This window comes from Roseateles saccharophilus (assembly GCF_004342485.1).
GTDB lineage: Bacteria > Pseudomonadota > Gammaproteobacteria > Burkholderiales > Burkholderiaceae_C > Pelomonas > Pelomonas saccharophila.
In genome coordinates this window covers 1-57,671 of the sequence record NZ_SMBU01000021.1, presented here as the reverse complement: position 1 = coordinate 57,671, position 57,671 = coordinate 1, and the positions used below count along the sequence as shown (strand labels likewise).

The window sequence follows — 57,671 nt, the reverse complement described above, 5'->3', positions numbered from 1 at the left end:
TTCTTGTCGGCGGCCCATGCGCCGGTGCTGAGGGCAAGGGTGGCGGCTGCAAGCAGCGCGCATCCGAACAGCTTCTTCATGCTTTGTCTCCTGGGTGGACGTTGAGGGGGTGTGCGCGGCGGATTCTGGGAACCCACCCTGTACGCTGCCTGTCTCGATTCTGAAAAACCGTTCAGCCTGCGTGAGCGCAGTTTCACTACCATCCGCGGCCATGAAGTCCATCGGCAGCCGCATCACGCTCTGGTACGCCATCACGCTGACCGCGACGCTGGCCTGCCTGTTCATCGCGGGCCACTACCTGCTCGAGCGCTATCTCGTGAAGCAGCTCGACGAGCTGACCGAGACCCAGTTCAAGCACCTAGCGGCCACGCTGGGGCGGGACTACGCGAGCCTGACGCCCCAGGTCATCGATGAGCGCATCCGCGAGGCGACCGAATCGGCGTCGTCGATGTTCTACGTGGACATGCACGGGCCGATGACGAACCGCTTCTTCAAGTCGCACAACCTGCACGGCATGGCCATTCCCGACCTCATCGGCGAGAAGACCTACTCGATCACGGTCGAGGGCCTCGGCGAGGTGCGCGTCGGCGAGTACAGCCTGCAGCCCTTCGACGTCCTGATCGCAACGCCGATGGCGCCCGTGCTCGACCTCATGGGAGGCTACCGGCGCGTCTTCTTCGGCCTGCTGGGGACGGCGCTCGTGTTGAGCGTCGTCATCGGCTACGGGCTCAGCGAGCTCATCCTGAAGCCGGTGCGCGTGATCCAGGCGACCGCGCTGCGCATCCGCTCCGACAACCTCGCCGAGCGCATTCCCGTGGCCGATGTGCAGGACGAACTCTCGCAGCTGGCGCGTTTCCTGAACCAGATGTTCGACCGGTTGGAGCGATCGTTTTCCGAAATCCGGCACTTCGCTGCCGAGGCCTCGCACGAGCTGAAGACGCCGCTGTCGCTCGTCAGGCTGCACATGGAGAGGCTGCTCGTGGACGACGGCCTCTCGGCGGTCCAGAAGGAGTCCATCGTCGTGCAGCTCGAGGAGATCGGGCGCGTCAATCGCATCATCGACGAGCTGCTGTTCCTGTCGCGCGCGGATGCAGGAGCCGTGCTGGTCGACCTGAAGCCCCAGCGGCCCGAACAACTGCTGGGCGCCTTTGCGCAGGACGCCGCCGCGCTCGCCGAGCACGACGGCAAGCGCTTCGAGTGGTCGCACCACGGCGACGGCAGCGTGGACATCGACGCCAAGCGCATCCGCCAGGTGCTGCTGAACGTGCTGACCAACGCGCTCAAGGTGTCGCCGCGGGGCAGCCTCGTCAGCCTCGCCTCGACACTGGCCGACGGCCTGTGGCGCATCAGCCTGGTGGACGAAGGCCCGGGCCTGAGCGCCGAAGACTGCGAGCGCATCTTCGATCGCTTCGTGCGCCTGGGCGCGGAGAGTTCCGACCCGCGCGGCAGCGGCCTGGGGCTGCCGATCTCGCGCAGCATCGTGACGATGCACAAGGGCCGCATCTGGGCGACCAGCCGCGACGTCGGGCGAGGCCTGCGCGTCGTCATCGAGATCCCGACCTCGGCGGGTTGAGGCCGGCGCCGCGGCATCCGCCTGAACGCACTTTCAGGAAGAGTTCACCCAGCAGTCAGGTCGCGCTCCTAAGGTTCGAGTCATCGTGTCCGGCATTGGACGCCGCACGAGCAACACCTCGAACCGGAGACAGACTGCGATGAACGCCAAACACAAACTCCTGCTGTGCGCCAGCCTGGTCGGCGCGCTGATGGCCGCTGCGCCCGCGGCCCACGCCGAGAAGATCACGCTGATGGTCGGCGGCTACGAAAAGATCATCTACCTCCCCGCCAAGCTCGCCGAGCGCCTGGGCTACTTCAAGGAAGAGGGCCTGGACGTCGAGCTGCTGAACGAGGGCTCCGGCGTCGATGCCGAGAACGAGCTGCTCACCGGCGCGGTCCAGGGCGTGGTCGGCTTCTACGACCACTGCATCGACATGCAGTCCAAGGGCAAGTTCATCCAGTCGGTCGTGCAGTTCAGCCATGCGCCGGGCGAGGTCGAGCTGGTGTCCAGCAAGTACCCGCAGGCCAAGGGCATGGCCGACATGAAGGGCAAGACGCTGGGCGTCACGGGCCTGGGCTCGTCGACGAACTTCCTGACCCAGTTCCTGATGGTCAAGGCGGGCGTGAAGCTCGGCGAGTTCACGTCGCTGCCCGTTGGCGCCGGCACCACCTTCATCGCAGCGATGCAGCAGGACAAGATCCAGGGCGGCATGACCACCGAGCCGACGATCTCGCGCCTGCTCAAGACCGGCGAGGCCCGCGTGCTGGTCGACCTGCGCACGGCCGAGAAGACCAAGGAAGCCCTGGGCGGCACCTATCCGGCCGCGTCGCTCTACATGAGCAACGATTGGATCGAGAAGAACAAGCCGACGGTGCAGAAGCTGACCAACGCCTTCGTCAAGACGCTGCGCTACATCAACAGCCACAGCGCCGCCGAGATCGCCGCCAACATGCCAAAGGACTTCTACGTGGGCGACCAGGCCGGCTACGTCAAGGCGCTCGACCAGGGCAAGGGCATGTTCACCGCCAACGGTGTGATGCCCCAGGGCGGCCCCGAGACCGTGCTGTCGGTGCTGTCGGCCTTCTCTCCCAACCTCAAGGGCAAGAAGGTCGACCTCGCCAAGACCTACACGACCGAGTTCGTGTCGAAGGTGAAGTGATCATGGCCGGCACCGCAGACAGCAGCCCGGCCATCGAGCTGATCAACGTGACGCGGCGCTTCGTGGCGCCGGACGGAAAGTCGATGACGGCGCTGCGCGATTTCACGATGACCGTCGAGCGCGGCGAGTTCGTCGCGGTCGTCGGGCCGACCGGCTGCGGCAAGTCGACCACGCTGAACCTGATCACCGGGCTGGCCGCGCCGTCGGCCGGCGAGGTGCGCCTGTTCGGCGGACCGGTCGACGGCATCGACCCGCGCATCGGCTTCGCGTTCCAGACCGATGCGCTGTTCCCCTGGCGCAGCGTCATCGACAACGTCGTGGCCGGCCCGCTGTTCCGCGGTGTTCCCAAGGCCGAGGCCTACGAGAGCGCGCGTCACTGGCTGGCGCGGGTCAACCTGTCCGGCCACGAGGCCAAGTACCCGCACCAGCTCTCCGGCGGCATGCGCAAGCGCGTCGCGCTGGCGCAGACCTTCATCAACGGACCGCAGATCCTGCTGATGGACGAACCCTTCTCGGCGCTGGACGTGCAGACCCGCGTGCTGATGCACGACGAGCTGTTGAGCCTGTGGTCGCAGTCCAAGGCCTCGGTGGTGTTCGTCACGCACGACCTCGAGGAGGCCATCACGCTGGCGGACAAGGTCTACGTGCTGACCTCCGGCCCGGCCACCGTGAAGTCGGTCTACCCCATCGACATCCCGCGCCCGCGCGTCGCCGCCGAGATCCGCTACGAGCAGAAGTTCATCGACATCTCGCACACCATCTGGAACGACCTGCGCGCCGAAGTCCTGCGCGGTGCCTCGCGCGACGAGGCCAGGGTCGCGGCATGAACGACAACGCCATGAGCAGCACCATGTCAACCACCATTACCGCCGCGCACGCACGCGGCACCTCCGAGGCCGAGATCGAAGCCGCCGCCGCGCGCGCCGCTACCAAGCGACGCTATACGGTGAACTTCTGGCGCTGGTTCATCCTCGTCGTCTTCCTCGGCGGCTGGGAGCTCCTGTCGTCCACCAAGGTCATCGACGAGTTCTTCTTCTCCAAGCCCTCCGACATCTGGGCGCGGCTGTGGACCTGGATCACCGAAGGCACCGCCGAAGGCTCGCTCTGGTATCACCTCTGGGTGACGATGGAGGAGTCCCTGCTCGGCTTCGGCGTCGGGTCCATCGCGGGCATCCTCGCCGGCATCGCGCTGGGCCGCAACCGCATGCTGGCCGACGTGTTCTCGGTCTACATCAAGCTGATCAACTCGGTGCCGCGCGTCGTGCTGGCCCCGATCTTCATCATGGTGTTCGGCCTCGGCCTCACCTCCAAGGTGGCGCTGTCGTTCGTGATGGTGTTCTTCGTCGTGTTCTCGAACGCCTTCCAGGGCGTGCGCGAAGCCGACCGCAACCTGCTGGCCAACGCGCAGATCCTGGGCGCCAAGGGCTGGCAGCTGACGCGCTCCGTCGTCATCCCGTCGGCGATGAGCTGGATCTTCGCGTCGCTGCACGTCAGCTTCGGCTTCGCCATCGTCGGCGCCATCGTCGGCGAGTTCGTCGGTGCACGCTATGGCATCGGCCTGCTGATCAACATCGCCAAGGGCTCGTTCGACGCGGCCGGCATGTACGCCGCCATCGTCATCATCATGGTCGTCGCCCTCGCGGCCGAGTACCTGATGACGCTGGTGGAGAACCGCCTTGCCAAGTGGCGCCCCGCGCCGCTGCACGACTAGAGCCGGACTCGAACCCAAGCGAGGAGACCCATGAACAAGACATCCCTCTTGGCCGCGGCCCTGATGGCCGCCGCATTCACGGCGCAGGCGCAGCAGCCGACGCCGGTGAAGACCTATGCCCAGGAACTGGTGGATCGCACCGTGGCCCAGTACCCCGACCTGCGTGCGGTGGTGGTGCATGCCGCGTCGCCCAAGGCGGCCGGCAACATCATCATCGCGTCCAGCATCGGGCGCATCGGCGCCCCGGCGGACGAGCATGACCTCGACGTCGTTGCCACCGGCATGACGCGTGTCGCGATGGATCAGGGCAAGAAGCGCATCGAGGTGGAGCTGCCGCTGCGCGACGTTGGCGGCGCCACCGTCGGCGCGCTGGGCCTGGTGTGGCGGCTGCCGGTGGGCGGCTCGCGCGCCGAGTTCGAGCGCAATGCGACGGCGATCCGCGACGGGCTCTCGCGCCGCATCCTGAACGTCGCCAACCTGATGGAACCCTATCCCTACGAGCCGCTGGTGACGACCAAGTCCCGCGCGCAGACGCTGGTCGACGAGGCGCTGCTGCGCCACCCCGACGTGACCGTGCTGGCGCTGCGCGCGCGCAGCCATGGCGAGCTGGTGCTGCTGGGTTCAACCTTCGGGCGCCACGGCAAGAAGGCCGACGCCGACGACGCCAAGGTGATGGACAGCAGGGAGCCCAACACCGGCGTCTATTCGGGCGGCAAGCGCTTCGGCGTCGACCTGGCGCTGCACGACCGCAGCGGCGCTGCGATCGGCACGATGAACGTCGGCTATGCCTATTCGGGCAAGGAAGACACCAAGGCGCTGACGGCCCGCGCCATGGCGCTGCGCGACGACCTGCAGGCGCGCATCGACCCCGCCAAGCCGCTCGACGAGATCGACCCATGAAGCTCGCGCTGATTCCCCTCTGTGCGGCGCTGGTGGTCGGCGGCGCGTCGGCGGCAACGCCTGCTGCCGAGAAGAAGCTCTCCGTCTCCAGCATCGGCGCCGGTGCGATGGCGCCGCTGATGGACGCCTGGATGCGGGGCCTCGCGCAAGGGCAGGGCGGCTTCGTTCGCGGCCCGCGCTGGCAGCACGTGGACGACGCGGCCGCCATCGGCGCGCTGATGTTCGAGCGCGCCGACGTGGCACCGATGACGCGCATGCCGCTCACCATCGAGCTGGCGCCCTACGCCCACCAGTTCCACGGCGACATGATGAAGTCCCCGGAGCTGGCCCGCGTCGCGCTGTTGAACGGCCAACCGGTCTTCCTGGCATTCAACAGGCGCCCGGACACGCCGGTGCCGCTGGCGGTCGACGGCTTCGTGCGCTTCGCGCTCAGCCCGGCCGGCCAGGCGCTGGTCGCCAGCCAGCCGGGCTTTGCGCCGCTGCCGGCCGGCGAAGCCGATGCGGAGCTGGCCAAGCTGGCCGGCTACCGCGCGGCGCTCGACCCCGGCCTGCCCGTCTACAGGGCGCACGCCGGCGTGCACGGCGCGCTGAGCAGCGTCGGCAGCGATGGCATGAAGTCGCTGATGGACGGCTGGCTGCGCGACTTCCGCGCGCTGCAGCCCGGCGTGCGCCCCGGCGATCGCTGGGAGCATCTCGGCACCCTGAACGGCTTCCATGCGCTGATGGCCGGCGAGACGGACATCGCGCCCATGGGCCGGGAGCTCTGGCCCGACGAGGCCGCGGCGTTCGCGACGCTGCGCGGCGGGCGCGCGCCGCTGGAGATCCGCGTCGCGCGCGGCGGCTTCGACACCCAGCAGCGCACCACCGCGCAGGCGGTGTTCGTCAACGCGGCCAACCCGATCCAGCAACTGACGCTGGCGCAGCTCGCCGCCATCTTCGGCAAGTCGCCGACGATCACGCGCTGGGGCCAGCTCGGCCTCGGCGGCGAATGGGCCGACAGGCCCATCACGCTGGATGTGCCGCCGCATGTGACGCCCAACGCGATGTCGATGCAGATCATGGTGCTGCGCGGCGGGCCCTGGGCCGGGAGCGTGCACGAGGCTTCCGTCGCGGACACCGCCAAGGCCATTGCAGCCGACGCGGGAGCAATGGGCTTCGGTGGCTTCGAGGATGGCGGGCCTGGCCTGAAGGCCGTGCCGCTGGCGCGCGATGCGGTCAGCCCCGCCGTGGCCGGCACGCCCGAGAGCGCCGCAACCGGCCAGTACCCGCTGACGCGCTACATGTACATCCGCTTCGACCGCCAGCCGGGCCGGCCCATCCCGGCCGTGGTCAAGGAATTTCTGCGCTATGTGCTGAGCCGCCAGGGCCAGGAACCCGTTCCCTGCTCCGGCTACTACCCGCTGACCGCGCGGGAAGTGCGGGAAGAGCTGGCCAAGCTGAATTGACCCCTCCACAACGATAACGGAGACAAACGATGAATAGGAAGCTGACCCTGGTTGGCGCGGCAGCGCTTGCCGCCACCGCGTTCACGGCGTTCACCCCGGCGCAGGCCCAGACCGGCAGCGGCGCCACGACGCCGATGATGACCTGGGTGACGCCCGTGCTGGCCACCAACCCCAAGCAGACCGAGGAGCAGGCCGAGCAGGGCCGCCAGCACGGCCGCGACCTGCCCGAGCCCGAGATCCTGCAGCCCCGGATCGACCAGCGCCTGCCGAGCTATCAGCCGCGGAAGGACATCAGGATCAGCGGCACTTTCAAGGGCGCCGCGTCCGACGTGATGGTGGTGCTCGCGCAGAAGTGGATGGAGAAGTTCCACGGCTACTACCCCAACGCCCACCTGTCGATCGCGCCGCCCTATGCCGGCAGCCTCGGCGCCATCGAACTGATCAAGGGCGACCTGGACTTCGTCTTCGTGTCGCGCGAGCTCAAGCCCGACGACATCTCCAAGTTCAAGGCCAAGTTCGGCTACGACCCGCTCAGCGTGCCGATCTCCGGCGGCTCCTACCGCCACTTCGGCGCGCTCGACACCGTGGCGTTCTTTGTCAACAAGGACAACCCGATCGAGGCCATCACCTTCAAGCAGCTCGACCAGCTGTACTCGTCCACCCACGCGCGCGGCGGAAGCGCGATCACGACCTGGGGCGAGCTCGGGCTGACCGGCGAGTGGGCCGACAAGCCCATCAACCTGTATGGCATCAAGCCCTGGAACGGCTTCGAGGAATTCATCCGCCAGCGGGTGCTGAGCGCCGACGGCAAGCGGGGCGAATGGCGCGACGGCATCAAGTTCGAGAAGCTGGTCTTCCCGATGGCCAAGGACGTCGCCAGCGATCGCTACAGCATCGGCTACTCCGGCATGGCCTACACCGACGCGCCGGTCAAGCTCGTGCCGCTGGTCGAGAAGGAGGGCGACGTTCCCCAGGCCCCGACCTACGAGAACGTCGCGCTGGCCACCTACCCGCTGAGCCGGCTGACCTACTTCAACCTCAACAAGGCGCCCGGCAAGCCCTTGCCGTCCGTGCTCGAAGAGTTCATCAAGTTCGTGCTGAGCCGGGAAGGCCAGCAGGTTGTGCTCGACCACGCGCGCTATGTGCCGCTGCGCGCCAACCAGGCCGACGCGGCGCGCGCCCTCGTTCGCTGAGGCACGGCCGACGCGCCGATGCTGGCCTGCTCCCCGACGAACAGGCCCGCTTCAAAAACTACAACGGAGACGACGATGAAAGCAACCCAGGCCAGCTTGGCACTGGCAATCCTTGCGGCATTCCCGCTTGCCCATGCGGACGATCAACAGGGGCAGCCGGCCTCACCCAGTCCTTCGCAGGACGAGCGGCTGAGGGAGGAGCTGAAGGAGCTGGAAAAGGCGCCCAGCATGCCCATGACCAAGGAGGTCGCCTCGGGCGCGACCCTGAGCCAGGCCCAGGAGGGCTACACCGACGCGATCAAGAACGTGGCCGGAGTCGTTGCCACCAACTCGGCGGGTACGACCAACGATGCGTTCGCAATCCGCGGCATCAAGCTCAACCTGTTCGCCAATTACCGCCTCGATGGCGGCCTGCCGGTGACCGGCGTCATCACCAACCCGGTCGAGAACAAGGTGCGCGTCGAGACGCTCAAGGGCGCCAATGCACTGATGTTCGGCATCGCGAGCCCGGCGGGCATCATCAACTTCATACCCAAGCGCGCCGGCAACCGCGACGTGACCTCGGTGGGCTTTGCGGGCAACGCCTTCGGCCAGTACAGCACCAACGTGGATCTGGGCCGCCGGTTCGGAGAGAACCGCGAGTTCGGCCTGCGCTTCAATGCCTCGGCCATGCACATCGAGAACGGCATCCGCAACATGGGTGGTCGTGGCGAGTTCGCCAGCCTCGGATTGGACTTTCGCGTGACGTCGCGGCTGACCGTCCAGGGCGACTTCGAGTACTACAGCCGCCACATTCCCGAGCAGGCCGGCATCTCGCTGAAGCCGGCCGTCAACGGCGTCGTGCCGCTGCCGCGCGTGCTCGACCCGCGCCGGCTGTTGTCCGGCCGCTGGGATTGGTACAACCCCGAGACCTACAACTACCAGGGGCGGCTGGACTATCTGCTGTCGGACAACTGGAAGCTGCTGGTCCAGTCGGGCTACTCCAGTTCCTCCCGGCACCGCACGACGGTGCGGATCGGTGGCTACGACCTCGTGACCGGCGCGAACGGCGTCGTCACGGTGCAGCCCGTCACCAACGAATACGGGAATCACTTCACCCGCGCCGAGCTGCGCGGGCATTTCGACACCTGGTCCGTCGAGCACGACCTGACGGTCGGCATGTCTCGCACCTCGCGGTACTCGCTGGCCAAGGACGTCCAGAACCTCACGCTGCCGCAGCGGCAGAACATCTTCGACCCCATCGAGCTGGCCGCTCCGGTCTACACCAAGCCGGGCACCGCCAACCCGGCGCAGATCAGCACGGACGAAGGGCTCTACTTCTACGACACGCTCAGCGTCGCCAGGCCCCTGAAGCTGCTGATGGGCCTTCGTGCGGTGCATGACACCGAGAAGGTCGGCCTCACCGAGAGCAGCAGCCGGGTGCATTCGCCGGCCTACGGCGCGCTCTATGACGTGCTGCCTCATGTGACCTTGTTCGCGAGCGTCATGCAGGGCCTCGAGGCGGGTGGCACGGCGCCGGCCAACGCGGCCAATGCCAATGTCACGCTGGCGCCGGCGACGTCCAAGCAGAAGGAGCTCGGGGTTAGGGTCAGCGACATCTGGGGGCTGACCCTCAGCGCCTCCTACTTCGACATCGTGCGCGGCAACGCCGTGACGGATCCCGTCACCAACATCTTTGCCTACAGCGGCGACCTCACTTACAAGGGATTCGAGTCGACGGCCTCCTTCGACGCCACACGCGACCTGCGCTTCACGGGCGCCGTGCAGCGCCTGCATGCGCGGCAGGACTCGCCCAAGCAGCCGCTGATCGATGGCAAGGTGCCGGAGAACACGCCGGACTGGAGCGGCAATGTCGGCGTCTCGTACGCGATGCCGCAGTTGAAGGGCCTGACGCTGCGCGCGGTCGCCAAGCTGATCTCCAAGCGGCCGCTCAACGCGCAGGATCAAGGCTATCTGCCGGGATATGCGCTCTACGACCTCGGGGCGAGCTATGCGACGCGAATCGGTGGCAAGCCGGCGTCCTTCAACGTCTCGGTGGACAACGTCGCGAACCGTCGGTACTGGAACTCGATCGGCACCGGCACGCTGGGAATCGGCATGGACCGCAGCATCAAGTTCAGCGGCAAGTTCGATTTCTGAACCCACTTTCAGACGCCGTTCAGAACGTTTTCAGTCGCGATCCCTAACCTCCAGGCATCGCCACCCCATCAACCTTGGAGACAAACCGATGAAAAAAACCCTTGCCCTGCAAGCTGGCCTGGCCGCCGCGATCCTCACGCTCTGGGGCGTTCCCGCCCAGGCCCTGAAATACGCGGCCCCGGAACATTCGCTGAAGGCCGACCCGTCGATCCCGAATTGGAACCCGGGCCCGGTCGCCAGCGAGCCCGAGGAAGAGCTACCCATCGTCGGCGCGGACATCATGGATGAAGTCGTGCTGGGCTGGGCCAAGATCTACCGCAAGCAGTACCCACGCCTGTCGCTGACGCTGGACCTGCGCGCCTCCGGCGCAGGTGGCCCCGGCCTCGTGTCGGGCAAGGGCCAGCTTGCGCCGGTCGGCCGTGAGATGTTTCCCGCCGAGCGCAAGGCCTTCGTCGACAAGTTCGGCTACGAGCCGCTGGAGATCAAGGTCGCGACCGGCAGCGTCGGCTCGCTGGGCAAGACGGCCGCGAGCGTGATCCTCGTCGACAAGGACAACCCGATCGACTGCCTGAGCCTGCCTCAGCTCGATGCCATCTACTCCAAGACGCGCAAGCTCGGCTACAGGGAAGTCAACACCTGGGGCGATGTCGGCGCGACCGGCGCGTGGGCCGCCAAGCCCATTCACCTGTACGGGCTGAAACCGGTCAACGGCATCGAACAGTACTTCAAGGCCGTCGCCATGGACGGCGGCGAGTACAAGGACAACATCCAGTTCATGAAGGGCAAGGGCTTCAAGCACGTCTTTACCGTCGTTGCCGAGGAGATGGCCACGCACCCGGCCGGCCTGACCTACGCGCTGCTGGCCAACGTGACGCCCAACGTCAAGGTGCTCAACCTCTCGACGAAGCAGGGTGGTAGCTGCTATGCGCCGACGACCGAGAACGTCTACCAGCACAAGTACCCGTTCAGCCGCTACGTCTACATCTACGTCAACAAGGTGCCCGGCAAGCCGCTGGAGCCCAAGGTCAAGGAATTCCTGAAGCTCGTGCTGAGCCAGGAGGGCCAGCAGGTGGTGGCGGAAGAGCGGGTCTTCATTCCGCTGCTGCCCGAGGTCGTCAAGGAAGAGCTGAAGAAGCTGGACTGACAAGCGGCCCGTTTTGCCCCGCGCAAGGGCGCGGGGCCGGCCTCCCTGTCCTGCAGGGGCGCCCCCCAGGGGCGAGGAGCATTCCCATGCAAATTACCGGCATGCAGCACGGTGCCCGGCTGCTCGAATTCGTCGGCTTTCCGGTGCCCGAGGTGCTCGGCCCGGGCGCCAGCGAAGAAGAGATCAAGGCCATGCTCGACAGGCACGGCCTGCTGTTCGTCAAGCCGGTCTTCAAGGGCGGCATCGGCAAGAAGGGCAAGGCCGGCCTGCTCGGCAGGGCGCGTGACCTGCAGACCGCACTGGCCGAGAAGGAGCGCCTGTACTTCGCCGAGCACCAGGTGGGCCACAACCGGGCCAAGGCCAACGGCGTGACCTTCGAGGCCGGCGTGCCGGCCGAGCACGAGGTGTATTTCTCGATCAGCGATTCCACCCACTTCCGCGCGCCGACGATGACGCTCACGCACATGGGCGGCATGGACATCGAGGAGCTGGACAAGCGGCAAGTGGCCCAGCTGCCGTTCGACCCGCTGACGGGCCTGAAGTCCTTCGTGGTGGCGAATGCGTTGACCGAGATCGGCGCGCCCCGGGAGATCATTTCGCCGCTGGTGCAGCACCTGCCCAAGCTGTGGGAGCTGTTCCACAACTTCGGCATGACGACGCTGGAGCTCAACCCCATCCGCATGCGGCCCGACGGCAAGGGCCGCCTCACGCCCGTGGCCTGCGACTTCAAGTGCGGCTTCGACCGTGACGACCCGCGCTGGCTGCGCCTGAAGCTGCCCGCCCACCTGTTCGCGGCCGACTACTCGGCCTTCGAGCAGGAGATCAACACGCTGCGCACCCACCAGGGCCAGAGCGACGTCTACGTCATCAACGACAAGGGCACGGTGCTGGCGCCCACCTTCGGCGGCGGCGCCAATTCGCTGGTGACCGAGATGCTGGGCGACGCGGCCATCATCAGCTCCGACTTCGGCGGCAACCCGCCCTACGGGAAGATGAAGGAGGTGGCGCGCATCTGCTTCAGGCACTGGCTGAGGCAGGCCAATGTGCTCTTCATCATCGGCGGCAAGAGCAACAACACCGACATCTTCGAGACGCTGCGCGCGATGGCGGATGCGCTGCGCGAGCACTTCAGCCAGCACGGCCCCACGCCGCTGTACGTGGTGCTGGGCCGCGGCGGGCCGAACCTGGTGCGCGGCATGGGCGCGCTGCGCGACACCTGCGACGCGCTGGGCCTGCCGTACCGGCTGTTCGGCTTCGACTCCGACATGAGCGAGGTGATCCAGTTCGCGAAACAGGTGGATGCCTGGATGCAGGCCGGCGGCCGCCAGCAGATCGCGACCCGTCTCGGCCTCGACGTCGCCTGACCACGAAGGAGAAGCGACATGCAGAGCATCCTGCAACGCCCGGGCGTTGGCGATTTCAAATACCACGTCGGCATCAGCTCGCTGATGCAGGTCGCCTCGCGCGAGGACCGGGTCTGCGTGCTCAACATCCTGGGCGGCGAGTCCAGCGAGGTTACGCCGGTGAGCCACGCCTACTCGGGCGGCAACGTGGTCTGCGGCACCGCACCCGGCAAGGGCGGGGCGGTGCTGCCAACCCCGGTCGGCGACATCCCCGTCTACAACAACGTGCGCGACGCGCTGGCCGCCGGGCACCGCTTCAACTGCGGCGTGGTCTACCTGCCACCATCCGCGGCGCGCGACGGCGTGGCCGAGCTGATCCGCGTGAACCCCGAGCTGCGCAAGATCTTCATCATCACCGAGAAGATCTCGGTGCACGATGCGCGCGAGATCCGTGCGATGGGGCAGCAACACGGCATCGACATCTTCGGCGCCAACGGCCTGGGCGCGGCCGATTCCTGGAACCAGGTGCGCATCGGCGGCGCCCTGGGTGGCGACAGACCGGGCGATTCGCTCAAGCCCGGCAGCATCGCCATCTTCTCCAACTCGGGCGGCTTCTCCACCACCATCGCGCAATACCTGCGCATGGCCGGCTGGGGCACGACCACGGTGATCTCCAGCGGCAAGGATGTCTACATCCACTACGCCGCGCCGGAATTCGCGTTCGCGCTGGCGAACGATGCGCGCAGCAAGGCCGCGGTGCTGTACTGCGAGCCCGGTGGCTACTACGAGCACGACGCGCACTTCACCAAGCCGGTGGTGGCCTGCGTTGTAGGGCGCTGGAAGAGCAGGCTCACGCGCGCCGTGGGCCACGCCGGCGCGATGGCCGGCGGCGACGACGACGCCCAGGCCAAGGAAGGCTGGTTCATGGAGAAGTTCGGCGTGGACGGCATCTTCACGCCCGACAACCCGGTGTTCTCGGCCAGGGGCGCGCTGGTGACCAACATCGCCCACATCCCCGCCGCGTTGACGGCCGTGATGCGCACCAACGCGACGATGCCCGACTTCGCGCCCGAAGGCAGCCTGGCGCTCAAGCCCTGGTTCGGCTCCGACGAGGGGCTGGACCTGCCCGAGGCGCTGCGCCTGCCGGTGGTGCAGGCCGTCTCGCCCTATGGCGAGCAGATCGCGTTGCTGAACAGGCAGATCGGCGGCGTGGTGCCGCGCCAGAACATGAAGGACGCCTCCGGCGCGTCGCAGATGGACGCGAAGACGCAGGTCAGCAGCCTGCACGGCAGCAGCATGCTGATGGCGGCCACGCTGCCGCTGGAGTCCAACGTGGCGCTGGCCCTGCTGCACGACGCGGGCGGCGAGAACGACCGCAGGCTGATCGCCCCTGTCATCGCGGCCTACGTCAACCTGCACGGCAGGCCCGAGCTGGCTGCGGCCCAGGCCAGCCGCGAGGCGGGCAACGCGCCCAATGCGGTGCTGGCGGCGGCCGCCGCCATCGTCGGCCCCAGGCGCCAGCAGGCGGCGCGCGAGGCGCTGCGCGGGCTGATCGAAGGCTTTCACGCGGCGGGGCTGGGCAACGAGTTCGGTGCGTCGCTGTCCGAGAGCTTCGACATCGCCAAGGTCGATGCCAGGGGCCTGGCCGGCCTGAGCAGCGACCGCCCCGACCCGCAGGCTGAGCGCCTGCTGGCGGGCGTGCAGGCCCACGGCGCACGCTCGGTCTTTCTGCGCTGGCTGCGCAGCCAGCCCGGCCACCCGACCGAAGCGGCCGTGCTGGCCGCGATCTCCGCCACGCTGGCCTGGGGGCCGCTGTCGCGCAAGCGCATCTCGCGCGCCACGGCCGAGAGCATCCCGTGGTGGCTGCAGCTGTTCGGCACGCTGATCGGTGCTTCCGCCGACGCGAGCCGGCACGAGCCGGGCGCCTTCTGCGGCATCGCCGACGCCGAGCTGCTGGGCCGCACGAGCCTGGGCGAGATCGCCTTCGCCGCGCTGCTGGGCTCGCGGCCGGACGAGGGCGATCTGTTCGCGTTCCAGACGCTGGTGGGCCTGCTGCTGACCAACGGCCCCGGTGCCATCTCGGCGCAAGGCGCGAAGGGTGCGGTCTCTGCCGATGGCCCGGAGCAGCCCGGGCGCGTGCAGCTCAACAAGGCTTTGCTGGGCTTCCTGAGCCACACCGGCTACGCGCATGGCGGCAATGGCTACGAGGGCATCGCCTTCCTGTGCGAGCAGTTCGAGGGCAGCGGCCTCGCGGACCCGGCGGCTGTCGACCACGGCCTCGACCTGCAGGCCATGGCCCGGCGCGCGGTGGCCCGGTATGCCCAGTACAAGGCCGACAGGAAGGGCGCGGGCAGCCTGGACATCGCCAAGCTGCCCGGCGTGAACCACCCGGTGTTCAAGGACAAGCCCGTCAACCACGACCCTCGCGAGGTCTTCATCGCCAGGCTGTTCGAGCAGCGCGGCGAGGCCAATGTGTTCCACCAGTTCTACCGCGCGCTGGTGCAGGAGTTGTTCGACGCCGGCGTCTCGCGCAACGTCTACTGCGTCAACATCGACGCGGTGATCGCCGCGCTGCTGCTGAAGATGCTGTGGCAGCCGCTGGCGCAGGGCCGCATCGGCGCACGCGAGCTGGAAACGGCCGCATTCACGATCTTCCTGTACCCGCGCATGCTGGGTTGCGCCACCGAGGCGGACGACCACCTCAACCGGGGCCGCAACATGGACACGCGCACGCCGGCATCGGCCTGCGCCTTCGTCGCTTGAACATGCACGGCCGGCGCCGCTTGCTGGTGGCCGCGCTGGCCCTGCTCGCCGGTGGCCCGGGCGTGGCGGCCGAGCCGGCGCCCTATCTGAACGCCGACGGTGCGGTCCGCATCGTCGGCTACAACGACATGCAGGACATGCTGGCCGCCATCACGGCGCTGTTCCAGCGCGCGCATCCCGAGGCCCGCTTCGAGCTGGTCCTCAAGGGCACCCGCACCGCACCACAGGCGCTGGCGCGCGGCATCTCGCTGTTCGCGCCGATGGGCGCGGAGTTCTCCGCCGCCGAGCTGGCCGATTACGCGAGGCTGACCGGCGGCGGCGTGCCGCTGCCTTTTCGAGTCGCGCACGATTCGCTGAACCCGGCGGCGCTGTCCGCGCCCCTGGGCGTCTTCGTCGATGCGCGCAACCCGGTCGCCAGCCTGAGCCTGGCGCAGCTGGCGCGGGTGTTTTCGGGCGAGGTGACGAGCTGGGGCCCGCTCGGCCTTGCAGGGGAGTGGGCCAAACGCCCCATCCACCTCTGCGGCATGGCGCCCGTGACGGCGCTGGGTGCGCTGATGCTGCGCCGACTGGGCCTCGCGTCCTTCGCGCCGGGCCTGCGCGGCTTCGTGCAATCGCGCGACGCGGTCGCCTGCGTCGCGGCCGACCCATTGGCGCTGGGCTTCGGGTCGCTGAACCGCGGCGTGCCGGGCGTGCGCCCCGTGCCGCTGTCGACGCAGGACGGCGGGCCCGCATTCGCCGGCACGCCCGAGGACATCGTCTCCGGCCGCTACCCGCTGGACCGCCACCTGCTGATCTACCTGCGCACCGACCCGGCCACGCGGCGCGTCGACCCGCTGGCGCGCGAACTGCTGCGCCTGCTGCTGTCCTCCGAGGGCCAGCAGCTCATCGCCGATGGGGCGCTCGGCTACCTGCCGCTGAACGCGCAGGAGCGTGCCGAGGAACTCAGGCGCTTGTCGACGCTGGATTGAGCCCCGGCGCGGTCGAACAGCAGGTAGAGCACCGGCGTGATGAAGAGCGTGATCAGCTGCGACAGCAGCAGGCCGCCGACGATGGCCACGCCCAGCGGCTGGCGCAGCTCGGCGCCGGCGCCCAGGCCCAGCGCGATGGGCAGCACGCCCATCAGCGCGCACAGCGTCGTCATCATGATGGGGCGAAAGCGCTGCCGGCAGGCCTGGCGGATGGCTTCGACGGCCGGCAGGCCCTCGTCGCGCCGCGCCGAGATGGCGTAGTCGATCATCATGATGGCGTTCTTCTTCACGATGCCGATCAGCAGCAGCACGCCGATCATCGCGATGAAGCTCAGCTCCATGCCCATCAGCCTCAGTGCCAGCAGCGCGCCCACCGCCGCGGACGGGATGCCCAGCAGGATGGTCAGCGGGTGCACCCAGCTTTCGTACAGCATGCCGAGGATGACGTAGATGACGGCGACGGCGGCGAGGATCAGCCACAGCTGCGCCGTCTGCGACTGCTGGTAGAGCGCCGCCTGGCCGCTGAAGGCGCCGAACACGGTGATGGGCAGATGCAGCTCGGCCTCGGCGGCATGGATGGCCGCGGCGGCGTCGGAGAGCGATCTGCCCGGCGCGAGGTCGAAGGACAGCGTGACCGACGGCAGCTGCGCCTCGTGGTTGACGGCGATGGTGCCCTTGCCGCGCGTCACCGTCGCGAAGGCGCCCAGCGGCACGCGCCGGCCTGCCCGGCTGCGCACTTCGAGGCCGAGGATGTCGCTCTCGTCGCGACGGGCCTCGTCGGCCACTTCGAGGATGACCTGGTAGCTGTCCTCGGGCGCGCGGATGGTGGACACCTGGCGGCTGCCGAAGGCCGAGTACAGCGAAGTGCGGATGGCGCTCAGGTCCACGTCGAACTGCGCCGCCTTGTCGCGGTCCACGTCGACCCGGGCCTCCAGGCTGTTCTTCTGGTAGTCGCTGTTCACGCCGATCAGCACGTCGGACGCACGCAGCCGGTTCACCAGCTTGTCGGCCCACTGGTCCAGCGCCAGCGCGCTGATCGCCTGCAAGGTGTATTGGTAGGTGCTCTTGGAGCTGCGCCCGCCCACACGCAGGTTCTGGACGGGGCTGAAGAACACGCGGATGCCGGGGATGCCGCTCGTGGCCTTGCGCAATTGCGCGAGCACGGCCGGCAGCTCGGGGCGCCGGCCGCGCTCCTTCAGGTCGATGGTGAGCTGGCTGGTGTCGTGGTCGACCTTGGTCGCCACGCCGGCCACGCTGGCGTCGGCCATCACGATGGCCTGCAGCCGGCGCACGACGACGAGGCGCCCGGCATAGGACATGTCCTGGGGCGTGTCGACGTTGGCGACGAGCTGCCCGATGTCCTCCTGCGGAAAGAATCCCTTGGGCGCCGTAAGGTAAAGCCAGGCGGTGGCCGCCACGGTGGCCGCGCCGACGAGCAGCACGAAGTTGCGGTGGGCGAGGGCGACGTCCAGCGCGCGCATATAGGCGGCCAGCGAGCGCTCGAAGGCCCGCTCGAACAGCTTGCTCCAGCCCGGCTCGGGGCGGTGCAGCGACTCGGGGCTCATCAGCATCGGCACCAGCATCGGGATCAGCGTGAGCGACACGACCGCCGACACCAGGATCGCGATGGACACGACGACGGCGAACTCGTGGAACAGCCGGCCGACGACGCCGGGCATGAAGAAGATCGGGATGAACACCGCCACCAGCGACACCGAGATCGACATCACCGTGAAGCCCACGTCGCGCGCGCCGGCTACCGCGGCGGCGACCGGCGAATCGCCGCGCTCGATGTGGCTGATGATGGCCTCGAGCACGACGATGGCGTCGTCCACGACGAGGCCGACGGCGATGGTCAGGCCCAGCAGCGAGATGTTGTCCAGGCTCTGATCCAGCCCGTACATCAGGCCGAAGGTGGCGAACAGCGAGATCGGCACGCTGAGCGACGGGATGAAGGTGGCTGCCGCGCGGCGCAGGAACAGCAGGATCACCAGCACCACCAGCGCCACGGTCAGCACGATGGTCAGGTTGACGTCGTGGATGGCGTTGCGGATGGAGACGGAGCGGTCGCTCAGCAGCTGCACTGACACGGACTGCGGCAGCTGCGCCTGCAGGCGCGGCAGCATGGCGCGGATGGCGTCGACCACGGCCACCGTGTTGGCGCCGGGCTGGCGGCTGACGCTCAGCAGGATGGAGGGCCGCCCGTTGACGTCGCTCATGTTCTGGACGTTCTCGATGCTGTCCATCACGCTGGCCACATCGGACAGGCGCACGCTGCGGCCCTGGCGGCTGGCCACGGCCACCTTGGCGAAGTCCGCGGCCTTCATCAGGTCGCCGCTCATCTGCACCGTCAGCGTCTGGCGTGGGTTGTCGAGCTGGCCGGTGGGCGTGGCGGAGTTGGCGGTCTGCAGCGCGGCGGCCACCTCGTCCAGCGTCAGGTCCAGCGCGGCCAGGCGCGCCGGGTCGGCCTGGATGCGCACCGCATAGCGCTTCTGCCCCGACACCTGCACCTGGGCCACGCCGTTGATGGTGGACAGGGCCGGCACGATGAGGTTGTCGCTGAAGGCGTTCAGCGCGGAGAAGGCCAGCGTCGGCGAGCTCAGGGCCACGAGCAGGATGGGCGCGTCCGCCGGGTTCACCTTGCTGTAGGAGGGCGGCGTGCGCATCTCCGCCGGCAGCTGGCGGCCGGCGCGGAACAGCGCGGCCTGCACGTCGGCCGCGGCGGCGTCAATGCTGCGGCTTTCGTCGAACTCCAGGGTGATCTTGGTCTGCCCCTGCATGCTGGTCGAGCTCGTCGTGAGCAGCCCGGGGATCGAGGAGAACTGCTTTTCCAGCGGGGTGGCTACCGAGGCGGCGAGGTTGTCGGGGCTGGCGCCGGCCAAGTTGGCCGTAACCTGGATGACGGGCGTGTCGTAGCGCGGCAGCGCCGAGATCGGCAGGTTCAGCCAGGCGATGAAGCCGGCGGTGACGGCGCTGATCCAGAACAGCAGCGTCGCGACGGGGCGGCGCAGGCAGGCTTCGGAGAGGCTCATTTCGCCAACCTCACCGCCATGCCGTCCTTCAGGCCCTGCTGGCCTTCGGTGACGACGCGCTCGCCGCCCGCGAGGCCCGCGACGACCGCGAGCTGATCCTGGATGCGCAGCAGCTTGACGGGCTTGACCGCCACCCTGGCGCCGGCGCCGTCGAGCACATAGACGAAGCGCCCGTCGGGACCTTCGAGCACGCTCTGCGGCGCCAGCGTCAGTGCACCGTGGTCGACACCCGCCGTCACGCGCAGCTTGGCGAACGAGCCGGGCCACAACAGCCGGCGGGTGTTCGGGAAGGCGGCTTTCAGGCCGATGGTGCCGGTGGCCGTGTCGACGCTGTTGTTGATGAAGACCAGCCGGCCTTCGACGGTCGAGCCATCCGGTGCGGTCAGCGCCACCGTGACCGCACCCGTCGCGCGTGCCGACAGCAGCGTCGGCAGTTCGGCCTCGGGCAGCGTGAACTCCACGCCGATGGGGTCCATCTGCACGACGTTGACCAGCGGCGTCGTCGCGCCCTGCTGCGCCAGGCTGCCGGGGTGGACGGACAGCGCGCCGGTCAGGCCCGCCATCGGCGCGACGACGCGGGTGCGGTCCACCAGCACGCGGCTGCCGTCGATGTCGGCATGCATCGCGTCGAGCTGGGCGCGCAGCGACTCGACCTTTCCCTCGGCCGCATCGACGACGCTGGCCGAATAGAAATTGTCCCGGGCGAGCTGGCGCGAGCGGGCCAGGTCGCGCTGCGCCTCGTCGAGCTGTGCCTGCACTTGCGCGGCTGCGGCCCGGGCCTTGCTGAGTTGCGCGGCCACGTCGCTGGCGTCCAGCGTGAACATCAGCTGGCCGGCCTTGACCTCCTCGCCCTCCTTGAAGTGGATGGCGCGGATAGTGCCGGTGGCTTGCGGCCGCACGTCCACCTGCTGCAGCGGCACGAGGTGGCCCTGCGCATCGAACTGGATCGGCAGGTCGCGCACGACGGCCGGCGCGGTGCTGACGAGTGGAGGCGGCTTGGCGGCGGCCGGCTTGTCGGCGGCCTTGCCCAGCGTCACGGCGGCTGCCACCGCCAACACGGCGGCAACGGCCCCGGCTGCCACCACGAAAACTCTTGTTCTGATCTTCATCGGCCTCTCGAACGGGCGGGCGCCCCGCGAGAAGCCATGCTAGGGCGGGAACCTGAACCCGTGCTTTAGCAAACCTGAACCGGTTTTCAGATGAACTGGTAGCCGACGCCCCGCACCGTCTTGAACAGCTGCTTGCCGGGGACCTCGAGCTTGGCGCGCAGCCGGCTCATGTAGACGTCGAGCAGGTTGGTGTCGACGTCGTAGTGGGAGGACCAGATCTTTTCGGAGATCAGCGTGCGCGGCAGGATGCGGCCCTGGTTCTGCATGAAGACCTCGAGCAGCGCGTACTCACGGCTGGTCAGGTCCACGGGCTTGCCGTTCATCTGCACCGTGTGGCTGAGCAGGTCCAGGCGGATGCCGGCATGTTCGAACACCACCTGCTTGACGGTGGACTGGCGGCGCACCAGGGAGCGCACGCGCGCGAGCAGTTCCTCCAGGCTGAATGGCTTGGGCAGATAGTCGTCCGCGCCGAGGTCCAGGCCCTTGACGCGGTCCTGCACGCCGTCGCGGGCACTGAGGATGAGCACGGGCTCCTTGAAGCCGCTGGCGCGCCAGCGGCGCAGCAGGTCGAGCCCGTCGCCGTCGGGCAGGCCCAGGTCGAGCACGATCGCGTCGTAGCTGGATTCGGCCAGGGCGTCCGAGGCATCGGCGCAGTTGCGCACCCAGGTCACGGTATACGAGCACTCGGACAGGCCCTGCTGCAGGAAGCGCCCGAGCCGTTCTTGATCTTCAATGACCAGGATCTTCATCGCCTTGTCTCCTTCGGCCGGCCAAGCCTCGGACGGGCTTGTGCGGCATGGCTCATTGTGCGGCAGTGCGCCCGCGCCCTCGGCCGAGAGCGGCCATCGGCATGATGCTCATGCGGCCTTGCCCGGCCGCATGCGGTCGAGCAGGCCGTCCTTGTCGATGACATGGTGCTTGAGCGCGGCGGCCAGGTGCAGGGCCACCGAGGCCAGCAGGACCCAGGACAGCAGGCTGTGCAGTTTTTCGAGCTGATGCGCGAGCGGCCTGTCGGCAGGCAGCAGGCCGGGCAGCGTCAGCACGTCGAACCAGACCACCGGCTGGCCCTTGGCCGAGCTCATGGCCCAGCCGGCCAGCGGGACGGTGAGCATCAGCGCGTACATCAGGCCGTGCAGGGCATGGGCCGCGGTGGCCTGCCAGGCCGGCATGGGCAGGTCCGCGGGAGGGTGGTGGGTGGCGCGCCAGAACAGCCGGGCAAGCACCAGCGCCAGCACCGTGATGCCGGCCGTCCGGTGCCAGCCGTAGATCTGCAGCTTGGTGGGCGAGCGGGGCAGGTCGCCCATGTAGATGCCGATGCAGAACGCCGCCACGAGGCCCAGGGCGACCAGCCAGTGCAGCACGATGGCGGTGGTGGTGTAGCGGGTGCTGGGCTGCAGGGACGGGTGGGCGGGCCCCATGGGTTGCAAGGCGTTCTCCTTTGGATGCGGATTGGGCGGAACGGGCGTGGCCGATTCAGGGCGACGCGGGGCTGGCCAAGGCCTGTCGCCGCCCGCGTTGCTCGAGCGCGACCAGGCTGACGATGACCATCAGGAAGGCGATGCTGGTCGCCTTCGCGCCAAGGCCGAAGCCGCCGTATGCCGGTGACTGCGACAGCAGATCCCCCAGCGCCGCGCCCAGGGGGCGCGTCAGGATGTAGGCGATCCAGAAGCTCAGCACGATGTCCGCCCCGAGAAAGTAGGCCAGTGCTGTGAGTGCGATCAGCGCGCAGCCGGCGATGACGCCCCATTGGAAGCCCAGGCCCAGGGCTTCGGTCGCCAGGTCGCCGGCGGCCGTGCCGAGGGCAAAGGTGCACAGGATGGCGCCCCAGTAGAAGAGCTCCCGGGGGCGGGTGTCGATGGCGCTGATCGAAAGGGTCCGTTCGCTCCTGAACCAGATCGAGAAGATCGCGATCAGGGCCGCGGCAAACACCGCCGTGCTGGCATAGAGGCTGACCTCCAGGCGGTCGGTCAGCACGTCGGTGATCTGCGTGCCCACCACGCTGACCAGCACCACGGTCAGCCAGTACATCCAGGGCACATGGCTGCGGGCCTGCAATTGCATGCAGAGCGCGACGGCCAGCAGGGTCCCCATGATGCCGGCGGTGATGCCCTGCCCGAGCCCCGCCTCGACGGCCAGATAGTCGGCGACCGTTTCCCCCACCGTGGTCGACATGATCTTGATGATCCAGAAGCCCAGGGCGACGTCGGGAACCTTGTTGAGCCGGCTCGGCATGTCCTGGTTCTGCACCGCTCAATCCAGCTTCTGTCTTTGTTGTTGCACCATCTCGGCCGGCAATGGCAGGTAGCTGCCGTTGCGCTCGACGATCTGCTGGCCCTCCCGGCTCAGGACGAAGCGCAGGAACTCGCGCAGCCTGGGTTCGAGGGGCGTTCCGGGCTTGCGGTTCAGGAAGATGTAGATGCTGCGCACCAGCGGATAGCGGCGCTCCTGAAAGCTCTCCTTGCTGGGAGCCACCGGCGCCGCGCCCTCCGAGGGCGAAAGCGCGATGGCCTTGACGCCCGCGACGCCCTTGGCCTGCGGCATCACGGTCCAGGCGATGCCGTAGCGGTCGTGGGACAGCTCCTTGCGCAACATCGACTGCAGTCCCAGCCGCTGCTCGGTGCGATCCTCGTCGGCGATCATCTTGCTTCCGGTCTCGACGTACTCGCGGTAGTTGGGGTTCCACTTGTCGCCGTTGCCCAGCACCTTCCACTGGAAGAAGCGTGTGGTCCCGGACGGCGCGTGCCCATAGGTCTGGATGGGCTTGTCGGCCCATTCGCCCTTCAGGCCCAGCTGCCCCCAGGTGCGAATGTCCAGCTCGGCGCCGCGGCCGTCGGACGGCGTCCACTTGAACCCGCGCATGCCGGCGCTGCGCGCGGCACCGAAGATGCCGTCGAGCTGCTTGAGGCTCAGGGACGCGATGGGGTTGTCCTTGTGCACGAAGATGACCGGCCCGTTGGACTTGCCGTCCACGTCGAAGGCGCCCGAGGCCACGGTGATCTCGGTCGGCGGGTAGCCGTAGACCTCGAAGAAGGCCAGGTTCTCGGTCAGCGTGGCTTCCCCGCCATCGGGCGCAAGGTCGGTCACTCCCGTGACGAGCGCGGGGATGGCGGCATCGCTGGTCGGCAGCTTGTCCTCGAACGTCACGCCGGGGTGGTGCTTCTGGAAGGCCTGCTCCCATTCCTTGAGCACACCGCCCAGCCCGAAGCCGTGGTTGCGGATGACGCCCGAGACCTTGGCCTCGGGCGTGTACTGGGGCAGTGGCGTGGGGGTGGCCCACGCGAAGCTGCACAGGCCCAGGGCGAGAGCCCCCGCGCCGGCTGCGATCGTGGCGGGACCGGGCTTCGGTCGGTGATTCATCGGCATCGAGAACCGGCCGCTCAGAACTTGGCCTGCGCGGTCACGTAGACCATGCGGCCGAGGGGCGAGTAGGAGGAGATGTCGGCGTTGTTGTCCGTGTAGGCCTGTGGGGCCAGCGGGGGCATCCGGTTGCCGATGTTGTTGACGCCCAGGGCCAGCGTGTAGCTCTTGACGCCGAGGAAACCGGCACGGCCGCCGCTGTAGGCCAGCCGCAGGTCCCAGCTCATGTAGGCGCTGACGGGCAGGGGCTTCAAGGTCTTGCTGGTCTCGTAGACGATGCCGCCGGGCCCGAGGTCGGTCACCGACGACACATAGGTGTTGCCCAGGGTCGCGAGCCACGGCCCTTGGCGCCAGTCCAGCGTTGTGTAGAAGCGGTACTTGGGCAACGTGCCCTGCACGCCGGTGCCACCGTTGGTCACCGTGCCGGCATATTCGTAGAACTTCTGGGAGGGCAGTGCCTGGAACTTGTAGGAATCGAAGATCGTTCCGGTCGTGCCGAGCGTGAAGGTGCCGGCGGCCGCGGTCTCCCATTCGTACTCCGCGTTGAGCGTGAATGCCTTCAGCTTCACGCCGCCCAGGTTCCTGAACTGGTCGATCGCGTAGACATTCAGGGAGTTGTTGGGGTCGGCCTGCAGATAGGCCAGCAGGTCACCCGGGTTCGCGAACGGCGTCGCACTCGGCTGACCGGGGAAGGCACCCTTGGCCACATTGGCGGCAAAGGGCGACGCACTGCCCAGCGCGTTCACGCTCTGCAGGATGTTGGCGAAACCGATGCCGCCCGGGTAGCCCTTCTGCGAGACATTCGAGTACTCGGCCGACAGCGACAGGCCCGGCACGGCATCCGGCCTGAAGGTCAGGTTGAGCGACTTGGTGTCCGCCTTGCTGGGCTGCAGGTTGGGGTTGTTGCCGTCCATGCCCTGCAGGCCCGGGTTGTTCAGGCCGAAGGTGCTCAGGATGACGCCGTTACCGACCAGGCGCGTGGCTGTCGGGCCGTATTCCGCATAGAGGGTCGGCGCGGTGAAGGATTTCGAGACGCTGGCCCGGACCGTCAGGCTCTGGTCGACGGGCTGCCAGCGCAGGCCGAGCTTGGGCGACACCGAGCTGCCGGCGTCGCTGTATTTCTCGGAGCGTGCGGCGGCGATGAGATCCAGCGCCGAGAAGCCGGGCAGCTTCCAGGACTCCCCGGTGATGGGCACGCGCACCTCGGCGAACACGGCGTCGATGCGGCGGCTCTTCGAGAACGCGTCGTAGAACTGGCCGCCCAGCCAGCTCTGCGCGCCGGGGCCGGTGTTGTGCGCGTTGTCGTCGGTGTGGGCCGCAAGGGCTTCGCGCCGCGTGCTCACGCCGATCGCAAAGCCGGGCTTGCCACCGGGCAGCGAGCCGAGCGTGCCGTTCAACGAGGCATCGAAGGAGTCGAGCCTGCTGGACATGTCGACGCGCTCGGTGCCGTACAGGTTCGCCAGCGAAGCGGGATCGAGCCCGGCCGCGCGCGCGAAGGGGTCGAGCGCGGGCTGGAGGCTGAGGGCGCCGGACGTCGAATAGTTGGCGTAGACGCGGCTGAACTTGCCGCCGGCCACCGCATTGCCGTTGGCGTCGTAGCCGCCCAGCACGGCCAGCGGGATGTTCGGCTTGAACAGCACGTTGGCCATGGCCCACTTCAGGTCGTTCTGGCTGTGGACGATGGCGGCTTCCCAGCCGAAGCCGTTGTCGAGCTTGCCGCGCAGGCCGGCAGTCACGCGCGCGGCGCCCTGGTCGTAATGATGCTCGAGGGGGCGGTCCCAGTCGGCGAAGTTGACCCCGGCGAAGCTGGCCGTGATCGGGTCGTAGGCAGCGCCCTTGGGCACGGTCAGCGTCGTGGCGACCGGCAGCATGCGCGTGGAACTGCGGTTGTCGGACAGCTGCAGGTCGCCAAAGGCGCTCAGCTTGCGGCCGATCAGGTCGGCGACGGCGTTGAGGCTGATCGCGACCTGGTCCTGCTGCTGCATCAGCGTCTGGAACTGCGACAGGTCGTAGGTGGCGGCATTGGCCGCCGTGCTCGACGCCAGATAGGTGCCGTTGGTGATGAGCGCCGCCAACGAGGGCGCCGTGGCCGCGGCGCCGGTGGGATTGTTCTTGCTCGGCGACACCTGGCCGCTGGCGAGGAGGGCCGGGCTGGCGCCGCCAATGCTGCCCGGCACGATGCTGACGCGGCCGGTGATGGGTGTCGAGAACGAGCGCTCGTTCTGGTAGAGCGGGTCGGTGTGCGAGGCGTTGACCGATGCCGTGAAGCGGGCGCCGTCTAACCTCGCGCCATAGGTCATGTAGGCGCCGTACTCGTTGTAGTTGTCGGCGCTGCCGTAGCGCACGCCGCCGTCGAAGCCCTTGGCGTCTGACTTCAGGATGATGTTGACGACGCCGCCGATCGCGTCGGAGCCGTAGATGGCGGAGGAACCGTCGGACAACACTTCGATGCGCTCGATGGCCGAGGGCGGGATCTGCGACGAGTTCACGAAGGCCTTGCCACCGACCGCCGCGATGCCGCTGATGGCGACGCGCCGGCCGTTCACCAGGACCAGGGTGTCGAGGTTGCGCAACTGCAGCTGCGAGCCGCCGCCGGTGCGCTGGTTCAGGTTGTTGGCGTTGGAGGCACCGGCGTTGCCGCGGCCTTGCAGCGTCGGCACGCCCTTGCGCAGCACCTCCAGCACGTCGGTGCTGACGCCCGCCTTCTCGATGGTCTCGCGGTTCATCTCGGTGACCGAGACGGCCGCCGCATCCTTGGTGGTCATCGGGACGGCTGACCCGGTGACGACGACCGTGTCCAGCTTGCTCTTGTCGTCGTTTTCGGCGGCACCGGCAGGGGCCGCCAGCAGGGCACCGAGCCCGGACATGAGAAGGCTGGCGGCGATCGCACTTTGTGTTCTGCGTTGCTTCATGTTGTCTCCGTTGTTGAATATGAAATGAAGCCAGGTAGCAGTTCGAGACTAGGCGCCCACCCTAAACCGGGAGTGAACTGCAGATTAATGAGCATTCAGGCCGCATCGCTCAATCGAGCTGCTGCAGTTGCTGCAGCAGCGTCGTTGCGTCGAGCGGCAGAAAGGCGGCGTCTTCGACGATGGCATGCATGCCGTCGCGGCTCAGGATGTAGCGCAGGAATTCGCGCACCTTGGGGTCGACCGGCTGCCCGGGACGGCGGTTGATGAAGGCCGTGCTGTAGCGGGTCAGCGGCCAACGCCTGAGCCAGGCGTTTTGCTTCGTGGGCTCGACCCAGGGCTGACCCTCGCTCTCGGCCAGGCCGATGCGGCGCACGCCGGGGTTCTCGAACAGCACGTTGGCGAAGCCGATGCCCGCCGGGTCATGAGCCACGGCATCGAGGATGTAGGTGCCGGCGTTGATGACCTCGCCCGTCGGCCTGTGCCCGTTGTCGAAGTCTTTCAGTTCGGGGTTCCAGCGGTCGCTGTCCCGCATGACCGCGAGGCGGAAGAAGCCGGCCATGCCGGTGTCGAAGTTGTAGCCATAGACATGGATGGGGCGGTCGGCCCAGTCGCCCTTCAGGCCGAGCTGGCCCCAGGTGCGGATGGGCCCCGGTGCGCCGCGCCGGCGCTCGGCGCCGTAGATCGCGTCGAGCTGTGCCAGCGTCATGCCGGCCAGCGGGTTGTCCTTGTGTACATAGACCATCAGCGCGAAGGTCTTGTGCTGCGTCGCATAGCTGCCCGACGTGATCTTGATGCCGGTGGCCGGGTAGCCGAACCAGTCCTCGAAGGCGCGCAGCTCCGGCCGGTAGGGCTCGCGGCCGATGAAGACGACGTCCGCGATGTCCGCATACAGCCCGGCCATGGCGGCCTCGGTGCCCTTGAGCCGCGTCACGAAGCCGATGCCGGGGTGATGCTTGCGAAAGCCGTCCTCCCAGGCCTGGACCAGCTCCGGGATATAGGGGTTGCCCCAGACGCGGATCGTGCCGGCGACGGCAGCCTGGGCCCGATAGGGCTGCAGATCCCTCAGGTAATCCGGCTCGTCGCCCGCCCTGGCGGTCGACAGGGCGAAGCCGGCGAGCAGCGCTGCGACGCAGCGCATCGCGTGTTGAGTCATGCGAGGGTCTCCTTGATGCGGGCCGCTTCCTGGCCCGGCAGCGCGAAATAGCCGCCGTCCGAGGCGATCGCCTGCTGGCCTGGCGCACTCAGCAGATAGGCGAGGAATTCGCGCACGGGCGCCTGCAGCGGTCCGCCCGGTGCGCGCTCGACGAAGACCTGCAGGTCCCGCACCAGCGGGTAGCGGCGCTGGGAGACGGTCGCGCGCGTCGGGAGCAGGAAGGGGGCGGGCAGGGCAGCCGACAACGCGACCGCCCTGGCCTGAGGCAGCCGGTCCGGCCAGGTCGCCAGCGCCAGCGCATGGGGTGTCTGCTGCAGCGCCTGCATCAGGCGCCGGGCGGCCTCCCGACCTTCATCCGCCGTTGTCGACGGGGTACCGAACTCGCGCAGGCGGCCGGTCCATTTCTGGCTGCCGCCCATCACCGCCTGCTGCATGAACTGGGGCAGATCGCCGGCGATGTCATAGGTCAGTACCTCCAGCGGCCGATCGCGCAGCGGCCCGTCGACGCCGAGATCCTTCCAGGTGTTCACCGGCGGGTGTCCGCGGCGGTGGTCCGCGCCGATTGCGGCGTCTAGCTGCTGCAAGCTCAGCCGCGTCAGCGGGTTGCTCCGGTGGACGAAGACGACGGGCGCCGGCGCATGGTCGGCGTGGTCGAGGCTGCCCGAGGCGACGATGACGCCGAAGGGATCGTGGCCGAAGATCGGGCGGTAGCCGTCGAGCTCGATGGCGATCGGCGGGCGCTCCATCAGCGCGATGTCGGCCGCGCCGGTGTAAAGGCCGCCGATGGCGGTCGAGTCGCCGCGCAGCGTGACTTCGAATCGCATCGCCGGGTGGAAGTGCTGGAAGCCCTTGATCCAGGCGGCCACCAGTGCGCCGGCCGGCGAGCGCTCGCGGCTGCCATGCCCCCAGATGCGGATCAGGCCCTCGACCGGGGCCTGCGGCCGATAGGGCGGATGGCCTGTGCCGGCCGCGAGCGCAGGCCAGGGCAGCAGGCCGGCGCCGGCAAGCGCGAGGCAGGTGCGCCGGGACGGATGGCCATGAAGCAGTGGCCTCATGGCAGGCAGCTGCAGCAGGCAGGGGTGGCCGCCGGAACGACCCGGGGCCAGGCCGGCGTGCGATGCACGTCTCGTGAAGAACGCAGTTCAACCATGTTGTCTCCGGCATCACGCGGTGCCTGCATGGGCGCCGCATTCGTTGACCGGGACGCTATCGACGGGGGCTGAACTTTCCCTGAAGCGATCCTGAAATCATGTTCAGGTGGGACTAGGTAGCTTCACTGATACGCCGATGAAAAAGCGCCCCCGGGCGGCATCGGCCGGCGGGGGCGGGAGCGAGGCAAAGCGGCGCTTCGGCGCTTCAGGCCTTGCCCTTCATGGCGTCGAACGTGGACAGCAGCTCGGCCATCGCCTTCTTGCAATCGCCGGCATTGGGCTTGTCCGCGCGCAGGGCGGCGAGCGCGTGGTCGATCGCCTTGTCGACGACATGCCAGTCGGCGGCCGCACGAGGCTTGAGGCCGGCTTCGGCGGCGTCCCAGCTCACCTCCAGATCCTTGATCCGCGCCTTGGCCTTGGCGAGGTCGCCGGACTGGACGATGGCGTCGACGTCCGCCGCGATCTTGCGAAAGGCGCTCAGATCGCCCAGCTTGCTCTGAGCGTTGGCGGATGCCGGCGGCGCGGCATTGGCGATGCTTGCGACGGGCGCGCCGAGTGCGAGGAAAAGCACGCTCGAGGCGGCGAAGAGGGTGCGGGACAGGGTGTGCATGGTTTTCATGGGATGTGCCGTGAAGGTCGGGGTGGAGGGGCTAGTGGAGGGCGGAAGGGCGGTGCTGCCTGAGCGCCTGAACCTGTGCCAGTGCGACGAGCGAGACGATGAAGCTCAGGAAGATGGCGCTGGTCCACATGGGGCCTATGCCCATGCCGCCGTAGGTCCTGTCCTGCGTCAGCAGGTCGCCGATCGCGGCACCGAAGGGGCGCGTCAGGATGTAGGCGACCCAGAAGCTGAGCACGGCGTTGGCGCCCATCAGCCAGGCGGCATAGGTGGCGCACAGCAGCGCGCCGAAGACGACCGAGCCCAGCGCGAAGCCCAGGCCCAGGGCCTCCGTGGCCAGGTCACCCACGGCCGTTCCGAGTGCGAAGGTGCAGAGGATGGCGGCCCAGTAGAAGAGCTCGCGTCGGCGCGTGACGATCGTCTGTATCGAAAGCGTCTTCTCGACCCCATGCCAGCGCGCGAAGATTGCTGCGAGCGCGATGGCGAAGGCCACGCTGCTGGCATAGAGGCTGATGCCGAGCCCATCGGTCAGCAGATCGGTGATCTGCGTCCCGACCACGCTGACCAGCACGACGCTGAGCCAGTAGATCCAGGGCACATAGGTCTTCGCACGCAGCTGCACGATGAGCGCGGCCACGAGCATTGCGGCCATGGCCAGGCTGGTGGGGCCCTGGCCCCAGCCGACCTGCACGGCGAGGAAGTCGGCGCCGGTCTCGCCCACGGTCGTGGAGAGCACCTTGATGACCCAGAAGGAGAGGGCGATCGCCGGCACCTTGTTGCGCCAGTCGATCGAGGTTGATGGATGCGGTTCGAGCATGAAGACTCCTTGAGGAAAGCTCGGTGGCAATGTGGGCCCGGGGGCGCAGCTCGGTCTTTGCCGTGCATGGCGCTGTCCTTGCCGGGATCTGCCACCATGGCGCGCAGTGTGTGACGGCGCCCCTTATCCCTGACTTAAGGATCGCGGTCGTGCCCGCGGCAGAACTCGCGGTCAGCGGCGCGGAAAGGACACGCGCACTTCGAGGCCGGGCTCGCCAACCCTGTCCAGCAACTCGACGACGGCACCGTGCTGCCCGGCGATGGCCTTGACGATGGCCAGGCCCAGCCCGCTTCCCAGCGCGGCACGCCCGGAGCGGGCCGGTTGCCCGCCGCGGTAGAAGCGGTCGAACACCCGCTCGCGCTCGGCCTTGGGAATCCCCGGCCCGGTGTCGAGCACGAAGAGCACGGGTCGCCCGTCACGCATCTCCGCGCCGACGTCGATGACGCCGCCGGACGGGGTGTGGCGCAGCGCGTTCTCGACCAGGTTGTTCAGCAGGATCAACAGCTGCGACCGGTCTCCCAGCACGGGGACTTCCTCCGCCAGCGTGGCGCCGAGGTCCAGCTGCCAGGCCTCCGCCTTCGCGCTCGCGGCCTCGACGACCTCGCGCACGATGCTGCCCAGGTCCAGCGGCAGCATCGGCGCAATCTGGGCCTCGGGCTCGGTGCGGGCCACCTGCAGGAGTTGTTCGACCAGCCGCTGGGCACGATCCACGCCCTGTTGCAGGTCCGCCCTGGCTGCGGCGTTGGCGGCGCCGTCCGAACTGCGGTCCAGCAACTGGAGCTGCAGCCGCAGCGCGGTGATCGGGCTGCGCAGTTCGTGAGCGGCGTCCGCCAGGAAGCGGCGCTGCGCCGTCATCGAATCGTCGAGCCTGGCCATCAGCCCGTTGATGGCCTGCACCATGGGTGTGATCTCCGCCGGCAGGCGGGTGCAGTCGATCGGCGCCAACGACCGCGCACTGCGACCGGCGACATCGCGGGCTGCCGCGTCCAGCGGCCGCAGCCCGAGGCGCAAGCCGTAGATCAGCAGCCCGCCTATGCCCATGGCCAGCAGCAGCATGGGCGGCAGGATCCGCGTCGCCGACTCGCGGGCTATCGCACGTCGGGAGTCGACGCGCTGCGCCGCCTGTGCATAGCCCACGCGGTGACGCGCGGTGTAGACGATCCAGCTCTCCCCGCCGACGCTGACCCGCGTCAGGCCTTCACTGTCGATGAAGGGCATTCGCACCTTCTCGTCGGACGCGTAGAGCAGCTTGCCCGCGGCGTCCCGGGTGAAGGTCTCGATCTCGGAATCCTCGAGTTCGGGCTCGGCGACTCGGCCCGTGCCCGCCGGCCGCTGCGCCGAGCTGGCGTCGCTGAGGTCGCGATACCTGGCGAGGCTTGTCGCGACATGCTTGAGTTCGGCATCCAGGGCCTCGTTGAATTCTTCGAGGGTCGCGAAGTAGACCGTGCCGGACACCGACACCGCGCCGATGAGCAAGGCGGCCATCACCAGCCGCAGGAGCGTCCGCTCGATCGAAAGCATCAGGGGTTGGCCAATCGGTAGCCCACGCCACGCACGTTCTTGATGACCGCCGCACCGAGCTTGCGGCGCAGGTTGTGCACATGGACCTCGATCGCATTGCTCGCGACCTCCTGGCCCCATCCGTAGACGGCCTCCTCCAGGCGTTCGCGCGACAGCACTTCGCCGGGCTTGTGCATCAGCGCCTCGAGCACGGAGAACTCGCGTGGCGACAGGTCGACCTTCGCGCCGGCCTTGCTGACCTCCTTGCTGGCCGGGTCGAGCACGAGGTCGCCCTGGCGGAGCTGAGGCGATCCGCTGCCGGCGCGGCGCCTCAGCAGGGCGCGGACCCGGGCGATCAGTTCGTCGAGGTCGAACGGCTTGAGGACGTAGTCGTCGGCACCGGCCTCCAATCCCGCGATGCGATCCTGCACCGTGTCCCGGGCCGATGCGATCAGCACGGGCAGCTCGTTGCGAGCCGCCCGCAGTTTCGCCAGCAGCTGCATGCCGTCGCCGCGCGGCAGGCCCAGATCGAGCACGGCGAGGTCGTAGACATCATTGGCCAGCGACAGCTCCGCATCACGGCCGTCGGTGACCCAGTCCACCGCGAAGCCGGCCTGCAGCAGGCCGGCCCGGACTGCCCGACCGATCATCGGATCGTCCTCGATCACAAGCAGTCGCATGTTTCGTTGTCTGGCATTGGCGGCGTGGCCCGTGCAGGATGGGCAGGGCGAATCATCGCCGGCCGGTCATTAAGGGAGGCTTAAGTCGCGGTCCGGGCTCGAGGCACCGCGCCACGGGGCCATCGTAAGTGCGATGAACCGGCCGGCGCGATGGCGGCGGTTGGTGGGGGCGCCCATGGGGCGAGCCCCGGCCTTAAGAAGAGGTTCAGGTTGCACTCAGGCGCTGTACAGGTGCCTCCAAAAGAATGGTGTTAAGCCTGCACAACCGTCTTCCCAACAGCCAACTATCGACATGAACCTTACCGGTCACCGCATCGCAATATCGAAAAACCTTGCTGGTCGAGTCCTGGTCGCGCTCACGCTCGGCTGGAGCGCAGCCACCGCCCTGGCCGCGGGCGGGCCGCCGATGGTGACCGACGACCCGGAGACGCCTGGCAATGGTCGATGGGAAATCAATGTCGCGGCCGTCGCGAGCCGAACCACCGGGCGGCGCGAACTGGCGATCCCGGACGTCGACATCAACTACGGGCTGGGCGACCGCATCCAGCTGAAGCTGGACCTGCCCTGGGTCCGGGTCTCCGCGCCGGACCTGCGCGCTCGCAGCGGGCCCGGCGATACCGAGGTCGGCGTGAAGTGGCGCTTCTACGACGACGAGGATTCGGGGCTGACCATATCGACCTATCCGCAGTACATGCACGCGTTGACCGATGCTTCGGTCGCGCGGGGGACGGCCTCGCCAGGGCACGAGTTCCTGTTGCCCATCGAAGCGGCGGGCGAGGTCGCCGGCGTGGGCTTGGTCGGCGAGGTCGGCAAGAACTTCGTTCAGGGGCAGAAGGGCCAATGGATTGCCGGGGTGATCGCGTCGCACCCTTGTGGCGACAACAACGAGTGCATGTTCGAGGTGCGTGGCCGGCACGGCGAAGGCCAGCATGCAACCCTCCTCAATCTCGGCGTCCATCACAAGCTCGACGATTCGCTGGCCCTGCTCTTCGCGGCAGGAGCAGAGCGTGGCACCCGTTCCGACGAGCGTCGCCAGACGCTTGTCTATCTTGGGCTGCAGTTCACGCATTGAGCTTGGCGCGGCGGGACGGTTCGGCCCGCCGTGGCCGCCGAACTCTCGGGCCGGCGGCATGCCCGTGCCCGAACAGCCCGTGCACGGTGGCCGGGTGATGGCGAGGCAGCGCGGTTTGCCCGGCTTGGATGGGCTTGAATCGCCCCGCCGACCTTCTTCATGCCGGCAGGCGCGCTGTCTGGAATTGCGCAGCCAGCACCGGGACATCGCGTAAACCCCCTGTCGACGCCGCTTACATGGCTGGGTGTCGCCGCTCGACAGCTTGCTGCAAGCTATTGATTTACGAAGTTATTCACGCCGTGGCTTGACTTTTGCTTGAACGGCCCATCGGGGCATGGCGTCCCGAGAAATCCGTAGAGCGTCCCGCACTGCGCGGGCACGCTGAGCTCAAGTCGAACAATTTTGGGAAAGGTCGATCATGCCGTCTCGAATGACAAAGCCACTTGCCTGCAGCCTGATTGCTGCGGCGCTGTTCGCCAGTGGCTCCGCGCACGCCAATCTGGTGACCAACGGCGATTTCGAAACCGGGGATTTCTCCGGTTGGATCACCGTGCTCGATCCGCTGTATGACTCCGTCACCGGCGTTGCGCCGGTGCCTCAGGCCGGTCTCTATGGCGCCAGCTTCGGCGGCGCCAAGAGCTCCATCAGCCAGACCATCGCCACCGTCGCGGGCGCGAACTATGTGGTCTCGTTCTGGCTCCAGCTGGAGGCCGACGTGACCGGTGCTGACCAGCCCAACGCCTTCAGTTTCGATTTCGGCGGGGCCACCGGGACCAGCCTGGTCAATGCCTCGGCGTTTGGCTACACCCCGTTCGAGGCCACCTTCATCGCGTCCAGCGCCTCCACCGACCTGACCTTCAACTTCAGCGAAGGGCCGGCTTTTTGGGATATCGATTCCATCCAGGTCAAGCTCCCCGAGCCGGGCAGCATCGCGCTGCTGGTTGCGGCCGGCCTGGGCGGGGCGGTGGCCACGCGGCGTCGCAAGACTGCGGGCACCTCGGCCTGAAGGATTGAAGGACTGTCGCCGGGCCTCGCGCCCGGCTTTGCCTTGGATGCCGCCACACCGCCAGCGGAGTCGCGGCAGGCTGCAGCAGCCAGCTGCTCGGTGATCAGGAAGCCCGTGGCATCGCCACGGCCGAAACAGGAGCGAGAAATGTCCAGAAGCGTTGTTCGCAGGTCGGCCATCAGCGCCGCCATTGCCTTGCTGGGTTCTGCCATCGGCGCCGCGTCGATGGCCCAGGAGGCCTTCCAGCCCGTCGGCAGCGACGTGAGCCTTGACCAGCCCTTCGTCCAGCGGGGCAATGACACGCAGCCGACCACGGTGATGGTCATGCTGTCCGGCGACTCGGTCGTCAAGATGGAGAAGCGCTTCGGCCGGCGCCTGGAGCGCAGCGAGCGCGAGTCCGTCGCCAGCGCCCGCCGCGCCGAGCAGGACACGGTCAGGCCGCATATCGAGCGGCTGGGCGGCAAGGTGCTTGCCCGCCTGCAGCACGCCCTGAACGGCATCAAGGTCCAGATCCCGCGCAACCGCATCAACTCGCTGCGGCATCTCCCGGGCGTCGTCGACGTGAAGGCGGTCGGCAACTACAACCGCCTGAACACGAACGAGGTGCAGCTGATCGGTGCGCCGCAGGCCTGGCAGTCGACGCTGGGGGCCTTCCAGGGCCAGGGCGTCAAGATCGCGATCCTCGACACCGGCATCGACTACACGCATGCCAACTTCGGCGGGCCCGGCACCGTGGCGGCCTACAACGCGGCCGCCGCGACCAGCACGGCGCCGCCGTCGCCGCTGCTGGTCGGCCCCTCCGCGCCCAAGGTCAAGGGCGGCATCGACCTGGTGGGCGACGCCTACACTGGCAGCAACACGCCGGTGCCCGATGCGAACCCGCTGGATTGCTCCGTCACCGCCGGCTTCAGCGGCCATGGCAGCCACGTCGCCGGCACGGCTACCGGCCTGGGCGTGCTGACCAGCGGCGCCACCTACAGCGGCCCGTACACGGCCTCCGCCTACTCGACCAACAGCTTCCGCATCGGCCCCGGCGTGGCGCCCAAAGCCGATCTCTACGTCGCGCGCGTGTTCGGTTGCAGCGGCAGCACCAATGTGGTGGCCGAGGCCATCGACTGGGCGGTGGCCCAGGGCGTGGATGTGATCAGCATGTCGCTGGGCGCCGACTTCGGCAATGTCGGCAATGGCGACGGCGGCAGCCTGGCCGAGGCCCAGGCCGTGGCCGATGCGACGGCGGCGGGCATCGTCGTCGTCGCCGCCTCCGGCAACTCCGGTTCCACGCCCTATATCACCAGCGCGCCGGGCGTCTACGAGGGCGCCATCTCGGTGGCCGCGACCGACGCACTGCCCGGTGTGCCGACCGCGTCGCTGGCGCTGGCCGGCGGCGCCAGCGTCAACGTGCTGAATGCCAACGGCGGGGCCTACGCCAGCGGCACCACCTTTCCCGTCCGCGTGCTGCGCAATGCGGACGGCACCGTGTCGCTGGGCTGCGACCCGAACGAGTACGACCCCGCGGTGACCGGCGTCAGCCTGGCCGGCAAGGTCGTCGTGACCCAGCGCGGCAGCTGCGCCCGCGTCTTCCGCGCCGGTGCGGCCCAGCACTTCGGCGCGGCGGCGGCCGCGATGATCAACAACGCTGCCGGCCTGCCGCCCTATGAAGGGCCCATTCCCGGCGGGGCCACCAGCCCGACCAGCGGCAACATCTACGAGCCGGTGACGATCCCGTTCTTCGGCATCGCGCTGGCCGACGGCGCCACGATCAGCGGGCCGACCGGCGGGCCCGCGGCGGCCACCGCGCAGGCGACGAACACCGGCATCAGCCCGAACGCGGGCTTCGAGAAGATCGCCAGCTTCTCGTCGCAGGGGCCGCGCATCGGCGACAGCGCGATGCGCCCCAGCGTCACCGCGCCGGGCGTGTCGGTCGTGTCGACGGCCTCGGGCACCGGCAACGGCTTCCAGATCCTGTCCGGCACCTCGATGGCCACGCCCGCCGTCGCCGGCGTCGCTGTGCTGGCCAAGCAGGCCCACCCCGGCTGGTCCCAGCCCGACCTGCGTGCCGCCATCGTGCAGACGGCCTCGCCCAGCATGATGAAGGACCTGGCGCAGCGTGCCGAAGGCGGCGGCCTGGTCCAGGCGCAGGCAGCCGTCGCGACCCAGGCCGTCGTGCGCATGCCCGATGAGAGCATCTCCTTCGGCTTCCAGGATCTGCTGAGCGACTTCAGCGGCACCAAGACGGTCACCGTGCACAACGCGGCGACGAAGGCGGTGCAGTTCAACATCGCGGCGGTCAAGACGACCGGCCCGGCGGCGGCGACCGTCAGCGCGCCTGGGTACGTGATCGTGAATGCCAACAGCGATGCGACCTTCCCGGTGCGCCTGGATGTTCCGGCGGCCTCCGTCGGCGGCGGCACGGGCTTCCAGGACGTCGGCGGCTATCTGCAGTTGACGCCGTCCAATTCGCGCTTGAACGCCAACGTCAAGCTGTCGGTGCCGTTCTACATGGTGGCGCACAGCCGGTCCAACATGGCCGTCAGTGCATCCGGCGGCACGCTGACCTACGGCAACGCGGGCGGCGCGATTTCCAGCCAGCCGGTGCCCTTCGTGCTGGGCCAGTACCAGCCGACGCCTCTGGGCGTCCAGCAGCTGGACGTGCGCGCGGTGGGCGTGAGGTCGTCGGGCACCAACCTGATCTTCGGCCTCAACACCCACAACCGGATGTCGACAACGCTGGCCAACCAGGAAGTCGACATCTGCATCGACACGAGCGGTGGGCCTGGCTTCACGCCGAACAAGATCCTGATCGGCCTCAATGGCTCCCGGTTCAGTTCCTCACTGGCCAAGTCGACCTATGCCACCGCGGTGTTCCCGACCGACGCGAACTGCAACATCAATGGCAGTGGCACCATCCTGTTCACGGTGACTCAGCCGACCGACAACTCCACGCTGCAATTGCCGGTCACGCTCGCCGCCTTGGGGCTGAGCTCGGCCAGTCCGCGCATCAAGTACGTCGTCAACTACTACGGTACCGACGGCAGTGGCGCGCAGATGCCCGGCGTCGGCAGCTACAACGCGTTCACGCCGGCCGTCACCTTCGGTGCGTCGCCGGTGGTGGCGCCGAATGGCACGGGTACGTCGAGCTTTGCCGTGAATGCAGAGATCGCCAACACGCCGGCGCTCGGCGTCATGCTGCTCCTGCGGGACAACGTGCCGGGCGCAGCCCAGGCCGCGTTGCTTCCCTTGCAATAAGCTCGGCGGGACTATGCTGCCGAGGCGCCTCGGGGCTTGCCCCGAGGCGTTTTCTTTTCAGCGGCCGCCGCGCGAGAAGCGGGGGGCCGCGGCAGGTTGCAGGTAGCCGTTCGCGTCGCTGAGAAAGCTCCCTCGCGCCTGGGCATGCGCATGCAGCGGCGCCTCGGCCAGCGTCAGCACCGGGGCGAAGCAGACGTTCGTGCCCTCCAGCAGCGCGGCCCATTCGTCGCGTGTCTTCTGGCGCAGCCGCGCGGCGACGCGTTCGCGCAGCGCGGGCCACTGGCGCTGGTCGTGCTGCGCGGTCGGGTCGACGTCGTCCAAGCCCAGGCGCTGCAGCAGTTCGGCGTAGAACTGCGGCTCCAGCGCGCCCAAGGACACGAAGCGGCCGTCGGCGCATTCGAAGCAGTCGTAGAAGGGCGAGCTGTGCAGGAAGAAGTTCTGCGCCGGCGCGTCGCTCCAGCGGCCGGCGGCGCGCATGGAGTGCAGCAGGCTGGACAGCAGGCCGACGCCGTCGACCATGGCCGCGTCAACGACCTGGCCGCGGCCGCTGCGCTGCGCCTCCCACAGCGCGGCCATCAGGCCGAAGGCGAGGAACATCGCGCCGCCGCCCATGTCGCCGATCAGCGTGGCCGGGATGCTGGGCGCGGTGCCGGCCCGCGTCGCGACCGACAGCACGCCGGTCAGCGCGACATAGTTGATGTCGTGGCCGGCCGCCTGGGCCAGCGGGCCGGTCTGACCCCAGCCGGTCACGCGGCCGTAGACGAGGCGCGGGTGGCTGGCCGCGAAGGCCTCGGGCCCGAGGCCGAGGCGCTCCATGACGCCGGGCCGGAAGCCCTCGATCAGCGCGTCCGCGCCCTCGATCAGCGCGCGCGCCTCGGCCAGGCCGACGGCCGTCTTCAGGTCCAGGCAGACGCGCCGCTTGCCGCGGTCCAGTGCGGTGCCGGTGTCCAGCACCTGGCCGCCGGGGCGGTCGATGACGAGAACGTCGGCGCCGTGGTCGGCCAGCAGCATGCCCGCGAGCGGGCAGGGGCCGATGCCGGCCATTTCGATGACCTTGAGGCCGCTGAGCGGGCCGGCGGAGGAGGGGGCTTGCATCGGACAATGCTCGCATGAGCGGCGCCCGGCCGCCCGAAGGCGCTCGCCTCGGAGTGCGAAGCACGGAGATATCTCAATTGAACAAGGCCTTCACCAAGGAATCCGACGCGGTCGACGACGATGACGACGGCCCCTCGCTGCCGGCCCTGCCTGCCGGCACTCGCAACTACATGACGCCGGCCGGCTATGCGCGGCTGCGGGCCGAGTTCATGCAGCTCATCGACGTGGAGCGGCCGAAGATGGTCGAGACCGTGTCCTGGGCCGCCAAGAACGGCGACCGCTCGGAGAATGGCGACTACCTCTACGGCAAGAAGCGCCTGCGCGAGATCGACCGCCGGCTGCGCTTCCTGACCAAACGCCTGGACATCGCCGAGGTTGTCGACCCGAGCGCTCATCACGGCAGCGATCAGGTCTTCTTCGGCGCGACGGTGACCTATGCCAACGCCAGGGGCGAGGAGCGCACCGTGACGATCAAGGGCATCGACGAGTCCGACAGCCTGGCCGGTGAGGTGAGCTGGATCTCGCCGGTGGCGCGCACGCTGCTGAAGGCGCGCGTCGGCGACGAGCTCAACCTGGTGACGCCGGTGGGCGTGGAGAAGATCGAGGTCGTCGAGGTCAGCTACCCACAGCCGGCTTGACGCGCCAGACGCGCTGCACCGGCGCCGTGCGGCGCAGCACGCGCAGCACGTCGGCCAGGTGCAGGCGGTCGCGCACGGCGATCAGCAGCGTCATCTCGGCGGTTTCGCGCAGCGGCGCGTCGTCGCTCATCGAGATATGGGTGATGTCGGCCTCGGCCTGGGCCACCGCCTGGGCCACCTGGGCCAGCACGCCCTTGCCGTTGTTCAGCAGCAGCGCGATGCCGGCCTCGAAGCTGCGCGTGAGCTCCTCGGCCCATTCGACCTGGATCCAGTGCTCGCTGTCGCGCTGGAACAGCCGCCGGCCCACGGCACATTCGCAGGTGTGCACGACCAGGCCCTCGCCGCGGCCCAGGTAGCCGCGCACCTCGTCGCCGGGGATGGGGCGGCAGCAACTGGCCAGTTGCACGGAGGCGCCCTCGCTGCCGTCCACCGTGATGCTGCCCTGCTCGGGCGAGGCCTCGGCGAAGCGGCCCAGCGTCAGGGCCAGCGCATCGGGGCGCTGGCCGTGCTCGGCCATCATGCGCGCGAGCTTCTTGGCGATGATGGCGGCGATCTTGCGGCCGGCGCCAATGTCGATCAGCAGCTGTTCGGTGCCCGAGCTGCCGGCCCAGGCGGCCAGGTCGCGCCAGATCGGCGCGGCCGGGTCGTCCAGCTCCAGGCTGGGCAGGGCCAGGCCCTCGCCGCGCATCGCCTGGGCCAGCATCTTCTCGCCCAGCTCGCGCGACTCCTCCTGCTCGAGGTCCTTCAGGTAGTGGCGGATCTTGGAGCGCGCGCGCCCGGTGCGCACGAAGCTCAGCCAGGCGGGGTTGGGACTGGCGCCCGGCGCCGTGATGATCTCGACGATGTCGCCGCTCTTCAGCTCGGCGCGCAGCGGCACGGGCTCGCCGTTGACCTGGGCCGCGACGCAGTGGTCGCCGACGTCGGAGTGGATGGCGTAGGCGAAGTCCACCGGCGTCGCGCCCTTGGGCAGGGCCATGATCTTGGACTTGGGCGTGAAGACGTAGATCGAATCGGGGAAGAGGTCGATCTTGACGTGCTCGAGGAACTCGTTGGCGTCGCGCGTCTCGTCCTGGATGTCGATCAGGCTCTGCAGCCAGCGCGCATTGGCCTGCTGGGCGATCAGGGCCGACGCCTGCTTGCTGCGGCTCTTGTAGATCCAGTGTGCGGCCACGCCCTGCTCGGCGATCTGGTGCATGCCCTCGGTGCGCAGCTGGAACTCCAGCGGCGTGCCCAGCGGCCCCATCAGCGTCGTGTGCAGGGACTGGTAGCCGTTGTCCTTGGGGTTGGCGATGTAGTCCTTGAAGCGCCCGGCCTGCGGCTTGTAGAGCTGGTGCAGCACGCCGAGGGCCGTGTAGCACTGCAGCGGCTCCTCGGTCAGGATGCGGAAGCCGAAGATGTCGCTGACCTGGGCGAAGCTCAGCAGGCCCTTCTCGCGCATCTTCTTGTAAATGGAGTAGACCGTCTTCTCACGCCCCTGCACGTCGACGCGCAGGCTGGCCTTGGCGAAGGCTGCGCGGATCTCGCCCTCGATGCGCGAGACCAGGTCGCGCCGGTTACCGCGCGCCTTGGCCACGGCCTTGGAGAGCGCCGCATAGCGCCAGGGGTGGAAGTACTGGAAGGACAGGTCCTGCAGCTCGCGGAAGGTCTGGTTCAGGCCCAGGCGATGCGCGATCGGGGCGTAAATGTCGAAGGTCTCGCGCGCGATGCGGCGGGCCTTGTGCGGCGCCATCGCGCCCATCGTGCGCATGTTGTGCAGGCGGTCGGCCAGCTTGACGAGGATGACGCGCAGGTCGCGCGCCATCGCCAGCAGCATCTTGCGGAAGGACTCGGCCTGCGACTCCTCCTTGGTGGAGAACTGCAGCTTGTCCAGCTTGGTCAGGCCGTCGACGAGGTCGGCGGTGGTCGCGTCGAACTTCTCGATCAGCTCGGTCTTGGAGACGCCGCAGTCCTCGACGACGTCGTGCATCAGCGCGGCCATCAGAGCCTGGGCGTCCAGCCGCCATTCGGCGCAAATGCCGGCGACGGCGATGGGGTGGGTGATATAGGGCTCGCCGGTGGCGCGCTTCTGGCCCAGGTGGGCCTCGTCGGCGAACTTGTAGGCCTCGCGCACGCGCTTGACCTCGGCCTTGCTGAGGTAGCCGAGCTTGGGGGCGAGCGCGTCGAAGGACGCCGCCTCCGCGGGCGTTGGCGGAGCCGGCTGGCGCAGACCGGGCAGCGTGAACCAGGCGGTGAGGGAGCGTTGGGCCATGCGCCCGAATTTATCCGATGCTGGAAACACGACGGGCGCCCGAGGGCGCCCGTTTGCAAGCAGTGCGGGAGGTCTTAGACCGGCACCTTGCGCAGCATCTCGATGCCGACTTCGCCGGCGGCGATCTCGCGCAGCGCGGTCACGCCGGGCTTGTTCTTGCTTTCGATACGGGCGCTGTGGCCCTGGCTCAGCATGCGGGCACGGTAGGTGGCGGCCAGCACGAGCTGGAAGCGGTTGGGGATCTTGGTCAGGCAGTCTTCGACGGTGATGCGGGCCATGGTATTCCTAGAAGTTTGAGCGCGATCAGGGCAGATCGAGCGCCTGAAAGACGGCCGAGCGGTTTCGGCGCTGAGCCGCGTATTTTAGCCGCTGCGCGTGGACGATGGTTTTCAGGTCGAAGACGGCCGTGTCGAACACCGCGTTCACGACGACGAAATCGAAGTGCTGGGCCTGGGCCACCTCGATGCGGGCCGCGACCATGCGCCTGGCGATGACCTCGGGTTCGGTGTCGCCACGGCGGTTCAGGCGCAGGCGCAACTCATCCCAGCTCGGCGGCAGGATGAAGATCAGCACGGCATAGGGGAAGAGCTGCTTGATCTGCAGCGCGCCCTGGTAGTCGATCTCCAGCACCACGTCCTCGCCGTGCTGCAGCCTGTCCTCGATGCCGCTGCGCGAGGTGCCGTAGAGGTTGCCGTGTACCTCGGCCCATTCGAAGAATTCGCCGCGTGCGGCCATCGCGCGGAATTCGTCCGGCGAGATGAACCAGTATTCGCGGCCATGCTGCTCCTGGCCGCGCGGTGCGCGCGAGGTGTGGGAGATGGACACGGCGAGCCTGGAGTCCAGCTCTAGCAAGGCCTTGACGAGGCTGGACTTGCCGGCGCCACTGGGCGCCGCGACGACGAAGAGATTGCCGGGGTATTCCATGTCGGTTCTGGGGTTGCCCCACGACGCCGGCGCGGGGGCCTAATTCTAGCAGCGGGCCCCGGTCGACAATGCCGCCCCGATTCATGCCCTGACGCCCGCTGCCGATGCCGCCCTCGATCAACGCCGACACGCTGCGCCGCCATGTCCCGGCGATCACCTTCCAGCGCGGCCAGGCGCTGTGGCGCACCGGCTGCGTGTCCGGCCCCGGCATCGAGCCGCTGGGCGAGCGGCGCTGGCATCTGTTCGGCGAAGTGCAGGGCAGCATGTCGCAGCCTTATGAGACCGGCGCCCTGGTCGAGACAGCGGCCGACGGCGCCATCCTGCGCTTCGAGGGCGACTGCAGCTGCCCGGTAGGGCTGGACTGCAAGCATGCCGTCGCGCTGACGCTGCAGCTGGCTCAGCAGCATCTGGGCGAACGCACGGCGCCCCAGTCCGTCGCGGCGGCCCGGCTGGCGCGCTGGCTGGATCGCTGCGACGCCGGGGCCGGCGTGGCGCTGGCCTCGAGCGATCTGCCGGTCTATCTGCTGAGCGAGGCGCCGCGCCAGGCCGATGCGGCCGCTTGGCTGCAGTTGAGCTGGGCGGTGTCGCGGCCGCTGAAGCTGGGCGGCTGGGCGAAGCCCAGGGTGCCCGGCTATGGCGCGGAATACCGTCTGGCCTCGCTGCAGGCCGGCGCGGCGGGCGATGACCTGGAGTGCGTGCAACTGATCCGGGCGCTTGGCCGGGCGCCCTATGGCTATGCGTCGGCGGCAGGCGGTGCGCTGTCGGGCCGGGCGGGCCCGCTCGCCCTGCAGCTGTGCGCCGGTACCGGCCGGCTCTTCATGGCCGACGGCCGTGGCGCGATCACCGGCGACGCGCTGCGCTGGGGCGCTGCCCGCACGCTGGGTTGGCAGTGGCAGCCGGCGGGCGCGGGGCTCTGGGCCTTGCAGCCGAGGCTGCCGGAGTCCGCCGCGCAGGCCTATGCCGGGCCGCCGGCCCTCTACGTCGACCCGCAGGCCGGCGAGTGCGGCCCGTTGCTGGCGCCGGGCATCGAGCCGCAGCGCCTCGCGGCACTGTTCGAGATGCCGCCGGTGCCGGCCGCGGCCTTCGTGGATGCCGGGCCGCGCTTGCTGACGCGCCTGGCGGGCCTGCCGCTGCCGCCGTCCATCGAGGCGCCGTCGAACTGGCCGGCAACCCGGCCTGCGCCCCGGCTGGCGCTGTCGTTGCGGCCCCGCCCAGAGCGCGAGTCGCGCGGCCTGCTGGTGGCGCGGCTGTCCTTCGACTACGGCGGCCCGTGCGGCCACTGGCCGGATGCGGAGGTCGTCAAGCTGGTCGCCCACGAGGGCCGGCGCGTGCTGCTGAGCCGCGACCTGGCCGCCGAAGCCGCCGCCCATGCGGCGCTGGCCGGGCTGGGGCTGAGCCCGGAGCCGGCGCCCGCCTATCGGGCCGGCACGCGGCAATGGCTGGACTGGGCCGAACAGGACTGGCGTCCGCTGCGCGAGGCCGGCTTCGAGATCGAGGCCGCGCCCGCGCCGGACGAGCTGATGCACACGGCCGGGCAGGTCGTCATCCGCCTCGATGAGCAGGGCGTCGACGATGACGGCGCGGCGCCGTCGTGGTTCGATCTGTCGCTGGGCCTGGAGATCGACGGTGTGCGCCACAACGTGCTGCCCTGGCTGCCGGGCCTGCTCGCGCAGTTGCAGCCCGGCGCCGACGGCCCGACGCTGCCCGAATGGCTGTGGACAGAGCTGCCCGACGGCCGCTGGCTGCGCCTGCCGTCGGCGCCGCTGCGGCCCTGGCTGGCGGCGCTGCTGGAACTGGTCGGCGAGCACAAGCTGGACGCAGACTCACTGCGCCTGTCCCACATCGAGGCGCTGCGCCTGGGCGCGTCGCTGGGGGAGGGCGCCCGCTGGGACGGGGCCGAGCGTCTGCGGTCGCTGCTGGGCGAGCTGGCCGGTGGCGAGTTGCCGCAGATCGCGCCGCCCGCAGGACTGGCGGCCGAACTGCGTCCCTACCAGCGCCGCGGCCTGGACTGGCTGCAGTTCCTGCGCGCTCAGGGCCTGGGCGGCGTGCTGGCCGACGACATGGGCCTGGGCAAGACGCTGCAGACCCTGGCCCATCTGCTGTGCGAGCAGCAGGCCGGGCGGTTGGATGCCCCCTGCCTCGTCGTCGCGCCGGTCAGCCTGCTGGGCAACTGGCGGCGCGAGGCCGCGCGCTTCGCGCCGGCGCTGCGCACCCGCGTCTGGCATGGCGGCGGCCGCCACGACGGCGGCTTCGCCGAGGATTGCGACTTGCTCATCGCGCCCTATTCGTTGCTGCAGCGCGACCGCGAGCGCTGGCTGGCGCAGCGTTGGCATGTGGTGGTGCTGGACGAGGCCCAGCACGTCAAAAACGCCAGCACGCAGGCGGCCCAGGTCGCGTCGGCGCTGCAGGCTCGCCAGCGCATCGCGCTGTCCGGCACGCCGCTGGAGAACCACCTGGGCGAGCTGTGGAGCCTGTTTCACTTCCTGATGCCGGGCTTCCTGGGCAGCCAGGCGCGCTTCAAGACGCTGTTCCGCACGCCCATCGAGAAGCAGGGCCAGGCCGAGCCGCTGCAGCGGCTCGGCCGGCGTGTCACGCCCTTCATGCTGCGCCGCACCCGCGAGGCCGTCGCTGCCGAGCTGCCGCCGCGCATCGAAAGCACGCTGCCCGTCACGCTGGAGGGCGCTCAGGCCGACCTCTACGAGACCATCCGCCTGGCCACCGAGAAGACGGTGCGCGAGGCGCTCGCCGCGCGGGGCCTTGCGCGCTCGCAGATCCAGGTGCTGGACGCGCTGCTGAAGCTGCGCCAGGCCTGCTGCGACCCGCGGCTCGTGAAGGGCGTGCCGGCCGCCGCCAAGGCCCGGGCCTCGGCCAAGCTGGTGCTGCTGATGGAGCTGCTGGCCGAGTTGCTCGCCGAGGGGCGGCGCGTGCTGGTGTTCTCGCAGTTCACCAGCATGCTGACGCTGATCGAGGCGGAACTGGCTGCGGCCGGCCTGAGCTGGACCAAGCTCACCGGCCAGACGCAAAAGCGCGACACTGTCATCGAACGCTTCACCAGCGGTGCCGTGCCGCTGTTCCTGATCAGCCTGAAGGCCGGCGGCACCGGGCTGAACCTGCCGCAGGCCGACGTCGTCATCCACTACGACCCCTGGTGGAACCCGGCCGTGGAGGCACAGGCCACGGGGCGCGCCCACCGCATCGGCCAGACGCGGCAGGTGCTGGTCTACCGGTTGGTGGCCGAAGGCACCATCGAAGAGCGCATGCTGGCCCTGCAAGCCCGCAAGGCCGCGCTCGCCCAGGGCCTGCTGGAAGGCGCCGTCGCGCGCGAGCAGCCGCTGTTCACCGAGGACGATCTGGCCGAGTTGCTGCGGCCGTTGGGTGATCGAGGCGGCTGAGGTGGCTGAGGCCGCTTTGGCACTTCAGTGCAGGCAGTTCGGCGCCACCGTTATGCCGGGCCAGACCGCTTGCACAAAGTCTTGCGACTTGTTCTGCACGTTGAAGACCATCATGCCGCCGCCCAACTTGTTGTCGGCGATACAGCTGTTCAACGTGGCAGCGTTGCTGGCCGAGGTGTAGACGGTGGAGGCACCGACCCCCAGCTTGCCCCGTTCGATGCCCTGGGCCAGATAGGCCTGGACCCGATCCATGCAGCTGCCAGGGGCGTCATAGGTCATTTCGAGTCCGTAGCTGAGCTGGTCGCCCAGCTTCTGGCCGAGGTGGACCGGCGCGAAGTGCGCGGCGTCGTTCCATAGCGCCTTGGAGATGATCTTGCTGCCGAGCGCGCTGCGCAGGGCGGTGCCGACCCTGACCAGCGAGTCGGGGTAGTGGTGGACGCAGGCGTCGTATTCGTCGTCGATGTCCACGCCATCCAGTCCGTAGTGGTCCAGAAAGCGCTTGACGGTGTCGGCGAATGCGTCGGCGGAGGCGTCGTCGGCAAAACAGGACCAACCGGCGTCCTGATGGTTGTTGAGCAGCGTGATCACCACCTTGACGCCCTGGGCCTGCAGGGCGCGGACCTTCTGGATGTCGTCGTTCAGCAGATGGCCGACCTGTTCGTTCAGATGCACCACGGCGTTCCCGGCGGCATCGGCATCGATGTTGGCCGCGAAGATCATCGCGACCTGGAAAACCGGGTCGCCATTGCCCTTCCTGAAGCAGCCGACGTTGGCCAGGTCGGAGTCGTTGATCTCCACATAGGCCGTGTTCTGCACCGGCTTGCAGACGCTGCTTGCGAGGCTGCGCGTATCGCTGGCAGCGACCTTGCAGCCATAGCCCGACCCGCTGATGGAGGCCTGCTGCCCTTGATTCACCAGGCGCGCAATGTCCCAGCGGCCCATTGCGGCACAGACGGCGGCGGGGTCCGCCGCGGCATCGCTGTAGGTGGCCGCCACCGAATTGCCCGGGCAGGTCGAGCCGAGGACGACATCGAGGCCGTTGCCTGTCGGCGAAGACGCGGCCTTGCACATGACGGTGCCCGTGCTGCGGCGGTCGTTCCGTCTCACCGTGCATCTGCCGGCCGAACCGGACATTGAGGCGTTGCCGGCCAGTCGAGCCAAGGCCTTGGGAGGCAGATAGCTGCAGTACCCCAGCCTGTTGTGCGTCGCCTCCACGGGCGTGACGGCCGCGTAGCCCGCGGGGCATGCATTTCCGTCGAAGTTCTTCACATCGGCCAGCGCGAGGTTACCCAGCACGGCCATCGACAACGCGGACCATGCCGCCAGCTTCTTCAAGCGCCAATTCATAGCCGCGAGGATTTGAGCAGCGTGCCATTGGCGGTTCAACAAACTCTCGGGTTTAGGGCGTGGTTTAGCGGGATTTAGTAAATGCGCTTGGCGCCTGAAAGCGACATTCGATTCTTTCGGGTTAGCCACCGCTGCGCCAGGCACCACGCGCCCTAGACTTCGCGCCCCCTGACCCGCGAACACGAGGAACTTGAGCAGCATGAATCGGCGAGGCATCTTGTTGCGCCTGCTGGCCGTAGCGGCCATCCAGCTCATGGGCGTGGCCGGCGCCGCCGGGGCGCCGGCGATCGAGGGCGTTCCCGCGACCGTGCCGCCGGCCGCGCCCGGCCAGAAGGTGCTGCGCTATGCATTCCCGGTCGCGGAGACGGGCTTCGACCCGGCGCAGATCAGCGGCTACTCGAACGTTCGGCCTGCTGAGCAAGCTCACCGGTAACCCGGTCTACTTCGAAAAGGCCAAGCGCGCGCTGGTCGAAACCTACCGCCGCGCGTCGCCGCAGGGCCTGGTGGGCTCGGCCATCAACGTCGAGACCGGCAAGTGGGAGAACACCGAGGCCCACATCGGCGGCGGCATCGACTCCTACTACGAGTACCTCTACAAGTGCTGGCGCCTGTTCGGCGACGCCGAGTGCAAGGCCATGTGGGACCACAGCATCGCCGGTGTGAACCAGGTGCTGGGCGAAGAGGTGAAGGGCGGCTTCTGGTACGGCCATGCCGACATGAATACCGGCAAGCGCATCAAGCCACAGTACGGCGCGCTGGACGCCTTCATGCCGGCGCTGCTGGCCGTCGGCGGGGACGTGCCGCGCGCGCGCCGGCTGCAGGAGTCGGGGCTGCGCATGTGGCGGCTGCACGGCATCGAGCCCGAGGCGCTGGACTACCGGCGCATGAAGGTGCTGTCGCCCGCATACGCGCTGCGGCCCGAGATCATCGAGTCCGCCTACTACCTGAACCACTACACGGGCGACCCGCGCTACCGTGCGATGGGCCGGGAGTTCTTCGAGGCCTTCGTGCGCTGGTGCCGCACCGAGGCCGGCTATGCCGCGCTGAAGGATGTGCGCAGCAAGACCCAGGAAGACTCCATGGAGAGCTTCGTCTTCGCCGAGACCTTCAAGTACTTCTACCTGCTGTTCGCGCCCAAGGAGGCGCTGGACTTCGACGCGGTGACCTTCAATACCGAAGCCCATCCGCTGCGCCTGCCGGCGCGTTGAGCCGAACAGACGGAGACACCCCATGCCCGCTCTCACCATTCGCTCCCGCTGGGTCGGCCTGCTGGCGTTGCTCGCGACCGTCGCCCATGCGGCCGGCGCGCCTGACCCGATGCCGGTCAACACCTTCATCGGCACGCAGGACGAAGGCAACACCTTCCCCGGCGCGTCGGCCCCGTTCGGCATGATCCAGGTCAGCCCGACGACCGACCACTACGCCGGCTACCGCTACAGCGACAAGCGCATCCGCGGCTTCGGCCACTTCTACCTGTCGGGGGCGGGCTGCTGGGAGCAGGGCGGGCAGTTGCCCGTGCTGCCGGTCACGGGCCGCATCGGCCCGGGCGGCGACTTCGACACCGCCAAGCCCCAGACCATCGACCCCAAGAGCGAAGACGACAGGAGCTTCGACGCCAAGAGCTATGCCGCCGAGTACAGGCACGAGGGCGAGGTCGGCCAGGCGGGCTACTACAAGGTTCAGCTCACGAGCTATGGCGGCATCACGGCCGAGACGACCGCACTGACCCGCGCCGCGGCCGAGCGCTACACGTTTGCGACCGGCACGCCCACGGGCCATCTGCTGCTCAACCTCGGCCAGGCCAACGAGCGCCACAACGTCGTCGGCAGCGAGGTGCGCGTGCTCGACGACCGCAGCGTCGAGGGCAAGATCGTCACCAAGAGCTTCTGCGGCGGCGCGCAGTACACGACCTGGTTCCGCATGGTCTTCGACCAGCCCTTCGTCGCCCACGGCATCTGGGACGATCAGGGTGGCCACGCCGGCGCGAACGGCCCCAGCCAGGCGGGCGACCAGCGGCCTCACGGAGTCTGGTTGAGCTTCGACCTGAAGAACAACCTGGCTGTCACCGCCATCAGCGCCATCTCGCATGTCGACGCCGAGGGCGCCCGCGTCAACCTGCGCGCCGAGGGCATGACCGGCAACAAGCCGGTCAGCTTCGACGCGATGCGCGAGCAGGCGCAGACGGCCTGGCAACGCGAGCTCTCCAGCGTGCGCATCGAAGGCGGCAGCCAAGACGACCGCACGGTCTTCTACACGGCGCTCTACCACGTGCTGCTGCAGCCCCTGACCGGCAGCGACGCCGACGGCCGCTACCGCGGCTACGACGACGCCATCCACACCGCCAAGGGCTGGACCTACTACGAGTTCTTCTCGCTGTGGGACACCTACCGCGCGCAGAACCAGATGCTGGCCCTGCTGCGCCCGCAGCGCGCGCGCGACATCGCGAACTCGGTGCTCAAGACCCGCGAGGAGGGCGGCTGGCTGGTGAAGTGGGGTTACGCCAACTTCGACAGCAATGTGATGACGGGCGACCCGGTCACGCCCTTCCTCGTCGACCTGTGGCGCTTTGGCGCGCTCAAGGGCCGCGAGAAGGAGGCCTACGCCGCGCTGCGCGAGAACGCCTTCGGCGTGCCGCCCCAGCGCATCCGCGCCGAGGGCCGCGCCGGCAACCCCAGCTACCTGAGCCAGGGCTTCGTGCAGTACGACCGCGGCTTCGTCGCCAAAGGCATGGACATCGACCCGCACCACGGCGCGTCGGCCACGCTGGAGTATTCGCTGGCCGACGGCGCGTTGTCGGTGATGGCCAGGTCGTTGGGCCAGAAGAAGGACGCCGAACTGCTCGACCAGCGCGCGCTCAACTGGCGCAAGCTTTGGGACGCGAGCGCGATGGACGCTCCCACCGGCCTGAAGGGCTTCCCGCGCGCGCGGCTGCTCGACGGCAGCTGGTTCACCGATCTGGAAGGCAAGTACGACCCGCGCGGCGAGCGTGGCTTCCACGAAGGCACGGCCTGGCAGTACCAGTGGCTGGTGCGCCAGGACATCCCCGGCCTCGTCGCCGCGATGGGTGGCCAGGAGAAGGCTGCACAACGCCTGGACCTGTTCTTCGACCATGACGCGCTGCTGGCCGACCCGGCCGCGGCGGTGCGCAAGTCCTGGGTCGTCGGGCCCTACAGCTACTACAGCCAGTTCCGCTACAACCCGAACAACGAGCCCGACCTGCACGCCCCCTGGGTGTACACGCTGATCGGCCAGCCCTGGAAGACGACGACCGTGCTGCGCGCGGCGGAGACGCTGTTCGGCAACGGCCCCAACGGCGTCACCGGCAACGACGACCTCGGCACGATGTCGGCCTGGTACCTCTTCAGCGCGCTGGGCCTTTACCCGGACATGCCGGGCAGCGGCCGCTTCCTGCTGCATGCGCCGCGCTTTGCGCGCGCCGAGATCGACCTGGCCTCGGGCCGCACGCTGCGCATCGAGGCGCCCGAGGCCAGGCCCGGCGAGCGACGCTTCGTGCAGTCGGTCAATTGGGGCGGCCGGCCGCTGGAGCGCGTGTGGCTGGACTGGGAGCAACTGCAGGCCGCCGGCACCCTCGCTTTCAAGCTCACGGCGCAGCCGGACGCCAAGGGTTGGGGCACGCATGGCCGTGATCTGCCCCAAGCGCCGGCCGGGATCGCCCCATAGCGGGCGCCCGGCAAGCCCAGCGAACATAGACACAAGGAGACAAGATGGCAAACATGGCACACAATCAAGCTCACGGCGCAGCCGGACGCCAAGGGTTGGGGCACGCATGGCCGTGATCTGCCCCAAGCGCCGGCCGGGATCGCCCCATAGCGGGCGCCCGGCAAGCCCAGCGAACATAGACACAAGGAGACAAGATGGCAAACATGGCACACAACACGGCGCTCCCCGCGCAGCAGGCGGCGGCGGGCGGCACGCGCAACGGCAGCAACACCGGTGCGCTCGTCATCGTCACCCTGCTGTTCTTCATGTGGGGCCTGATCACCTCGCTGAACGACGTCCTGATCCCCCACCTGAAGTCCATCTACACGCTGACCTATGTGCAGGCGATGCTGGTGCCGTTCTGCTTCTTCGGGGCCTACTTCATCGTGTCGCTGCCGGCGGGTGCATTGATCCGCCGCATCGGCTTCCAGAAGGGGGCCGTGGCCGGCCTCTTGATCGCGGGCGGTGGATGCGCGCTGTTCTACCCCGCTTCGTTCAGCGGCTACGGCCTGTTCCTGTTCGCGTTCTTCGTGCTGGCCTCGGGCATCACCATCCTGCAGGTGGCGGCCAACCCCTATGTGACGGTGCTCGGCCTGCCGCGCACGGCTTCCAGCCGCCTGACGCTGACCCAGGCCTTCAACTCCCTGGGCACCGTGATCGGCCCGGCCATTGGCGGCCTGCTGATTTTGTCCAGCGTGGGTGCGGCGGCCGGCGCCGTGGCTGATGCTGCGACCGTGCGTGGCCCCTACCTGGCGCTGGCCGGCGCGCTGGCGCTGCTGGCCGTGCTGTTCTTCGCCGCCAGACTCCCGCAGATCGCCGAAAGCGAGGATGTGTCGCTGGCAGGGGAGGGCCATGGCTCGGCCTGGGCGCACCGCCATCTGGTGCTGGGTGCCATCGGCATCTTCCTGTACGTGGGTGCGGAAGTCAGCATCGGCAGCTTCCTGATCAACTTCCTCGGCGAGTCGCACATTGCCGGTCTGTCGCATGCCGACGCGGCCCGGTACGTCAGCATCTACTGGGGCGGCGCCATGGTCGGCCGCTTCGTCGGCTTCGTCGTGATGCGCGTCGTCAGCCCGGGCAAGACACTGGCCTTCAACTCGCTGGTGGCCATTGCGCTGGTGCTGGCGGCGGTGTTCGGCCAGGGCCATGTCGCGATGTGGGCCATCCTGGCGGTGGGCCTGTGCAACTCGATCATGTTCCCGACCATTTTCAGCATGGCGCTGCACGGCCTGGGCCGGTACACCGGGCAGGGCTCGGGCATCCTGTGCATGGCCATCGTCGGCGGGGCGTTGGTGCCTTTCGCGCAAGGCGCGCTGGCGGATTCGATGGGCGTTCAGGCGTCCTTCCTGCTGCCCGCGGCCTGCTACGCCTTCATCCTGTACTTCGGTGCCAAGTACTCGTCCATGTACGCGGCGCAGCCCTGAAACCCTACTCGCTCATGGCGGCCGGATCAGCGAGGTTCAGTCTGGCCTGCGCTGGCGCGTCGGCTTGCGCGCGGCAGTTGCCGGCCTGACGGCACAGAATGCGGAATCGTCGCCGAGGTGAATGTAGAGATGACTCTGCAGTTCATCGCCCACGATCTCCGCGTGCCCCCGACCGGTCATTTCGTCGCCTTCGTCGAAGCCGTGCCAGGTGAACTGGATGCGCTTGCTCTGCTGAGCGTCGAGCTTGCAGTCCGTCTGTGCCTGCACCAGTCCGAACTGAAAGCTGCCGGAGCTGCCTGCGCCGAAGGTGATGTGGCCGGGCACGTCCATGTCCACGTAGTCTTGATCCCAGCCGGACATCCAGACGATGCGCCAGCGGCCGGCGAACGGGTTCTGTGCCACGACGGCTATGCCTTTTCGGTACCTGGAGGCAAGGCGAGTTCATACCAAACGCCCCGGCCGGCGCCATGCTGGCCCAGATGACCACGCTCGACCAGCGCCCGGAAATGCTGCTTGAGCGTGTTGCGGTTGCCGCCGGTCAGCCGGATCGCATCGCCCATCGTGATGCGCCCGTGCTCGCGCGCGAACTCGACGATGTGCAGCGACAGCTCGGGCAGGGCTGCCAGCACCAGCTTCTCGCGCTCGACCTTGCGGTTGAGACGGCGCACCTGTTCAGCCAGCGCGCGCAGGAAGAAGAGCAACCAGGGCTGCCAATTCGGCGTTTCGGTGCGGATCGTTCCCTGCGTTTGCCGCAACGCGAAGTAGTAGGCCTCCTTGCTGTGCTCGACCACGCTTTCGAGCGAGCTGTACGGCACATAGGCATAGCCGGCCTGCAGCAGCAACAAGGTGGTCAGCACGCGGCTCAGTCTGCCGTTGCCGTCCTGGAAGGGGTGAATCTCCAGGAAGACTACGATCCAAATGCCGATCAGCAACAGCGGATGAAGTTGTGCCCCTGCGCCCCGAGCCGCCTGCTCCTCGTTGAACCAAGTCACGAGTTCGGTCATCAGGCGCGGCGTGTCGAAGGGCGTCGCGGTTTCGAACACCACGCCGAGTTGTTTGCCGTCCTCGTCGAAGGCGACCACGCTGTTCGTGGAGGTCTTGTAGTTGCCGCGGTGCCACGTGTCCTTCTCGCTGTAGGTCAGTAGGTCGCGGTGCAGCTGCTTGATGTGGTTCTCGGTCAGGACGATGTCCTGCCACGACGAAGACACGAGTTCCATGACCTCGGCATAGCCTGCGACCTCTTGCTCGTCACGCGTCGTGAACGACTTGATCTGCAGGTTGGACAGCAAGCGCTCGACTTCGCGGTCCGACAGCTTGCTGCCTTCGATCCGAGTGGACGAGCCGATGCTCTCGATGGTGGCGACTCGACGCAGTGCGGACAGGCGATCCGGCGCCAGCGTGCCGAGCGCGCGCCAGGCCCCCTTGAACTCATCGATGCCCGCGATGAGGCTCAGGATCTCCGGGGTGATCTGGACGGCTTGGGATCGGATCATTGGCGCCAATAATACGCCCATTAACACCCAATAATTTGTCGCCCTGAGCTGAGGCTTGGCGCATTATTTGACCCGTTTACACCCATTTCTTTTCTGGTGTACCCAGGCCTCCTTCTCCACAGGGATGCCGCCCGGCGCGCTCGCGGGCAAGTCCGAGACTGTCGTCGGTGCTCAGCGCGAAGGTTCAGTCGCGAACTGCTACTTCGCCGATGGCCTTGGCCATCCACGAGGGGAGGGCCGCTCGATTGGCGGTCAGTTTCCGCCACTCTGCCTCCGGAAGGGTCCGGCGCAGCGTCGCCAGCGACTCGCGGACGTGGCGCTCTCCCATCCAAGCCAGGGCCCGGACTGCAGCCCCTGCGGGACCTGTCCCCAGGGCAAGCATCCAGCGTGGCGCGTGCTTGATCGTCACTTCCAACCGGCCGAGCTTCAGCCGTCGAGTCCGTCCCGACGTCACATAGGCCTCCCGGATCGGGACCTGTTGAGTCAGTCCCAGCGCGTTGGCCGCTGCGGCACCATGGGGGACCACGGTTTCTCCGCTTCGGGCCACCAGCGATTCGATCACCTTTGCAGGTGCTGGCGCCCGCGTGCCGAAGCGGCTCGACACTGGCGTCGCGTAGCTCCCGCGCGCGATGCGCAGCAGCATCCCTTCCTTGGTCAGGCGGGAGAAAGCCTGGTCCACGGCCGCCCGACTCCCGAGGTGCAGGAACTCCTTCGGCGAGAGCACGCCACCCTCGGGCAGGGACTTGGCATGGAGGACGATCGATTCGGGCAGCCTCATGGGAACCCCGGTGAGAAACGTCGCACAGTTTCTGACATTCTGCGCCTCCAGCGGTTCCTGCAGGGTTGAGCTCAGTCAGAGCTGCCAGCCAAGCACTGCTTCAGCCGGCCATCGGCGGGCGTGGTGCCGCAGCGGCGGGCGTACGAGATCGACTAAACCGTTCCAACGCGTCATAAGAACGGCTTCAGAAGTCCTTCAGGATGTTCCGTTATTTCGTCATATACGAATATTTGACGAACGTACGTAGCACACGGCTCGGTGCGCAGGCCCACGTCAATAGGCTCTTGGGCGCGGAAGCCCGACGGGCTTGCAAGATTTGCTGTGCAGCAAATCTTGCAGTTCTCCCAATCAAAGCCGCCGACCAGCCCAGCGTAACGCGATCAGCGGAACCAGAGCACCGCCACTAGGCATGGTTGTCGAGAGCCGCGTGAGGGGCCTTGCGCCTGGGCATGCTACCGGCAGTTCATCCCACAGAACGCGTGCGCTTCATTGAGACGACCTGGGACGCCGTGATATTGACTGCCGTTGCAGGTTTGTGCCAAACATCGAACTACGGGACGGCGTGAGACGCCGTGGGACGTTCATTCAATGTTTTGCACCTGAACGTCGATGTCGATGCTAAGTGACTGTCGTGAAAGAAGTTCTTTCTCGTTCGGTACCGGAAGCCCCACAGCGAACCCCACAAGTAATTCATGCTGCGATCCGGCGGCATGACGGTTGAGGGTGCATGCTGCGACTCTAGCTCATAGGCTCGCTGCGCCTTGTTGCCAGGCGTCGAGCATGGCGGCCGCCGTCAGGGCCTGGCCGTCGGCTGCCAGGCGTTCCAGCAACCGCTCCGGTGCGGGTCCCGAGCGCAGCGTGGACCGCAAGGCGGCGAATGCCGAAGCGACGGCTTCGGGATCTTGCTGGAATCGATCCAGCAAGAAGGCATCGGGACGCAGCACTTCGATGCCCAGGGCCGCGAGTTTGCGGACGCCAAAGTCGCGGATGTTCTTTGTGACGAGACTAACAACTTGGGTGTTGGGATAGTAGTCACACGCCAAGATGGCCCGAGCGCAGGCGGCGACGTGGGTGTCCTTGGTGGACCGCATCGCCGGCGCAACGCTGGCGAACTGTGCTTGAACCTGTTGCGTCGGGATCTCCGCCTGTGGCAATGCCGCCCGCATGAGTTGTTCGTGGCGGCGCGCCGATTCGGCATCCGGCTTGCGGCCAGTGTCGACGAGCGCACGGCTCAGCTCGTCGAGGATCAGCGGGCTCCAGTGCAGGCGGATGAGTCCCAGGTAGTCGAGATGGATCAACAGGCCGCGGGTGGTCGCGCCAAACAGGGTATCGGCGTCGGTGACGACAGGGATCACGGATATCAGTCCGCGAAGATCTCGCTGTCGAGGTCGGCGCCCAACTGGCCCAAGGCCTTGCGGCGCCGGGTCTGCTCTTGGCGGCGCCAGGCCAGGACAGCGGACTTGAGGACACGTCGCTGGTTGCCCACCTTCTGGTGCAGAGGGATATCGCCGGCTTCGATGCGGGCCACGATGTACGGGCGGGAGACTCCGACCAGGTCAGCCGCTTCCTGGGTGCTCAGCACCGGGCCCGTTGCTGATTCGGGCTTGGCGGTCGTGGCCATTCGGGTGCTGCCGCTGATCGCCGGGTGCTGAAAGAGCCGCGCGAAATCGCCCTTGATCAACCGAGTTGCTTGAGGCGTCAGCTTGACATGGCGTCGCACGACCTCGACCAAGGGATCGATATCGATGTTCACCGACAGCGCCACGGCAGCCTGGCGCGGCGCAACATCGACGGACTTGCGGGTGGTCTTCATAGCCCCAAGTTTAACAACTTCACTCGAAATACTCGAATCTTGCGAAACGATGAGCAAGCTACGAAATGTACTCTGAAGTCATCTTGCCGCCGGCACTTCAGAGTATCTTCAACGCAGCGCTGCACCTTGCGCAGGCCCGGGTGCGCGGGCCTTCTTCTCCGCAAGGCAGACCGCTCCGCGCGTTCGCGCGGCAAGTTCCAAGACTGTTGTCGGCGTTCAGGGCGAAAGGTGTCAGCGATCGGCATAAACCGGCCACCCGAGGATCGGCATATACCGGCCAGCTGAGCCGGTAGACAACGGCGACCAGGATCGGCATCTGCCGGCCAGCACGTGATCGGCATTTACCGGCCAGTGCAGGATCGGCATATACCGGCCACTGCGTGATCGGCGTTTACCGGCCAGCCACGTCGAAGCCGTACGCTGGATTGGCGTCGATCCACTTGCGCTTGACCGCGAAGTGGAACATCCGCAGCAGGTATCGGCGTACGTCGTTGGCCACGGTGGGCGCGCCGGCCGCGACGATCCGGGTCAGCACCTCGTCGATGTGCACCGGTCGGACGACCTCGATCGGCAACTTGCCGATCACCGGCTTGATGTGGCGTCGAATCGCCCGCTCGACCGCCTCGGGGCGCTTGTACTTCGGTGCGATGTCCCGCTCGTACCAGACGTGGGCGAGGCCCTCGACGTTATGGGCGTCGCTGATGCGGAGCTTCTCCAGGCGTTTCTGCACCGCTGTGAACGGCGGTCAGGAAACGCGCTTATTCGGCGGTGAGGACGCGGTTTTGCTCGAAGTGCCCGCTCAGGCCGGGTGTGATCGAGGGCAGTGAG

Annotated in this window: 46 protein-coding genes (1 of these 46 running past the window's edge); 21 read left to right on the top strand and 25 right to left on the bottom strand. The window is 68.2% G+C overall.

The features are described 5' to 3' along the window. Positions 1-80 carry the 5' portion of a hypothetical protein gene (locus EV671_RS16700; RefSeq protein ID WP_132573776.1) on the bottom strand. The gene continues 445 nt to the left of window position 1, outside the view, so 80 of the gene's 525 nt are visible here — the first part of the coding sequence; its start codon is at positions 78-80; its stop codon lies off the left edge, out of view. A 131-nt stretch (positions 81-211) separates the two neighbouring features. Between EV671_RS16700 and EV671_RS16695 the strand changes: the two genes are divergently transcribed. The 12 genes from EV671_RS16695 (at position 212) to EV671_RS16640 (ending at position 16,320) form a co-directional block, all read left to right on the top strand. Next, the gene (locus tag EV671_RS16695) at positions 212-1,573 is read left to right on the top strand and encodes a sensor histidine kinase (RefSeq protein WP_132573774.1); all 1,362 of its coding nucleotides are present in this window, start codon (positions 212-214) and stop codon (positions 1,571-1,573) included. Between the two features lie 139 nt (positions 1,574-1,712). Next, on the top strand, positions 1,713-2,714 hold the full coding sequence (locus EV671_RS16690; protein ID WP_132573772.1) for an ABC transporter substrate-binding protein: 1,002 nt from the start codon (positions 1,713-1,715) through the stop codon (positions 2,712-2,714). Between the two features lie 2 nt (positions 2,715-2,716). Continuing rightward, on the top strand, positions 2,717-3,541 hold the full coding sequence (locus tag EV671_RS16685; RefSeq protein WP_132573770.1) for an ABC transporter ATP-binding protein: 825 nt from the start codon (positions 2,717-2,719) through the stop codon (positions 3,539-3,541). A gap of 23 nt (positions 3,542-3,564) precedes the next feature. Continuing rightward, positions 3,565-4,425: an ABC transporter permease gene (locus EV671_RS16680; RefSeq protein ID WP_207911184.1), complete on the top strand. Its 861-nt coding sequence runs from the start codon at positions 3,565-3,567 to the stop codon at positions 4,423-4,425. A gap of 30 nt (positions 4,426-4,455) precedes the next feature. Continuing rightward, a complete protein-coding gene (locus tag EV671_RS16675) occupies positions 4,456-5,325 on the top strand; it encodes a hypothetical protein (protein WP_132573766.1) in 870 nt (289 codons plus the stop codon). Further along, the gene (locus EV671_RS16670) at positions 5,322-6,770 is read left to right on the top strand and encodes a PstS family phosphate ABC transporter substrate-binding protein (RefSeq protein WP_132573764.1); all 1,449 of its coding nucleotides are present in this window, start codon (positions 5,322-5,324) and stop codon (positions 6,768-6,770) included. The genes EV671_RS16675 and EV671_RS16670 overlap by 4 nt, the downstream gene beginning before the upstream one ends. Positions 6,771-6,799: 29 nt before the next feature. Continuing rightward, complete coding sequence (locus tag EV671_RS16665) at positions 6,800-7,963, top strand: PstS family phosphate ABC transporter substrate-binding protein (protein WP_132573762.1); 1,164 nt, start codon at positions 6,800-6,802, stop codon at positions 7,961-7,963. A 75-nt stretch (positions 7,964-8,038) separates the two neighbouring features. Next, positions 8,039-10,102: a TonB-dependent receptor gene (locus tag EV671_RS16660; RefSeq protein ID WP_243655772.1), complete on the top strand. Its 2,064-nt coding sequence runs from the start codon at positions 8,039-8,041 to the stop codon at positions 10,100-10,102. Positions 10,103-10,190: 88 nt separating this feature from the next. Further along, a complete protein-coding gene (locus EV671_RS16655; RefSeq protein ID WP_132573758.1) occupies positions 10,191-11,246 on the top strand; it encodes a PstS family phosphate ABC transporter substrate-binding protein in 1,056 nt (351 codons plus the stop codon). 86 nt (positions 11,247-11,332) lie between these two features. Continuing rightward, complete coding sequence (locus tag EV671_RS16650; RefSeq protein ID WP_132573756.1) at positions 11,333-12,610, top strand: ATP citrate lyase citrate-binding domain-containing protein; 1,278 nt, start codon at positions 11,333-11,335, stop codon at positions 12,608-12,610. Between the two features lie 18 nt (positions 12,611-12,628). Beyond that, complete coding sequence (locus tag EV671_RS16645; protein WP_132573754.1) at positions 12,629-15,352, top strand: CoA-binding protein; 2,724 nt, start codon at positions 12,629-12,631, stop codon at positions 15,350-15,352. A 2-nt stretch (positions 15,353-15,354) separates the two neighbouring features. Then, positions 15,355-16,320 carry a PstS family phosphate ABC transporter substrate-binding protein gene (locus EV671_RS16640; RefSeq protein WP_243655776.1) on the top strand — a complete coding sequence of 322 codons (966 nt, stop codon included), beginning with the start codon at positions 15,355-15,357 and terminating at the stop codon, positions 16,318-16,320. Here the strand turns inward: EV671_RS16640 and EV671_RS16635 are convergent. From EV671_RS16635 to EV671_RS16575, 13 genes are all read right to left on the bottom strand, one after another. Further along, complete coding sequence (locus EV671_RS16635) at positions 16,257-19,352, bottom strand: efflux RND transporter permease subunit (RefSeq protein WP_132573750.1); 3,096 nt, start codon at positions 19,350-19,352, stop codon at positions 16,257-16,259. The genes EV671_RS16640 and EV671_RS16635 overlap by 64 nt on opposite strands. Continuing rightward, a complete protein-coding gene (locus EV671_RS16630; protein WP_207911183.1) occupies positions 19,349-20,434 on the bottom strand; it encodes an efflux RND transporter periplasmic adaptor subunit in 1,086 nt (361 codons plus the stop codon). The genes EV671_RS16635 and EV671_RS16630 overlap by 4 nt, the downstream gene beginning before the upstream one ends. A 113-nt stretch (positions 20,435-20,547) precedes the next feature. Further along, positions 20,548-21,210, bottom strand: coding sequence for a response regulator transcription factor (locus EV671_RS16625; protein WP_132573746.1), 663 nt, complete (start codon positions 21,208-21,210; stop codon positions 20,548-20,550). Between the two features lie 108 nt (positions 21,211-21,318). Next, complete coding sequence (locus tag EV671_RS16620; protein WP_132573828.1) at positions 21,319-21,879, bottom strand: cytochrome b; 561 nt, start codon at positions 21,877-21,879, stop codon at positions 21,319-21,321. A 55-nt stretch (positions 21,880-21,934) separates the two neighbouring features. Further along, on the bottom strand, positions 21,935-22,693 hold the full coding sequence (locus EV671_RS16615) for a COG4705 family protein (RefSeq protein ID WP_132573826.1): 759 nt from the start codon (positions 22,691-22,693) through the stop codon (positions 21,935-21,937). Positions 22,694-22,711: 18 nt separating this feature from the next. Beyond that, on the bottom strand, positions 22,712-23,818 hold the full coding sequence (locus EV671_RS16610; RefSeq protein WP_165917612.1) for a PstS family phosphate ABC transporter substrate-binding protein: 1,107 nt from the start codon (positions 23,816-23,818) through the stop codon (positions 22,712-22,714). A gap of 20 nt (positions 23,819-23,838) precedes the next feature. Then, positions 23,839-26,730: a TonB-dependent receptor plug domain-containing protein gene (locus EV671_RS16605; RefSeq protein ID WP_132573742.1), complete on the bottom strand. Its 2,892-nt coding sequence runs from the start codon at positions 26,728-26,730 to the stop codon at positions 23,839-23,841. Positions 26,731-26,839: 109 nt separating this feature from the next. Further along, positions 26,840-27,883, bottom strand: a complete 1,044-nt coding sequence (locus tag EV671_RS16600) for a PstS family phosphate ABC transporter substrate-binding protein (RefSeq protein WP_132573740.1) — start codon at positions 27,881-27,883, stop codon at positions 26,840-26,842. Then, positions 27,880-28,938: a PstS family phosphate ABC transporter substrate-binding protein gene (locus tag EV671_RS16595; protein WP_132573738.1), complete on the bottom strand. Its 1,059-nt coding sequence runs from the start codon at positions 28,936-28,938 to the stop codon at positions 27,880-27,882. The genes EV671_RS16600 and EV671_RS16595 overlap by 4 nt, the downstream gene beginning before the upstream one ends. Positions 28,939-29,239: 301 nt before the next feature. Further along, positions 29,240-29,653, bottom strand: coding sequence for a hypothetical protein (locus EV671_RS16590; protein WP_132573736.1), 414 nt, complete (start codon positions 29,651-29,653; stop codon positions 29,240-29,242). Positions 29,654-29,684: 31 nt separating this feature from the next. Continuing rightward, complete coding sequence (locus tag EV671_RS16585) at positions 29,685-30,467, bottom strand: COG4705 family protein (protein ID WP_132573734.1); 783 nt, start codon at positions 30,465-30,467, stop codon at positions 29,685-29,687. 171 nt (positions 30,468-30,638) lie between these two features. Continuing rightward, complete coding sequence (locus EV671_RS16580; RefSeq protein ID WP_165917610.1) at positions 30,639-31,952, bottom strand: sensor histidine kinase; 1,314 nt, start codon at positions 31,950-31,952, stop codon at positions 30,639-30,641. 35 nt (positions 31,953-31,987) lie between these two features. Beyond that, positions 31,988-32,647, bottom strand: a complete 660-nt coding sequence (locus EV671_RS16575) for a response regulator (protein WP_132573730.1) — start codon at positions 32,645-32,647, stop codon at positions 31,988-31,990. A gap of 292 nt (positions 32,648-32,939) precedes the next feature. Between EV671_RS16575 and EV671_RS16570 the strand changes: the two genes are divergently transcribed. From EV671_RS16570 to EV671_RS16560, 3 genes are all read left to right on the top strand, one after another. Beyond that, on the top strand, positions 32,940-33,719 hold the full coding sequence (locus tag EV671_RS16570) for a hypothetical protein (protein WP_132573728.1): 780 nt from the start codon (positions 32,940-32,942) through the stop codon (positions 33,717-33,719). A 430-nt stretch (positions 33,720-34,149) separates the two neighbouring features. Next, a complete protein-coding gene (locus EV671_RS16565; protein ID WP_165917609.1) occupies positions 34,150-34,725 on the top strand; it encodes a PEP-CTERM sorting domain-containing protein in 576 nt (191 codons plus the stop codon). 147 nt (positions 34,726-34,872) lie between these two features. After that, positions 34,873-37,971, top strand: a complete 3,099-nt coding sequence (locus EV671_RS16560) for a S8 family peptidase (protein WP_132573724.1) — start codon at positions 34,873-34,875, stop codon at positions 37,969-37,971. A gap of 57 nt (positions 37,972-38,028) precedes the next feature. On the opposite strand, the gene EV671_RS16555 is transcribed toward EV671_RS16560, so the two are convergent. Then, entirely contained in the window at positions 38,029-39,066 is a 1,038-nt protein-coding gene (locus EV671_RS16555) for a CaiB/BaiF CoA transferase family protein (RefSeq protein WP_132573722.1), read from the bottom strand. A gap of 77 nt (positions 39,067-39,143) precedes the next feature. Between EV671_RS16555 and greB the strand changes: the two genes are divergently transcribed. Further along, positions 39,144-39,704 (top strand): transcription elongation factor GreB, encoded by a 561-nt coding sequence (gene greB / locus EV671_RS16550; protein ID WP_132573720.1) that lies wholly within the window; start codon positions 39,144-39,146, stop codon positions 39,702-39,704. On the opposite strand, the gene EV671_RS16545 is transcribed toward greB, so the two are convergent. The 3 genes from EV671_RS16545 to gmk form a co-directional block, all read right to left on the bottom strand. Beyond that, positions 39,682-41,952 (bottom strand): RelA/SpoT family protein, encoded by a 2,271-nt coding sequence (locus EV671_RS16545; protein ID WP_132573718.1) that lies wholly within the window; start codon positions 41,950-41,952, stop codon positions 39,682-39,684. The genes greB and EV671_RS16545 overlap by 23 nt on opposite strands. A gap of 74 nt (positions 41,953-42,026) precedes the next feature. Further along, positions 42,027-42,230, bottom strand: a complete 204-nt coding sequence (rpoZ, locus tag EV671_RS16540) for a DNA-directed RNA polymerase subunit omega (RefSeq protein WP_056264690.1) — start codon at positions 42,228-42,230, stop codon at positions 42,027-42,029. A 25-nt stretch (positions 42,231-42,255) separates the two neighbouring features. Further along, positions 42,256-42,876 (bottom strand): guanylate kinase, encoded by a 621-nt coding sequence (gene gmk, locus EV671_RS16535; RefSeq protein WP_132573716.1) that lies wholly within the window; start codon positions 42,874-42,876, stop codon positions 42,256-42,258. Positions 42,877-42,980: 104 nt separating this feature from the next. On the opposite strand from gmk, the gene EV671_RS16530 reads away from it, so the two are divergent. Continuing rightward, complete coding sequence (locus EV671_RS16530) at positions 42,981-46,268, top strand: DEAD/DEAH box helicase (protein ID WP_132573714.1); 3,288 nt, start codon at positions 42,981-42,983, stop codon at positions 46,266-46,268. A gap of 24 nt (positions 46,269-46,292) precedes the next feature. Here EV671_RS16530 and EV671_RS16525 read toward each other — a convergent pair whose 3' ends face one another. Continuing rightward, positions 46,293-47,816 carry a glycosyl hydrolase family 18 protein gene (locus tag EV671_RS16525; RefSeq protein ID WP_165917608.1) on the bottom strand — a complete coding sequence of 508 codons (1,524 nt, stop codon included), beginning with the start codon at positions 47,814-47,816 and terminating at the stop codon, positions 46,293-46,295. Positions 47,817-47,832: 16 nt separating this feature from the next. Between EV671_RS16525 and EV671_RS26800 the strand changes: the two genes are divergently transcribed. The 4 genes from EV671_RS26800 (at position 47,833) to EV671_RS16510 (ending at position 52,759) form a co-directional block, all read left to right on the top strand. After that, a complete protein-coding gene (locus tag EV671_RS26800; protein WP_165917607.1) occupies positions 47,833-48,048 on the top strand; it encodes a hypothetical protein in 216 nt (71 codons plus the stop codon). Next, a complete protein-coding gene (locus EV671_RS16520; RefSeq protein WP_132573710.1) occupies positions 47,960-48,823 on the top strand; it encodes a glycoside hydrolase family 47 protein in 864 nt (287 codons plus the stop codon). Before EV671_RS26800 ends, EV671_RS16520 begins: the two co-directional genes overlap by 89 nt. Before the next feature lie 22 nt (positions 48,824-48,845). Further along, the gene (locus EV671_RS16515) at positions 48,846-51,296 is read left to right on the top strand and encodes a GH92 family glycosyl hydrolase (RefSeq protein WP_132573708.1); all 2,451 of its coding nucleotides are present in this window, start codon (positions 48,846-48,848) and stop codon (positions 51,294-51,296) included. 203 nt (positions 51,297-51,499) lie between these two features. Next, positions 51,500-52,759, top strand: coding sequence for a sugar MFS transporter (locus tag EV671_RS16510; RefSeq protein WP_415840515.1), 1,260 nt, complete (start codon positions 51,500-51,502; stop codon positions 52,757-52,759). Positions 52,760-52,795: 36 nt separating this feature from the next. On the opposite strand, the gene EV671_RS16505 is transcribed toward EV671_RS16510, so the two are convergent. From EV671_RS16505 to EV671_RS16480, 6 genes are all read right to left on the bottom strand, one after another. Beyond that, positions 52,796-53,161: a hypothetical protein gene (locus EV671_RS16505; protein ID WP_243655771.1), complete on the bottom strand. Its 366-nt coding sequence runs from the start codon at positions 53,159-53,161 to the stop codon at positions 52,796-52,798. Between the two features lie 5 nt (positions 53,162-53,166). Beyond that, positions 53,167-54,273 carry a Fic family protein gene (locus EV671_RS16500; protein ID WP_243655770.1) on the bottom strand — a complete coding sequence of 369 codons (1,107 nt, stop codon included), beginning with the start codon at positions 54,271-54,273 and terminating at the stop codon, positions 53,167-53,169. A 163-nt stretch (positions 54,274-54,436) separates the two neighbouring features. Then, positions 54,437-55,030 carry a DUF6088 family protein gene (locus EV671_RS16495; protein ID WP_132573704.1) on the bottom strand — a complete coding sequence of 198 codons (594 nt, stop codon included), beginning with the start codon at positions 55,028-55,030 and terminating at the stop codon, positions 54,437-54,439. 743 nt (positions 55,031-55,773) lie between these two features. Then, positions 55,774-56,385 carry a PIN domain-containing protein gene (locus tag EV671_RS16490; protein ID WP_132573702.1) on the bottom strand — a complete coding sequence of 204 codons (612 nt, stop codon included), beginning with the start codon at positions 56,383-56,385 and terminating at the stop codon, positions 55,774-55,776. A gap of 5 nt (positions 56,386-56,390) precedes the next feature. Next, the gene (locus EV671_RS16485) at positions 56,391-56,843 is read right to left on the bottom strand and encodes an excisionase family DNA-binding protein (RefSeq protein WP_132573700.1); all 453 of its coding nucleotides are present in this window, start codon (positions 56,841-56,843) and stop codon (positions 56,391-56,393) included. 391 nt (positions 56,844-57,234) lie between these two features. Continuing rightward, on the bottom strand, positions 57,235-57,573 hold the full coding sequence (locus tag EV671_RS16480; RefSeq protein ID WP_132573698.1) for a phage integrase central domain-containing protein: 339 nt from the start codon (positions 57,571-57,573) through the stop codon (positions 57,235-57,237). Positions 57,574-57,671: the final 98 nt, after the last annotated feature.

What these genes read in the sequence shown, in the direction of transcription:
- EV671_RS16510 (WP_415840515.1), top strand. Translation starts at nt 51,500, where the DNA reads ATGGCACACAACACGGCGCTCCCCGCGCAGCAGGCGGCGGCGGGCGGC.
- EV671_RS16660 (WP_243655772.1), top strand. Translation starts at nt 8,039, where the DNA reads ATGAAAGCAACCCAGGCCAGCTTGGCACTGGCAATCCTTGCGGCATTC.
- EV671_RS16665 (WP_132573762.1), top strand. Translation starts at nt 6,800, where the DNA reads ATGAATAGGAAGCTGACCCTGGTTGGCGCGGCAGCGCTTGCCGCCACC.
- EV671_RS16620 (WP_132573828.1), bottom strand. Translation starts at nt 21,879, where the DNA reads ATGGGGCCCGCCCACCCGTCCCTGCAGCCCAGCACCCGCTACACCACC.
- EV671_RS16560 (WP_132573724.1), top strand. Translation starts at nt 34,873, where the DNA reads ATGTCCAGAAGCGTTGTTCGCAGGTCGGCCATCAGCGCCGCCATTGCC.
- EV671_RS16610 (WP_165917612.1), bottom strand. Translation starts at nt 23,818, where the DNA reads ATGAATCACCGACCGAAGCCCGGTCCCGCCACGATCGCAGCCGGCGCG.
- EV671_RS16655 (WP_132573758.1), top strand. Translation starts at nt 10,191, where the DNA reads ATGAAAAAAACCCTTGCCCTGCAAGCTGGCCTGGCCGCCGCGATCCTC.
- EV671_RS16585 (WP_132573734.1), bottom strand. Translation starts at nt 30,467, where the DNA reads ATGCTCGAACCGCATCCATCAACCTCGATCGACTGGCGCAACAAGGTG.
- EV671_RS16650 (WP_132573756.1), top strand. Translation starts at nt 11,333, where the DNA reads ATGCAAATTACCGGCATGCAGCACGGTGCCCGGCTGCTCGAATTCGTC.
- EV671_RS16555 (WP_132573722.1), bottom strand. Translation starts at nt 39,066, where the DNA reads ATGCAAGCCCCCTCCTCCGCCGGCCCGCTCAGCGGCCTCAAGGTCATC.
- EV671_RS16625 (WP_132573746.1), bottom strand. Translation starts at nt 21,210, where the DNA reads ATGAAGATCCTGGTCATTGAAGATCAAGAACGGCTCGGGCGCTTCCTG.
- EV671_RS16590 (WP_132573736.1), bottom strand. Translation starts at nt 29,653, where the DNA reads ATGAAAACCATGCACACCCTGTCCCGCACCCTCTTCGCCGCCTCGAGC.
- EV671_RS16645 (WP_132573754.1), top strand. Translation starts at nt 12,629, where the DNA reads ATGCAGAGCATCCTGCAACGCCCGGGCGTTGGCGATTTCAAATACCAC.
- rpoZ (WP_056264690.1), bottom strand. Translation starts at nt 42,230, where the DNA reads ATGGCCCGCATCACCGTCGAAGACTGCCTGACCAAGATCCCCAACCGC.
- EV671_RS16545 (WP_132573718.1), bottom strand. Translation starts at nt 41,952, where the DNA reads ATGGCCCAACGCTCCCTCACCGCCTGGTTCACGCTGCCCGGTCTGCGC.
- EV671_RS16600 (WP_132573740.1), bottom strand. Translation starts at nt 27,883, where the DNA reads ATGACTCAACACGCGATGCGCTGCGTCGCAGCGCTGCTCGCCGGCTTC.
- EV671_RS16670 (WP_132573764.1), top strand. Translation starts at nt 5,322, where the DNA reads ATGAAGCTCGCGCTGATTCCCCTCTGTGCGGCGCTGGTGGTCGGCGGC.
- EV671_RS16640 (WP_243655776.1), top strand. Translation starts at nt 15,355, where the DNA reads ATGCACGGCCGGCGCCGCTTGCTGGTGGCCGCGCTGGCCCTGCTCGCC.
- EV671_RS16515 (WP_132573708.1), top strand. Translation starts at nt 48,846, where the DNA reads ATGCCCGCTCTCACCATTCGCTCCCGCTGGGTCGGCCTGCTGGCGTTG.
- EV671_RS16500 (WP_243655770.1), bottom strand. Translation starts at nt 54,273, where the DNA reads ATGGGCGTATTATTGGCGCCAATGATCCGATCCCAAGCCGTCCAGATC.
- EV671_RS16690 (WP_132573772.1), top strand. Translation starts at nt 1,713, where the DNA reads ATGAACGCCAAACACAAACTCCTGCTGTGCGCCAGCCTGGTCGGCGCG.
- EV671_RS16570 (WP_132573728.1), top strand. Translation starts at nt 32,940, where the DNA reads ATGAACCTTACCGGTCACCGCATCGCAATATCGAAAAACCTTGCTGGT.
- EV671_RS16680 (WP_207911184.1), top strand. Translation starts at nt 3,565, where the DNA reads ATGTCAACCACCATTACCGCCGCGCACGCACGCGGCACCTCCGAGGCC.
- EV671_RS16565 (WP_165917609.1), top strand. Translation starts at nt 34,150, where the DNA reads ATGACAAAGCCACTTGCCTGCAGCCTGATTGCTGCGGCGCTGTTCGCC.
- EV671_RS16580 (WP_165917610.1), bottom strand. Translation starts at nt 31,952, where the DNA reads ATGGCCGCCTTGCTCATCGGCGCGGTGTCGGTGTCCGGCACGGTCTAC.
- EV671_RS16595 (WP_132573738.1), bottom strand. Translation starts at nt 28,938, where the DNA reads ATGAGGCCACTGCTTCATGGCCATCCGTCCCGGCGCACCTGCCTCGCG.
- EV671_RS16575 (WP_132573730.1), bottom strand. Translation starts at nt 32,647, where the DNA reads ATGCGACTGCTTGTGATCGAGGACGATCCGATGATCGGTCGGGCAGTC.
- EV671_RS16525 (WP_165917608.1), bottom strand. Translation starts at nt 47,816, where the DNA reads ATGCTGCTCAAGTTCCTCGTGTTCGCGGGTCAGGGGGCGCGAAGTCTA.
- EV671_RS16485 (WP_132573700.1), bottom strand. Translation starts at nt 56,843, where the DNA reads ATGAAGACCACCCGCAAGTCCGTCGATGTTGCGCCGCGCCAGGCTGCC.
- EV671_RS16685 (WP_132573770.1), top strand. Translation starts at nt 2,717, where the DNA reads ATGGCCGGCACCGCAGACAGCAGCCCGGCCATCGAGCTGATCAACGTG.
- EV671_RS16615 (WP_132573826.1), bottom strand. Translation starts at nt 22,693, where the DNA reads ATGCCGAGCCGGCTCAACAAGGTTCCCGACGTCGCCCTGGGCTTCTGG.
- EV671_RS16605 (WP_132573742.1), bottom strand. Translation starts at nt 26,730, where the DNA reads ATGAAGCAACGCAGAACACAAAGTGCGATCGCCGCCAGCCTTCTCATG.
- EV671_RS16530 (WP_132573714.1), top strand. Translation starts at nt 42,981, where the DNA reads ATGCCGCCCTCGATCAACGCCGACACGCTGCGCCGCCATGTCCCGGCG.
- EV671_RS16495 (WP_132573704.1), bottom strand. Translation starts at nt 55,030, where the DNA reads ATGAGGCTGCCCGAATCGATCGTCCTCCATGCCAAGTCCCTGCCCGAG.
- EV671_RS16635 (WP_132573750.1), bottom strand. Translation starts at nt 19,352, where the DNA reads ATGAGCCTCTCCGAAGCCTGCCTGCGCCGCCCCGTCGCGACGCTGCTG.
- gmk (WP_132573716.1), bottom strand. Translation starts at nt 42,876, where the DNA reads ATGGAATACCCCGGCAATCTCTTCGTCGTCGCGGCGCCCAGTGGCGCC.
- EV671_RS16695 (WP_132573774.1), top strand. Translation starts at nt 212, where the DNA reads ATGAAGTCCATCGGCAGCCGCATCACGCTCTGGTACGCCATCACGCTG.
- EV671_RS16675 (WP_132573766.1), top strand. Translation starts at nt 4,456, where the DNA reads ATGAACAAGACATCCCTCTTGGCCGCGGCCCTGATGGCCGCCGCATTC.
- EV671_RS16520 (WP_132573710.1), top strand. Translation starts at nt 47,960, where the DNA reads ATGCATTCCCGGTCGCGGAGACGGGCTTCGACCCGGCGCAGATCAGCG.